The organism is Plantactinospora mayteni (assembly GCF_016862935.1).
Lineage (GTDB): Bacteria > Actinomycetota > Actinomycetes > Mycobacteriales > Micromonosporaceae > Plantactinospora > Plantactinospora mayteni.
Genome location: NZ_BONX01000065.1, coordinates 1 through 55,952 on the forward strand (window position 1 = coordinate 1; position 55,952 = coordinate 55,952).

Here is a 55,952-nt window from a genome sequence, read left to right on the forward strand (position 1 = left end):
ACTCGACGTCCGCTCCGCGACCGGTCTCCCATAGCAATCGACGTCCGGATCTGCCGAAAGTAGTGCGTTCGATCATAGGGCTTTGGAACGACCGCCGACCACTTCCGTCGCCGGTCAGCATGCTGGCTGCAACAGCAGCCGGCACCTGGTCGACCTCAAACGCTTCACTATCTGGCTGGACACCCGAGCGCAACAGCAGGCGCTGAGGGACCTGACCGCTGCCGATCTCGCCGCCTACAGCTCACACCTGGACTCGGTGCTGGGCCGCGGCGCATCGCGGGAGGTCGCCGAGGTCGCCGTCCGGCTGTTCTGGCGCTACCGGACCGTCCTGCCCACCGACCGGCTCAGCGTCGACCCATTGGACGCCGACGGCTGGGGCAACAGCACCCGCCGCCGCGCGGAGAACACCACGCTGCGGATCCCCGAAGACGTCATGGGACCGTTGCTGGCCTGGTGCCTGCGCTTCGTCGACGACTTCGCACCGGACATCATCGCCGCCCGCGCGCACTGGCAGAAGCACCGCCACGCTCGGCGGCGAAGCCGGCTGCCCGCCGCGGCGGTCCAGGAGCAGCTCCACGCGACGCTGGAGCGCTACCTGTCCTCCGGTCGTCCGCTGCCCGGGCATGCCGGCAAGGTGAACTATTCGGCATTGGCCGCCGAGATCGGCTGCAGCGACTCAGCGCTGTACCTCCCGCCGAACAGTACGAAGATCGCTGCGGTCGCGGCCCGCACCGGAATCACCGTCTCGCCTCCGGTGCCGATCCCGATTACCGGGCAGCTTGACGGGCAACCGTGGCTGCCGCACATCGGCACCTCAACGTCGGACCCGAACGGCACGGTGCCGCTGGCGATCCTGCTGCAGGCCGCCTGCTACATCACCATCGCCTACCTGTCCGGGATGCGCGACAGCGAGATCAAGCACCTGCGTCGCAACTGCGTCCGCACCCACCGCGACAGCACCGGCCACCCCTACCGGTGGACGATCACCAGCCTGGCGTTCAAAGGCGAAACCGACCCCGCCGGGACCACCGCCAACTGGGTTATCGGCGCAGCCGCCGCCCGCGCTGTTGACGTCCTGCAACGACTGCAGCCCGACACCGTCGACGAGTTGTTCCGCACCGTCGCCAACGGCGGCACCCGCAACAGCCCCGAGACGCGCCCGACCCGTACGCAACACGTCGGACGCACCAATGAACTGCTCAACCAGTTCACCACCTGGGTCAACACCTACTGCCACACCCATGGCCGCACCGACACGATCCCGCCTATGCCAGGCGGACACTCCCTGCAAACCCGCCAGTTCCGCCGCACCCTTGCCTGGCACATCGCCCGCCGCCCCGGCGGCGCGATCGTCGGGGCCATCCAGTACCGGCACCTGAGCATCCATATGTTCGAAGGCTACGCCGGCACCTCCGAATCCGGATTCCGCGCCGAAGTCGAAGCCGAACAAGCCCTCGCCCGCGGCGAACACCTCCTGGCGATGACCACCAGCCACCACCACGCAAACCTGACCGGACCCGCCGCCGCCGACGCCCAGCGCCGCATCACCACGTTCACCGCCGCAGCCGACACCGCCCCGTCCACCACACCATCGCCTGCCCACCCGGCGGCCGGCACCGGGTTCACCGGTGCCGTCGTCACCGACCCCGCCCGCCTGAAACGACTCATGCAGCGCCGCGACCCACACATCTACCCCGGCACCTACAGCACCTGCGTGTTCGACCCCGCCAAAGCCATGTGTCATCCCCGACCCGACAGCGGCGGCACCACCCGCCCCGCCCAAGCTGCTTGCCAACCTCTCGACTGCCGCAACACTGCGCTCACCCTGGCCAACCGTGCCGCCCTGCGCGCCGAAGCCGACCAGATCAGCATTCAACTCGACCAACGGCCACCCCTGCCGCCGCTGCTCATCCACCGGCTCACCGACCGCCGCGACAAGATCACCACGTTCCTGACCCGTCACGAACCCACCGAGGCACCATGACACAGCCGCCGCCGCTTACCGACACCGACGTTCGCGCGGCCCTCGACGCGATGCACCGCGAGACCGCCACCACCGGCCGCCGGCCCAGCGTCCTCGGCCTCGCCCAGCGCCTCGGCCTGCCCAACACCACCCTGCGTCGTCGGTTCCCCGAAATCTGCGCCGAGCTCACACCCGGCCACACCACGCCGGCAGCATCACCCGCGACCGACGTCGCCACCATCAGGAACCTGCGCCGCGACAACGCGCGGTTGCGCCGCGACAACCACAACCTCACCGCGAACCTGGAAGTGGCAATCGCGAACATCCAGCAACTCACCCTCGAAGTCCACCAGCTGCGCGAAGCGCTCGAGCACGCCCGCAACGTCACCCGCCTGCCTCGCCCACCACGCTGACCGAAGCCGGGAGTGGGGTTGTCGGCACCGGCCCGGCCTACCTGCTCGAAGCCATTTCGGGAGTATGTTTCAGGTAATCAGTTTTATCTGAAGTACGGCCACTTGCCCGCTTTGCCCCACCCAGGCCAAGATCACTTTTGTTTTCGTTTCTGCAGTCAGCCACCTGCTGTTTCAGCAATGCGATAGCTCAATTTCGAGCGCGTCCCGCGGCGTCCTTGGCTCGGTTTCCTTGATCAACTCTGCGACATTCTTGCTCTCGGCCTCAGCTGTTTCGCAGTACGGCGGCGACGGCGAGCCCGTCGCCCGGTCGAAAGATCATCGGCGCAACGGACAACGAGACCCGGTCCCGACATCGACTCCCTCTTGGCCACCTTCGCATCGATAGATAGGGCGAGACGAGTGACGAGATGGAGACGGACGGCACGGCGCGGGTTGGTTCCCGTGCTGGCGCTGTCCCTGGCGATGGGCGGTGCCGTACCGGCCGCTGCCATCCCCCAGCCGGGCGGCGACCGGTCGGGCCACCGCCCGGCGGCGGGTGCGCTTTCCGGCGAGCGGACCGTGACGTTGCTTTCCGGCGACCGCGTGCGGGTACACAACGGCGGCTTCCGGGTGGAGCCCGGCCCGGGACGCCGGAAGGTCGTTTTTCACCAGCAGCGGGTGGCCGGCCACGATTACGTGATCCCCGCTGACGCGCTGGGACTGATCGGCTCGAAACAGGTGGACCGCCGCCTGTTCGACGTCACCAGCCTGCTGGAGATGGGCTACGACGACGCATCGGTGGGTGACCTGCCGCTGCTGGTGATCCCCGGTGTGGGCATCAGAACCGCGGTTGCGTCGGCCGGCGCCGGTCGGCGGGTGGTCCGCGAACTGCCCAGCGTCAAGGGTCGAGCGGTGCACGTCGCGAAGCCCGAGGCCGGCCGGTATTGGGCGGAACTCTCGGCAACCATGACGCCGGGCGTGCGGAGTAGCGCACCGACCACCCGGGTCTGGCTGGACGGCCGGCGTCGGGTGCGCCTCGACAAGAGCGTGCCGCAGGTCGGCGCCCCCAGCGTCTGGCAGGCCGGGTACACCGGTCGGGGGGTGAAGGTCGCCGTACTCGACACCGGCATCGACTCGGCCCATCCGGACTTCGCCGGGCGGATCATCGCGACCCGCAACTTCACCGAAGACGCGGACACCAACGACCTCGTCGGTCACGGCACGCACGTGGCCTCGATCATCGCCGGCTCGGGCGCGGCCTCCGACGGAAAGTACAAGGGGGTCGCCCCGGATGCGACTCTGCTGGCCGGCAAGGTCTGCACCTGGGACGGGTGCTCCGACTCGGCCATCATGGCTGGCATGGAGTGGGCCGCCACCAGCGGGGCAAAGGTGGTCAACCTCAGTCTGGGCGGCGGCGACACCCCCGAGGTGGACCCCGTGGAGGAGGCGGTCAACAACCTGACCGCCCAGCACGGCACGCTCTTCGTCATCGCCGCCGGCAACGAAGGCCCTGGATCGGGGACGGTCAGCTCGCCGGCCAGCGCCGACGCTGCCCTGGCGGTGGGCGCGGTGGACGCCAATGATGACCTTGCCTGGTTCTCTAGTCGCGGGCCGCGGACGGGTGGCGGCGCGATCAAGCCGGAGATCACCGCTCCGGGCGTGGACATCGTCGCTGCCCGGGCCGCCGGCTCCGAACCGGACGATCCGGTCGGTGCCTCGTACGCCCGCATGTCCGGCACCTCCATGGCCACCCCGCACGTCGCCGGGGCAGCCGTGCTGCTGGCCCAGCAGCACGCCGGCTGGCGGTCCGCAGACCTCAAGGCGAGCCTGATGGGTGCGGCGGTACCGAACCCGAGGTTGACCGTCCACGAGCAGGGGGCGGGTCGTCTCGACGTGGCCGCCGCGTCGACGCGGACGGTCCGGGTCGAGCCGGCCACTGTCGACCTCGGCCTGCAGCGTTGGCCGCATACCGACGACCAGCCGGTAAACCGTACGCTGACGTACCACAATTCCGGCGGCGCGCCCGTCACGCTGACCCTCGCCGCCGATGTCACCGGCCCGGACGGGAAGCCCGCGCCCGCCGGCATGTTCCAGGTGCAGCCGAGCCGGCTCACCGTGCCGGCCGGTGGCACCGCCACGGCCACCCTCACTGCGGACACCCGGGTCTCCGGCGCCGAGGGCATCTACCTTGGCACCGTAGGGGCGGCCGGGGACGGCACATCGCTGCGTACCCTTTTCGTCGTCGACCGCGAGCCGGAGAGCTACGACCTCACACTGACCCACCTCGACCGCACGGGCGCACCGACCCCGTCGTACACCACGGTCCTGGACGGTGTTACCGCCTCCGGTGCGACGTGGCCGTACGACCCGGACGGCACGGTCACGTTACGGCTGCCCAAGGGCCGCTACCATCTGACCACCACGATCGCGGGTGAAGTTGACAGCAGTCTGTTGACTCAACCGGAGTTGAGCCTTACCGGTGACACCGTCGTCATGCTCGACGCCCGGGTGGCCCAGCGCGGCGCGAGCGTCTCGGTGCCCAGGTCGGGCGCGGAACCGCTCGGATCGAGCGTCGGCTTCTACCGGCATCTCCCGGACGGCAGCCTATCCAGCAGTTCGTTGTTCAGCCTGGGTGGCTTCGAGCCGCTCTACACGGCATACCTGGGCGGCGCACTACCGGCCGACCAGATGAAGGGTCGGGTGCTGAGCTGGTGGGGCGAGCCTGCGGCCAACGGCGGGTTCTCACATCTGTACAACCTGGCCTGGTATCCGCCGGGGCGGTTGCCCAGCGGGTTCACCCGGCAGGTCCAGCACAGTGACCTGGCGGTGGTCCAGGCGGAGCACCGCATCGCACAGACCGTGGAGAAGAGCTCTCAACCTTCGCTGCCCGACTACCAGGACACCTGGCGTGGGGGCAGTCTGGTCGCTCCGCCGGGAGACCGGACCGAGTACTACACGACTGAGGGTGGCGTCCGGTGGAACTCGGAGCTCCAGGGCGGCGACGTCGGTCAGGAGTCCGCCCCGACCGCCTACCCAGTCGGGGGACAGACCGAGCAGTGGCTGGCGGCCCCGTTCGGTCCGGGCTTTCCCGCACCGGCGAGCCACGGCGATCTGTGGATGTCCCGTACCGCGAACAGGTTGTGGCTGGTTCCGCCGATGTTCGCCGACAGGACGCTCAGCCACGCCGGCTCCGCCGATACCGAGTCGAGTCGACGTGCCCTCTACCGCGACGGCGTGGAGGTGCCGCCAACCGGATACGGAACCTATGACGTACCGCCGAAGGTGGCCAACTACCGGTTCGAGGCCGAGGACAACCGGATCGCCGAGGCGGAGCTGTCGACCCGGGTCAGCGCGACCTGGACGTTCCGTTCCGCGCCCGTGTCGGGCGACAAGGCTCAGCACCTGCCGGTCATGGCGGTGCGGTCCATGCCGACGCTGGACGGGCAGAACGCGGCTCCAGCCGGCCGGCAGTTCCGCTTCCCGGTGACGGTGCAGCGGCAGACCGGGGCACCGCGCTCAACCATCGTGGGCCTGACCCTCGACGTTTCCTACGACGGTGGTCAGACGTGGCAGCCAGCCCGCCTGGTCCGCAGCGGCGACACCTGGACCGCGACCGTGGACCACCCGGCTGCCAATGGGTTCGCCTCGATTCGGGCGTTCGCCGTGGACTCGGCCGGCAACACGGTCCGTCAGACGATCGCCAACGCATACCGACTGAAGGGGTGACCTGCGGGTGCTGTTCCGAAATAGCGACAAGGCAGCGGCCGACGAGGAGTACACCACCTACGTCCGCGCCACGATGGACCGTTGGCGTCGAGTGGCGTACCTGATGGCCGGTGACTGGGACCGGGGGGACGACGTCCTGCAGCAGGTGCTGACCGAGCTCTACCGCAACTGGAGTCGGGCGCGGAAGGCGGACAGTCTCGACGCGCTCGTCCGTACCATGCTGCTGCGTCGATTCATCGACGGGCAACGGCTCGGCTGGGCCCGGGTCCGCCTCGGCACCGAGTTGCCAGAACGAGCCGCGACCACCGGGACCGACCCCACCGACCGGCTGGACCTGGCGACCGCCCTACGGCACGTGGCACCCCGGCAACGCGCCGTCCTGGTGCTGCGCTACCTCCACGATCTGTCGGTCGCGGAAACGGCGAAGGCGTTGAACTGCTCACCCGGCACGGTCCAGAGCCAGGCCCGGAAGGGTCTGGAGAGGATGCGCCGCCTCCTTCCGTCCGAAACCAACACGCTGAGGAGTCAGAAATGATCGAAGAAGACCGCGACATCGCACATTTCATGCGCCTCGGCAACGAGGGAATCGAGGCGCCCCGCTCGAGGATTTTGGACGTGGACCGGGCGATGCGCACCGGCCGCCGCCAGCGCTGGTACGGCCCTACCGCCGTTGCCGCCGCACTGGTTGCCGCACTCGCCATCGGCGTGGCCGTTGTACCCGGCCGGTTCGGGAGCGAGCCCGCCAAGGACGGTGGCGCGAACATGCTCGTGGTGGGTAACTACACGGTGGTGGCTGCGGAGCCGGCCGGCCTGGCCACCCTCCCCGAGGCCCCGGCCACCATCGACCCGATGGGCCTGTACCTCACGTTCGGGTGGTTGCCCGACGGCTACGACCACCGGCAGTACCATGCGGGCTTCAGCCCTGGTCAGACCGGCTCGGTCGCCTTCCTGTCGGCGGATCAGGACCGGGATGCCAACTCCGACAAGGGCAGTTTCTCGGCGGTCCTCTATCCCCGAGGGCTCACCCCGGCTGCGCCTCAGCGTGACGTCGGTGGCCGCGGCACCGAACTCGACGCCGTCGCCGCCAAGTCGGTGAACGACAACGCCGCTTCGTGGATCACCTACAGCGGAGCCGAGGGTGCTGAGACAATCCTCCGCTGGCGGTACGCGCCCGACGGCTGGGCCCAGCTCCGCTTCCAGGGCAACGACCCAGGCCTGGACGCCAGGGCCACCGCACACAGGATCGCGAGTTCGATGAAGCTGAGCAGCAGCGGGAAGGTTCCCCTGCCCGTACAGGCGACATCGTTGCCGACCGGTCTCACGCCGGTCAGCGTCGCCATCTCCGACTCCGTACGGACGCCTCGCTCGTGGTACGCCTCGATCACGCTGGGGACGGCGATCGACCCGTCGCAGCCGTTCACGAACACGCTGTACGTCAGCGTCTCTCCGTACAAGGAAGAGAAAGACCGGACGGAGAAGGAGAAGCTCGCTCCGGCACCGAACACGACCATCGACGGCCAGCCGGCGCACCGGACTCCGCTCGACGGACCCGCCACGAGGGTGCGGGTCGGCGGGAGCGGAGGCGTGCTGGTCGAAGTGGACGCCAACGGCGCACTCGCCGGACAGCTCGGCCCGGACGGGGTGCTGACCGCGTACCGGGGTCTGCGGCTTGTCGACAGGCCGGTGGAGTGGTCCAGCCACCTGAAGGGCTGAACGACCCAACCAGCACGGTCGGTCCTGGCCCCGTCGGCCGATGCCGGCGGGCCAGGACTACGCCGTCACCAGGATCTCGCCGACGACGGCCGCTGGCTGCGCTGAATACCGCGATCGCTAGCCTGCTGCTGGCGACCCATAACTCGTAGCGCCCGGGTGGATAGCCGCCTCGGTGCGCGAAAGTCTAGGGCACCGGCAGCACCTGGGGCAGGTTCAGCCGGCCGAGTACGGGGGCCGGTGGGCGCCGTGGGCGCCCGGGTGGTCGGTCCGAACGAGCTGACGTGGCTGGAGCACGCGGTCACCGCAATGACCGGATTCGGGCTGCATGGCAGCGAGATGCTCGACGTGGCCGTGCTGCTGACCGGCCACGTCCGCAACCTGGCCCAGCAGGTCACCGCGATGTCCTCGGCACCGACCCCGGAGCGTGCGATGGGCTCGTCGCTGCACCTCGTGCTCGCCGGCAGAGAGGACCCGTTCCCCGCCGTGACCGCGGCGATGGCGTCGGCCCAGGCGATGGAAGGCCAGGACCAGGCGCTCGACTTTGGGCTCGCCCGCATTCTGAACGGGGTGGGCACACTGACCGACGCACGAAAAAACCGCGTTTCAGGTAGGCCCAAATGGCGGCCTAAACCCGCGAAAGCGGGGGCTGCGTGAGAGCCTGGCACAGACCCGGCACAGACCGAGGAGTGCCGAGCCGGAATCGACGCCGCTCGGCCTCACCGGCATCGGCTTCCAGGGCGTACTCACATGCCGATGAGAGCGCACTCGATCACGGCACCCCTCTATGTCAAGTGGTGATCATGAGGGTTGTTCCAGGCTGGGGTTCTGTGGGTCCGGGAAGTGACTTGTCCAAAGTGTCGATCATGGGGTTCAGGTCGGCCGCGCTGGATTGCAGAGTCGCCCCCACGTGTCCTCCCGGGCCCGTCGCAAGCTGTTTCGCATCGGTGACCATCTGTTGTAGACGATGTCGGACAAGCGGCGTTTCAGCGCCCGCATCGCTACAGTCGCCGCTCGATCGGCAGCCGGGAGCGGGTGAGCAGGCCGGCGCCGAGCATCGCCACCACCGGTACCACGAGCAGCGCGATGGTGACGTTGAGCCAGGGCACCGCGATCGGGTAAGGCGTGGGAACCGGCCAGATGTTGTCGAAGTTCCGGTTGTCGGCCGCCAGTACCGCCGTTGAGGCGCCGAGGCCCGCGATCCCGCCGAGTACCGAGCCGAGTCCGGCGATCACCCCGGCCTGGCTGAGCGACAGGGCCCGGCGCACCCACGGGGACGCGCCCACGGCGGCCAGCGTGGCGAGATCCGCGCGGCCGTCGGCGGCGGCCAGCCCGGTGGCGATCGCGGCGGCGCCGAGGGTGATCACACCAGCCACGATGGCCAGCACCAGCAGCGACGCGCGGTTCGGCTGCGGGTGGCGCTCAACCACCACGTCGTACTCGTTGCCGAGTGCGGCCCGTAGCCGGTCCTGCTCGGCGACCGTCGGCACGCGGCTGGTGGTGGCCAGCGTCACCAGGGTTGTGCCGGACAGGCCCAGCGACCGTGCGGTGTCCGGGCTGAGCAGGGCCAGCGGCGTCCGCGGCGGGTGCGCGAACGCGAAGCCCGGTGCCGTGATGGTGCGGATCTCCTCGCGGGAGGGACCGGTGTGCACCTCCAGCGTCACCCGGCCGTTGTCCAGCTGGCGCGGGTCGTCGACGACGACGGCCCCGGCGCGCATGGCGGCGGCCACCTGCGCGGCCTCCTCGGCCGGGATGTCGACGAGCGCGCCCACCGCCTCGGGATCGATGACGAACGTCATGCCGACGTTGGAACTGAACGCTCCGCCGAAGTAGTCGTACTGAATGTCGACGCCGTCACATCGGGCGTCGCGGCGGGCTGCACGCTGCTCGGCGGCGGTCGGATCGCGCCCTTGGTCGAGGTTCGCGTAGGGGCAGCGGCGCTCGGGTGGCGTGCGCGCGAACACGAGGCACTTTTGGGTGGCGCACGTCGTTTCGCCGATCTGGTAGATCTGCGTCACCGGCAAGGTGCTGCGCAGTGCCGATGACACCTCGGGCGGCATCGCGAACGCGCCGCTCGGCCGCGCCTTCTGCCCGGGGTCGGTGGCGAGCACGAACACGTCCCCGGCCCGTCCCAGCGGCCGGTAGTCCGCCCGGGCGCGGGCGTCGCTCGCGGTGAGCACCACCCCGACGGCGAGGCTGGCCATGGCCGCGGCCATCACGGCGGAGATCGCCGGGGCCGCCGCAGTACGGTTGCGGGACGTGTCGCGTAGCGCGATGCGCGGGGCCAGCGGAAGGAAGCGGCCGAACCGGGTCACCAGGCCCACGATGGCCGGCGTACACAGCACCAGCCCCAGCTCGGCGGTGACCAGTCCGGCGAGGACGAGCGGCGCGTCGACCCCCCAGGCGCCGACGGCGGCGGTGGCCGCGCCCGCCGCACCGAGTGCCGTGCCGAGCACCACCCATCGCCGCCGCGACCGGGTGATCCCGCGCCGCCCGGCCAGTGCGGCCACGACGTCCTGGCGGGAGGAGATCCAGGCGGGCACCAGCGCGGCCAGCACCCCGGTCACCACGGCCACCCCCGCGAGCACCGCCAACGCCAGCGGGAAGACCCGCAACGCGCCCGACCTCACGTGAGTGAGGTGCTCCTCAAGCCAGAGGCGGCCGCTGGCGGCCACGGCGACACCCAGCAGGACGCCGGCCGCCGCGGCGACCGCGCCGAGCACGACACCGTCGGCGAGCACGATCCGGCGAACCTGTGCCGGCGTGCCGCCGGCGGCGGCGACCAGCGCGAGGTCGCGGCGGCGGCGCCGGGCACTGACCGCGAACGCCGGCCCGGCCAGCAGGACGATCTCCAGGATCGCCAGCCCGGCGATCAGCATGAGTATGCCGGCTTCCGAATCATCGTCCCGCGGGAACTCCGGGTACCGCTCGTCCACGCTCGGCGGGTGCGCGAGCACGTGGCGGGAGACCGCGACCACCCCGCGTGTGTTGAGCTGCTTGACCTGGTTCCAGGTCAGCGGACTTGGCGTGGCAACCAGCCAGGTCACCTCACGCGGGTCGACGGGCAGCATCCCCTGCGGCAGGCCACCGGGGTGCACGACGATCGCCGTTGCCCGGATGTCGGTCGGGTCCTCCACCAGGCCCACCACGCGCAGGGTGCGGCTGCCGTCGGCCAGGCGGACGGTGCCGCCGAGCCGCGTCCCCAACCGGGCGGTGGCCGCCGGGGTCAGGGCCACCTCGTCGGCGGCCACAGGCGGGCGCCCGGCAACCGGACGCAGGAGGCCGCGTGCCAGGGGGTCGCTGTAGTCCAGGGTCCGGGTCGCGACGACCCCGATGCCGGTCGCGGTGTGCACGGTCAGCCGGCCCGTGTGATCGCTGATCACCCGGCTGCCCGTGGGCAGCAGCGCCAGAAGCCGCGGCAGCGTCGGTGCGGCCTCCGGCTCCTCCGGCGCGGTCGGCCCGGTAGGCCCCGTGGGCACTGTCTGCGGTGCGGAAATGTAGGACAGCTCGGCCGGATCCTGATACAGCGGGTCTTCCTGCGGCCATCGCATCGCGGCCTGTCCGGCGCCCATGAGCCGGTCGGCCTCCTCGTCGGGGCGCAGCGTGAAGCTGTCGTACGTGACGGACGCGAACGCCATGACCGCCACCGGCAGCGCGATCATCGCGATGACCAACGCCGAGCGTCCCCTGGCCCGCCGTGCCTCGCGCCGCGCCACCCGCAGCGCGGCGCGCCAGCCGGTCATCCGGCACCGCCGGGCGTGGTCAGCAGCTCCTCGGGCTGGTCCAGCGGGCCGGAGGTATCGACGATGAGCCCGTCGCGCAGGAACACCACCCGGTCGGCCCAGGCGGCGTGCCGCGCCTCGTGCGTGACCAGGACACCGGCCGCTCCGCCGTCGACCTTGGACCGCAGCAGGCGCAGCACCGCCTCACCGGTCTGCGAGTCCAGCGCGCCGGTCGGCTCGTCGGCCAGCACCAGGCGCCGCTGCCCGACCAGCGCCCGGGCGATCGCCACCCGCTGCTGCTGGCCGCCGGACATCTCGTCCGGGAAGCGTGGACCGTAGCCGTCCAGGTCCACCTCGCACAGCGCCTCCTGCGCCAACCGCCGGGCCCGGCGCACCCGCATGCCGTCGAGCTCCAGCGGCAGCGCCACGTTCTCGGCCGCGGTGAGGCTGGACAGCAGGTTCAGGTCCTGGAACACGTAACCGATCCGGCGGCGGCGCAGCGCGGCCAGCCCGCGTCTGCTGCATCCGCCCAGGACCGTGCCGTCGACGACCACGTCGCCCTCCGTCGGGCGGTCCAGGCCGCCGGCCAGGCTCAGCAGCGTCGACTTGCCTGATCCGGACGGACCCATCACCGCGACCAGCTCGCCCGCCCCGACGGTGAGCGTCACTCCGCGCAGGGCGTGCACGGCCGTCTGCCCGGCGCCGTGCACCCGGTGCACCGCTCGCAGCTCCAGGACCGTCATCTCGCGGCCTCCCGTTCGGCTTCGTCTCCAGCCTCCTGCTCGGATACCGGTGTCTTCTCGGACACCGACGGTGGGCCGTAGCGCAGCAAGCTGACCTCGCAGTGGTCGAGCCAGCGCACCTCGGCCTCCGCCTGGAACACCATCGCGTCCACCACCAGGCGCCAGGAAAGGTCGGCGGGACGGTCGGTGCGGTGCTTCAGGCGCGTGTACTCCTGCATCGTCCGCACGGTGGCGGTGCGCTGGGTCTGCACCACGGCACCCACGTCGACACCCGGCGTCGTCAGCGCCAACGCCAACTTGATCGCCAGTTCGTCACGCGGCCGGTCACCGTGGCTGATCGGAGTGGCGAACCACAGCGCGAGCTCCGCGCGCCCGGCGTCAGTTATCTCGTAGGGCCGCTGCCCGGTGCCGCTCTCCGCAAGCGGGCACACCAGCTTGTCGCGCTCCAGCCGGGAAAGCGTCGTGTAGACCTGCCCGATATTCAGCGGCCAGGTGCCGCCCGTGGATTCCTCGAACGTCACCCGTAACTGGTAGCCGTACATCGGACCGCGTTCGAGAAGGGCGAGGAGACCGTGTCTGATCGACATAGCTACCGAGTATGCATACTCGGTATGGGATGAGCAACCCTGACGTTACCCGGAGCCCGGAAGCTCCTGAGCGGCCGTTCGTCACTCTGGGCGATTCGTCATTCGCGCGTGCCAGATCGCTTCGTTGGGCCCCACCTACGCTTGCCCGACGTCGCCCTCACCATCGGCATCGTCGGCCCGCCCAACGTCGACAAATCCACGCTCGTCACCGCGCTGACGCGCGATCAGGCGCTCGCTGTGAACTACCCGCTCGCGACGATCGCGCCCGAGGGATGCACGGTGCCCGCTGCTAAAAGCCCGACCAGGCAAGCTCACGGATATCTTCCACAGTGGGCGGATCCGCCTGGCCACCGTGTCGTTCGGGGACATCGAAGCTCGGCGTTCACTGCCTGACTGTTCAGCATGTCGGCGCGCTCACATGCCGCAGACCGTGCGCGCCGCCCTCCGCCTGGAGCCGTCGCGCTCCGTGGCCGGTCCCCGTGCCAGTCGACGTCCGGAGCTGCCGAGGACAGTACTTGTGATCTTGGCGCAATGTAGCGTTGTGTGTCTGGTGCTCACGAGGCCAGTTGGGCAGCACATGGACCTCACGGGCGTTGCCCTGGCGCAGGAAAGTGCCTGCCGTATGGTCTGCGGGTGCGTGGACGAATCCAGCAGTGGGCACGACGGACGCCGGTCGGGGTCGCTGCCGCATTGACGCTGGCATGGCACGTCGTGCTGTTCGCCTTGGCAGAGCTCGTTGGGGGCTTGTCCGTTTCCTGGTTCCCGGATCTGGGTCCCGCGCTGGTCAACGCCGGCACCGCGGCCTGGGTCCTCGTGCTGGCTGCCTGGATGGGTTGGTGGCGCGGTGCCGCTTTGGGCTGGCGACGCCCTGATCGCTCGTGGTGGTGGTGCCTGCCGGTCGTTGCCGTCACTGTGTCGTATGCGGCCCCGGGCGTTACCGGTTCGCTCACCGTGCTCGTCAGTACCGCCGTGACCATGCTGGCCGTCGGCATCGCCGAGGAGTCTCTCAGCCGTGGCGTCAACCAGTATGTGCTCGCCCGCCTCGGCGTGATGCGCGCAGCCGTCTGGGTGGGTGTGCTGTTCGGACTCGGCCACGCCTTGAGCGCCTTGTGGTTCGGGCGTCCTTGGGACGACACGGTCGCACAGGTGATCAGCACCACTGCGTACGGATTCGGGCTGGCGGCGTTGCGCTGGCAACTCGCCACGATCTGGCCGCTGGTCGTGCTGCACGCGTCAGACAATTTCGTGCAGCTCCGCAGCCCGGGCGCGGCCGCGCTGTGGTGGCAGGCGGTGGTCGCTCTGTTCTTCGTCGTGTATGGCTGGTGGCTGATTCGACGCCTGCCCGAACGGCTGGACGAGCCGGTGTCGAGCGACACCGGCCCGCGATAGTGACTTCCTCGGCCACGGCCATGGCGTCCTCATCTGCCGCTCCGGGTGGGCTGGCCTCTTGACCGTCACCGGTCTGCCGTTCCCACACGCGGTGCAGGCCATTCGGATCACCCGACGCACCCGGCCCCGCCGTGGTGGGCGCTGGCGCACCGTGACCGTGTACGCGGTCACCAGCCTGACTGCCTACCAGGCCAGCCCAGCCCATCTGGCCGACTACGTCCGCGGACACTGGGCCATAGAAGCGTTGCATCATATCCGCGACGTCACCTTCGGCGAGGACGGCTGGCAGGTGCGGACCGGCAACGCGCCCCGCGTCATGGCCTGCCTGCGCAACCTGGCCATCGGCATCCTGCGCCACCAGGGCTGGACCAACATCGCCAAAGCCTTACGCCACAACGCCCACGACGCCTACCGACCGCTAGCGATCCTCGGAATCATTCCACCCTGAGACCCGACATTTCCAACACCATACCGAGGCCGTGGCGGCGACGTAGAAGTGGTCGTGGGTGTTGCCGGCGGTGACGTCGACCGTTGTGTCGCGAGCGTCCGGACCGGACGGTTACACAGTCGCCGCCGGCCTGGTGCCGGGAGCGAAGCGGAACTGAACTGCTTCCATCAGTGAGCGCCGGCGGGTGTTGTGGAAGGCCGCAACCCGCCAGCCCTCTGGTCGGCGCACCAGGGTGTAGGTCTGGATCTTGGAAAGGGCGGGCCGGCGGCGGCCCTTGTAGGTGTCGCCGCGGCCGACCATGACCGCTATGTCGGGGCCGAGGAACGTGGTGATGAGGGTTTCCGAGGCCATCCGGGTGCCCTTGGTGAAGGCATGGAACAGGGCACGGTGGCCCTCGGTGATGTCGGCCCGGCCGCGGTAGAGGGTGCCGACGAAGGTCACGTACGACGCGTCCTCGGTGAAGAGGCGCCCGAATGCGTCGGCGTCGGCGGCGTCCCAGGCGCGCGCGATCGCGTCCATGACCTCGGCGATCGCCGTCAGGTCGGCGGCGCGGTCGGAGTGGCTCATGTGTCTTCCTTCCGGGTCGTCTGCTGCCGAGGCCTATATTGGCTCCGTACAGACAGAGGTTGCATGGACGCAATATCTGCTCGCGCGCAGAGATTAGCGCAGAAGGAGCCGTCACGCCATGGCCGACGCCACGCCACCGCCCGGTCTGCCCGAGGGTGCCCATGAGTCATTCCGGCGCTACCTCGACGCGGTCACCGCGCATGCGCAGGCTGCGGCGGACGCGGCGGGGATGCACCCGACCGACTGGGCGGCGCTCAGCGTCCTGAATCTTGCCGGCCGGCTGACCTCGGGCGAGCTGGCCGAGCGCACCGGGCTGACCACCGGCGCGACTACCCGGCTGATCGACCGGCTGGAACGGGCAGGGCACGTACGGCGCGCCGCCGACCCGGCCGATCGGCGGCGGGTGCTGGTGGAACCCGTGCCCAAGCTCGACGTGGATACCATCGTCGGCCCTGCCCGGCAGCGGCTGGGCGAGGTGTTCCAGCGATACCGGCCAGATGAGTTGGTGGTGCTGTTCGACTACTTCGACCGTGCCGCTGATGCGCTACTCACCGCCACCCGCGAGGTACGCGCGCGCAATGCCCGCCGCAGCAGCCTTCCGTCCTGACGCGCAGCCGTCTATCGCTCGTCGTTTGACGAACACGGCCGCAACTTTCCACACCCTGCCACCTGCTGTTGCCGCCGGGCGCGAGGGGGCGCATGCGCACACCGCCACCGCCAGGATGGAGGCCAGCCGATGTCGCAACCCACGCCGGTCACGAGGATCCGGCACCAAGGCCAGATGGGTCACCAGGCCAGCACACCGCTCCGGCGCGACCGCGCCCTGGCCGCCCCCTCGCAAGCCTGTCTAATCAGGACGTACCCCTATTTTGCCGAGGCCCTGAGGTTTAGGGGCGTGCGTCGAATTGGGCGCGGGCTTCGAAGACGCGGTCCATGTGTGTCTCCGCCCAGTTCTTGATCGCGATCATGACCGGGAACAGTTCATGGCCCAGCGGAGTGAGTTCGTAGTCGACGCGGACCGGTACCGAGGCCGTGACCGTGCGGGTGACCAGGCCGTCGCGCTCCAGTGTGCGCAGGGTCTGGGTGAGCATCTTCTGGCTGACGCCGGCGATGCGGTTGGCGAGTTCGCTGTGCCGCTGCGGGCCGTCGGCGAGGGCTGGGATCACCAGTGCGACCCACTTGTCGGTGAGCCTGCTCAGCAGTTCGCGGGTCGGGCACCGTTGCAGGAACGCGTCGTAGTCGCGTTTGGCCTGTTCGCGGCGTTGTGCCGCAGTCGTCGTCGCCATCATGCCCTCCACCGGTGCCCTAGGTACTTCACGGTACCTACTTTCTCATGGTGCCCGCCGATTCGTACGGTCTTGGTGATCACGAGGTCCCACGAAGGAGACGGCGATGCGCGCAGTCAGCTATGCACAGTTCGGCGGGCCGGAGGTCCTGCACGTGGCCGACGTGCCGGTGCCCGAGCCCGGGCCGGGGCATGTGCGGGTAAGGGTCACCGCGTCCGTCGTCCACCCAGTCGACCTGATGATCCGTTCCGGTCGGTTCCCGGCCCCGCTGCCGACCGGGTTGCCGTACACGCCCGGCTGGGATGTGGCCGGCACCGTCGACGCGGTCGACCCGGCGGTCGAGCAGTTCACGATCGGCGACGTGGTCGTCGGCTTCTCGCCGTGGCTGCAAACCACGGTCGGTGCCCACGCGGAGTACGTGGTGCTTGACGCAGCCTGGCTGACCCCCGCGCCTGCCGGCGTCCCCGCCACCGAGGCGGCGACCCTGCCGACCAACGGCCTCGCCGCCGCCCAGGCCCTCGACCTGCTCGCGCTCCCGGCGGGTTCGACGGTGCTCGTCACCGGCGCCGCCGGGCAGGTCGGCGGGTTCGTTCTGCCGCTGGCCCGGGCGACCGGCCTGCACGCCACGGGTCTCGCCGGAACCGACGACCGTGCGTTCGTGGAGTCGCTGGGCGCGGCATTCCTGTCGCGCTCCGACGACCTGACGGGGGTGTTCGATGCGGTCATCGACCTGGCGGTGATCGGTCCCTCGCTGCTGGACCTCATCCGCGACGGTGGCGGCTACGTGGCCGCGTCGCCTCCGCTTCGCCCGGAACCGGTGCGGGGAATCCGGACCTTCGCGCTGGAGGTGCTACCGGACGGATCGCGGCTGGGTGAACTGGTCAAACTCGTTACTAGCGGCGACATCCTGCTTCGGGTCGCCGGCGTGTACCCCTTCGCCGACGCCGCGGCCGCTCATGAGCGGCTGGCTCAAGGCGGCGTTCGTGGCGGCGTGGTGATCGTCCCATGACGCCCGGCCAAACCTCCGCAGTCAGGATCAACTGATGCGCCCCACGGTGAGTTCGCCGCTCCCGCCACGCCTGCTGCACGGCGTGGTGTGGTATGGCGTGGTGTGGCGCGAGCACCTTCACCTGATCGACCGTGAAACACCTCTACCGAGCACATGAAAGCCGTCGCCGGGGTGGACGTTTGCCAGCAGCCTGTTGCGCGGCCCGCGCGTCCGAACCTTGACCGGCATCGACGATCAGGCCCCTGTCGAAGCACGCGACGAGCGATCCGCTCATGGCAGACCGTGCGGTGCGGATCACTGGTGAACACGTAGCCGACGAGCGTGCGTTCGGTCGCTCTGCTCAGGTCCTTGACCTCGATCCCCTCTTGTGGCGTTGTCGGTCCTGTCGGGTGCCGGCGATCTGAGCGATGATCAGGTCGACTCGCTCCTCCTGCCCGTCAGGGGGGATGCGGCCGCTGCCCGACAGGACGGCGATGCCGTGTAAGGCGCTCCAGATGACTTCGGCGAACAGTTCGCGTCGCTCGTTGTCCGGGTGGAAACAGTTGACGAACTCGTCGAACGAAGCCCGCAGCGGGGCCGGTGTCTCGGTGCTCGCGAACTTCAGGTCGGTGGGCAGGATGAACATGGCCTGGTACAGGGCGGGTCGCTCGGTCGCGAACGCCAGGTAGGCGTGGCTGACGGCGCGCAAGGCAGCCTGTCCGGGCTCGGTGGCTGCCTGCCGTGCGTGGCTTAGGTGGGCGGCGAGTTGGCTGAATCCGTCCAGGGCGACGGCGCTGACGATGGCGTCTTTGCCATTGAAGTGGCTGTACAGCACCGGCTGGCTGTACTCGACGCGTTCAGCCAGCCGTCGTGTCGTGACCGCTTCCCAGCCTTCGGCCTCCGCGAGTTCGCGGGCGGCTGTGATGATCAGCTGGTGACGGTGAGCACGTTCACGCTCGCGGCGCTCGCTGATGGTGGGCATGACTACATCCTAGCAACGCTAGACATCCTGTCGAAGACAGTCTAACGTCGCTATCGCATCTAGCGCCGCTAGATTGTCGCTGCTGTCACCAAGGAGGAAACCGCCGTGCTTACCGCCGTCGCCAACGTCCTCGCCGGGCTGATCGGCGCAGGCATCATCGTCATCGGCTTGAACGCCTTCCGGGCGCCGCACGCCGCAGCCGGCTTCGGCATCCCCGGCACGCCGACCGAGGACCCCGCCTTCCGTGCCTGGCTGAGGGTTAAGGCCGTGCGCGACATCGCCTCGGGCATCTTGATCTTCATCGTGCTGGCCGGCGCCACGCCCCACCTGCTGGGCTGGTACATGCTGGCCGCCTCCGGCATGCCCGCCGGCGACGCGATGATCGTGTTGCGCAGCAACGGCCCCAAGGCAGTTGCGTACGGCGTGCACGCTGCCACCGCCGTGGTGATGGTGGTGATCAGCGTGCTCCTCCTCGTCGCGTGACCACGTGTCACGCCGCTTCGGCCGAAGATCGCATTCACTGAAGGGAACAGCCTCTCTCCATGCTCAGCTTCGAGATCAATCCGATCGGTACGGTGCGCAATGACCGGACGGATGTCCAGCACACGGACAACTGGGGTGCCGTCCGCAGCACGATCACCATCGACGAGCGCTTCGGCGAGGCGTGTCTGCAAGGGTTGGAGGGCTTCTCCCACGTCGACGTGCTGTTTATTTTCGATCAGTTCCCGGAACACGACGACTACCGCGAGCCTCGCCCGAACCGCGGCCGCGCTGACCTCCCGCCCGTCGGCATCTTCGCCGGTCGCGGTCCCCGCCGACCGAACCGCATCGGGGTGACGTGCTGCGCGATCGAATCCGTGCGCGGCCGCGAACTGACGGTGGTCGGCCTTGACGCGGTCTCGGGTACCCCCGTCATCGACCTGAAGCCAACGATGACCGAGTTCCTGCCGGTAAACGTCCAGCAGCCGGAATGGGTCAGCCATCTGATGTCGGAGTACTTCCAGCCGTAAGCGAGGGCTTGACGGTGGAGCCGATTCCCGAGCACATCGACCTCTCGTATCCACAACTCCGTCGACCCCACCAAACTCAGCGGCCTCTCGGAAGAGAAATCCCGAGCCGGCCGCGCAGTCGTGATCGAACGCGCTCCATGCCGCAACGCTTTGCATCCGCTCTGCGCGTCGGTCGCTGCATGGCTTGGGTCTTGCGAGGATCGGCGTCGTGGATCCGCACGCCGATTGCCGATGTCACGAACATGTTCACGACGTGTATGCCGAGTTCAGAGGCTATTCGGCAACGCATGGCGGTCGGTAAGGTGGAGCAGGACTACCTGCGCCGCATCGTCCTTCGGGAACGCGACGTCGACGGCGGCCTCGCCCCCGAGCTGATCTCCCAGACCGTGTGGCTCGCGCTGCGGCACGGCTACCACGTGGTCCTCGAAGGGATCCTCATCTCCCACCGGTACGGGCCGATGATCTCGGCGTTGCGCCGGAACCATCGCGGCGACACGTGCCTGTTCTACCTGGACGTGTCCCTGGAGGAGACGCTGCGCCGGCACACGCTCCGACCGCAGGCGGCCGAGTTCACCGCCGACGACATGCGCGGCTGGTACCGGCCCCGCGACCTCCTCGGCCTGCCCGACGAGCTGATGATCCCCGAGTCCTCCTCCCTGGAGGAGACCGTGACGTTCATCCAGCACACCGCTGGCCTCGCCGTCCCCAGCCCAGTCGCCGGGTGAACCTGCCCGGTGCGAGTCACACCGAGCCACGCCCGGCCCCAGCCGTTCGCGCGCCAAGATCGGTCGCCACCCTCACCCGCTAATCCCTCTCTCCGGCCGGGCGGGGACTCGGTATCGCGTTATCGCTGGCCGAGGATCATTCCGGCCGCGAGGACGAGGGCGGTCACGCCGAACGCGGGCGGACGGCCGTCGGATGTGGTGAACCGGAAATACAGCAGCGGCAGCAGATGAGCAGCCAGCCGCTCCCGGTCCACCGGCAGCCTGGCGAGCCGGCCCAGCAGCCACGGCGTGCTCAACACCCGCCGTGCGACCGGGTGCTCGACGGCCGAGGTGAGGTTCAGACAGTCGCGTCGGGTCGTGGCCCGCGCGGTGAGCAGACCGGTGTGCTTGAAGCACGAGGTGACCAGCTTCGCCAGGAGGTACTCCTCCCGCCAGCCGGCCATGTTCGTCCCGGACGGCGAACACCGGGCTGGTGCTGGGGCGGAGCTGCTCGACCCGGCCGTCCGGCGAGCGGTAGACCGGCGCGGGCCGGTGGTAGTCGGGCTCGACCAGGTAATCGGCAGTGACGGCGGCGCGGATCTGGGTGAGCGCGGCGTCGGCGGCGCTGGTCAGCGGCAGCGGGGTGGGCCGTGCGGCCATCAGCGCCAGGTCGACCCGGCCGGCGGTGGAGATGCTCCAGCGGCCGTGATCGTCCTTTCCCGTGTAGAGCAGGTCAGCGGTGTCCGGCCCGGTGGGCAGCCACAGCGGGTACCAGACCCGGCGGGAGTCCGGACCGTCGAGCCTGCGGTGCAGGATTGGACCGAGCTTGCGCCAGGCGACGCCGTCGCGGGAGACCGCCGCCGCGACGCTGCGAGAGTTGGCGGCGCCGTAGGCCATGACCAGGGTGCCATCGGCGGCCTCGACAACGGCTGGGCAGTCGACGCTGTCGGCGTCCGCGCTGCCCGGTTCGCCGAGGGCCACCGCCACCCCGCGACGCTGCCACGTCCGCCCGTCGACGGAGCGGGCGACGTGCACACGTCGCCCTCGCCTGTCGTGGCCGGCGTACCACATCCACCACTCGTTGCCCCGCCGCAGCACCGAGGCCAAGAGCACTCGGTCCCTCCCGCCTGCCGCAGTCAGACCGGCAACCGCGGTTGGCGGGGACCAGGCGGCGCCGTCGGCACTGACCGTGTGATAGATCCGCCAGCGCTCGTCAGCGGTGCCCGCGCTGAACCACAGGTGCAGGTCCTCGCCCTCGCTGGCGAGGCTCGCGCCGAGCACCTCGTCCACACCAGGCGGCGTCGGTACCCGCACACCGCTGTCGATTACGCTGGCCGTGGCGGGTCGTCAAGGTCATGATCCGTAGCGCTGTTCGGCCGTCCCCGCGACCGGGGCAACTACCCTCGTACGGCGCGTCAACGGCGGCCCCGGTGACCGCCAGCAGGATGCGACCACGATGGCGGGCCACGCCCGCCGCGACCGGGCTCCGACCCGCGGCGGCAACTGCTCGCCGCTGGCGCCCCACGATGTCCAGGCGCGACCCTACGGTTCTCTGGACCGGCAGCTGCAGGTCAGCTAACCCGCCTGCCGCCCCCAGCAGCGACTGCGCCCAACGCCGACCGCTGAACGGCGCGACAACCATCCCAGACACCCCTCCGACCGGACTCTTCAGTCGAGAGCCAGAAGCCCTCTCCAGTGCAGTCGCTGGACCGGTTGTCGAACAGGTCCGACAACGGATTCCGACACTGGGGTATGCCGGTCTCGACAGGGTCTTCAGGTGCGACGGGCCTGAAGGGGGCGAGCCCGATCGCCGTGAACCCGCCCTGCGGCCCGGCAGAACTGCATAAGGTGAGGGCGACCCCGGGCGCTACGACGCCGTTGGGGGATCATGCTGCGTCCGCCGATCAAGCCGATGCGAGCACGGCCGACACCCCACCTGCCGGACCTGAACCGGAGCGGCGCCGCCGTCGAGCCGAAGTGGGACGGTTCTCCAGAGATTTCGAGGTGTCTCAGGGCGACGCCGCAGGTAGTCAACCTGACCATGCCCACCCACGCGGGCTTGATCGAGACCACGGTGTGTTGCTACCGACCGTCAGCGCGAACGACCGACCACCAGATAAGGATTGGATCTCGACCAAGGTCGGCGGGCCTTATACGGTCCCAGGCGTGGTTGTTCGTATGAACGGCGGTGGCGGTGACGCCGCCGGTCTGGCAGGACAGCATCGATGTCGCGATCCTGCCTGTGGCTGGCTGAGGGGGGCCGGTGACGAACATTGCGTGGATCGGGCTTGGCGCCATGGGTGGTCGCATGGCCCGGCGACTTGCCGCTGATGGTCACGACCTCACGGTGTGGAACCGCACGCCGAGTCGCGCCGAGGAGTTCAGCCTCGCCGTCACGGGTGTTCGTGCAGTCGGATCTTTGGCCGAGGCGGTGCGGGGTGCCGAGGTGGTCTTCCTGATGCTGGCCGATCCGGCCGCCGTGGCGGCGGTCGCCGAGGGGCCAGGCGGTATCGCGGCGGCAATCCCGGCCGGGGCGACAGTGGTGGACATGTCGACGGCCGGCCCGGCGGCGGTGGCCCGGCTCCGATCAGCGCTGCCGGAGCGGGTGACGCTCTGGACGTACCGGTGCTGGGCAGCCTGGCCGAGGCAGAGGCTGGCGGACTCGTGCTGCTGGCTGGTGGGCCCGATGACGCGGTCGCCCGACTGCGGCCATTGTTGTTGGTCCTCGGTGAACCGGTCCATCTCGGTCCGGTCGGCACCGGTGCCGCGGCGAAGCTTGTCGCCAACCTGGCGCTGCTGGGCACCGTCGGGGTGCTCGGCGAGGCGCTGTCTCTCGCTGACGCACTTGGCCTGCCCCGGCCCGCCACGTGTCGGGCCCTCGCGCGTACGCCGCTTGCCGCCCAGGTGGAGCGGCGACGGCCAGCGGTTGAATCCGGTGTGTTCCCGCCGCGGTTCACCCTCGGCCTGGCCCGCAAGGACGCCGACCTCATCGTGGCCGCTGCGGACCGGGCCGGGGTGGACGCGTCGCTGGCTCGCGCCACCCGGCGCTGGTTGACCGATGCGGAGGCCGCAGGGCTCGGCTCGCTCGGCGTCGATGTCGCCGAGACCGCGTACATCGGCGACGCGGAGGTGGATCTCAAGTGTGCCGAGGCGGCGGGAGCACTGGCCGTGCATGCCCGCTGGGGCGTCACCTCCCCAACTCCGGTAACCATCCCGGTGGCGCGCCAGCCCGCCGACGTCCTCGAACTGCTCTCGGAACCGGAACCTGGGCCGCCCGACCTAACAACCGCGACGAGCCCGACGCACCGCACGACACACCTAGGAGACCACCGTTGATCAGCGTCACCCCGCTCCAGCCCGACGATCGCGCGACCTGGGAGGAACTGTTCTGCGGCTACAACGCTTTCTACGAGCGCACCTGGCCGGCCGGCAACTACGAGCACGCGTGGCGGGAGTTCCAGCGAGGCGACCGGATCCATGCGCTCGGCGCCCGGCTTGACGGCAGGCTGGTCGGCATCGCCCACTTCCTGGTCCATCCCAGCACGACCTCGCCCGACGTCTGCTACCTGCAGGACCTGTTCACGGCTCCGGACGCTCGTGGCAAGGGAGTCGCCCGAACTCTCATCCAGGCCGTCGAGGGGTGGGCTCGTGCGCGGAGCTGCGCGCGGCTCTACTGGCATACCCAACAGCACAACCACACTGCCCGCCGGCTCTACGACCAGATCGCCGAATTCCGCGATTTCATCGTGTACGCGACGCCGCTGTAGCCTCACTGCTGAAACGACATTGGGCGAGTGGACCACGCGCCGGTGGGCAGGGCAACGGTCACGGCCCGTTCCGGGTCGCCGATCGCATAGCCGATCAAGTACTGGGGTGTCGTCGTCAACTCCGGTCCGCATCGGGAGAATCCCCACGAGCAGCTTCTCGGGACACAAATGAACGGATCCGCCGCGATCCGGGCGCTGCGCCCCTCGTTGTGGTAACACACTGTAGTCAGCGAGCGAAGGCATCCAGTGGATCTGATTAGCCTGTCCGCCACTACTGTTGGACGCCGGTGCCGTTGAGTGGTTGACGTAGTCGTCGACTGCCCGGAGCTGCCATGCACCTGTTCTTCGCAGATGTGCGGACGGTCCGTAAGGCTGGCGATGTGCCGGGGCTGAGTGCACCGGATGCTTCCGATGTGCTCGCGAGGTTCGCGCCGGTCCCGGGTACGCCGGTGCTGCTGTCGGACTCAATGTGGCCGGTAGAGCCGCTGTGCAGCTGGTTCCGGGAGTTGGCGCTGAACCGGCGTAGCCCAAAGACGATGCGCGGGTACGCGTATACGGCGTTGATGCTGCTGCGGTTCCTGCAGGCCTGAGGGCTCGACCTGGCGTCGGCTTCCGAGGCTGACGTCCAAGACTTCCGGCGTTGGCGGCTCGACGAGGCCGAGCAGACGGTCGGTGAGGCGGCCTGGGATCGTGACGCGGCAGCGATCGGCTGCCTCTACGACTTTCTGCTGCGGCAGGGCGTCGTTGAGCGTCGGCCATGGCGAGCGACGACCCGGCAGCAGCGGACGCTGGCCAGCGGGACCCGCCGGGATCTGCGGGTGCGGCACATGGAGCTTGAGCAGTACCTGTACTGCCGGGACGTCGGATTCGGGGGGCTGGCGCCCGACGGCGGTCTCGACCAGGGCTTCCGGGGCTGGCGACCGCATCGCAACCGCGCGGCCTGCGAGCTGGCGCTGCTGACCGGGATGCGGATCCAGGAGTGGTCGACCCTGCTGCTGCCCGAGCTGGGGCTGCTCGATGCTCGACGGCCGCGCACCGCGGACGTCGAGCTCGGCGCGTGCGCGAAGGCTGGGCACCACCGCTCGGTATACGTGCCGGGGGACGCGATGGAACTGCTGGACCCTTACCTGCTGCTGGAGCGGCCCGAGATCGTCGCGAAGGCGCAGGGCTCGCTGCGGCGCGACCACCGTGACCTGTTCGTCATCACCGGGTTGGAGGCGGACGGCGCGAAGGTCTGCGGCGTGCTTGAGGGCCGTACGGTCGCCAGGGCGATTCGGGGTATGGATCCGCGGCTGCGGCGGATCGCGGTGTGGGAGACCGGGGACGGGCTCGATCCTCTGGCGTTGTTCATCGGTGCCGGTGGGCGGATGCTTACGGCCTCGGGGTGGGACCGGGTCCGGTGGGCGGCGTGGGAGCGGATGAAGGCCGCGGCGGTGACCGGCGGGGTGGGGCCGGAGCTGCCGCGCCGATGCTGGGTGTATCACGATTTGCGTCATACGTTCGCGCTGCGGCTGCTGATCTATCTGACCCGGCTGGCGTTGGGTGACGGCCGGGCGCAGCAGCTACCCATGTCGACGCTGCTGGACCACATGAGCGGCAACCCGTTGTTGCAGGTGCAGCGGCGGCTCGGCCACGCGAGTCCGGTGACGACCTACCGCTACATCCGATACCTGAAGGACCCGATGCGGGAGGTCGATGAGGCTTTCCGGGCCTGGACCGCCGCTGGCGGGGCGTCCTACGCCGACATCGCCCGGACGACGATGAGACTCGGGGACGGCGATGCCGCGCAGGGGTGAGCACCGCTCCGGATTCCCTCCAGCCCGCGCCGCGGAGCCGTCACCCTCCAGGATCGGGTTGAGGCGGGTGACGGTGCCCGCGACCGGTCAGGCGGCTCTGCGCTCAGCCACGGCGATGCTGTCATTCAATCCGGCCTCGTTCGCGTGTACGCGGCTCGCCACGGAGCTGGCCGACGAGTGGGTGGAACTCGTGCAGGCCGGACGGCTGCGCGAGAGCGCTCCTGTCCACCTAGTTTTCTAGAGTGGTGCTGGACCAGGTCAGGCGTGTCGCGAGCACTCGGCGCCCCCGAACCGACCTAGACTCGATGCTCGAACAGGTGTGCCATTCGGGGGTGTGTTGTGTCCAGTAAGCCTGTAAGCCTCGGTTGGGTCTTCCGGCCCGACCGCGCCAACGGCGGCCCGGATCGGGCTGTTGAGCATGCCGGCACGCCGGTACGCGCGGTGGGGAGGACGGCCGACGACGGTGGTCGGGTCGAAGTCGTACTGGCTGACGGCGTACGGATACAGGCGTACCGTCACGAGGTCGTACCAGGGTGAGCCACCGTGCCCACACCACCAGCATTCATCGGTAGCTCGATCACCGTTATCCCGCTCGTTGGCTGCCGCCGGGCAGGCCGACCAGTCCGCCGGGACCGAGGGGCCACGGCGAGGACACACCCGTCGACGCGCGTTGTCGTCGGGCGGCCTCCGACCCGACACGCCTGCGGACGGACACATCACGCAGCGGGGTCGACCACAGCCAGGACGGCTCCTCGTAGCAGCCGCCCCGTCGCTGATCTACTGCTCACTTGCCCACTGCACGCAGGTTGGTCGCTGGCCGGTACGGACGAACTCGCGAGCGGCCTGCCGAGCGGTGGCCGGCGTGACCCGGGCTCGGGCCGGCCCGGCGAAGATGGCGTCGCCGCCGTAGTCGAACGCGATGTCCGGGGCCCTGCTGGGCCACGACGGAGCGTCCGCCTCAACCCCGATCCCGCCTTCGGGACCGAGCCAGAGCACAAACGACCGGTCCGGATGGCCGACGCCGATCTGCAGCGCGGGCGGCAGCGGGCCGTCCCACGGAGATGTGTCACCAGCCAGGTGCTCCGGTGGGTAGATCCCGACGACCCGCGGAACACCGGACGCGGCGGCTTCATCGAGGGCGGCGTCCAACTCCGCGACGGTGGAGCCGGGCCGGCGATTACCCCGACCCCACGTGACGACGTAGCTCAATGCGCGATCCCCTTCCCGGTTCCCTCGTACTCGCCGACCAATCGCACCCCATCCAGGGCGTCCGGATCTCGCACGTAGACCATGAGACGCGAACCCGCCGGGATGATGTGTCGCAGCACCCGATCGCAACCGTACGGGTCGTCCGTGCAGGGCTCTTTGTTGACCACCAGACTGACCTCCCGCGGGGCACCGGGCCGGCGCATCTCCTGGGCAACTCGTGACTCCACGTGATCGGTGAGCGTCCACGGAAATCCTTTCAGCCCGGGAATCGGACGCAGGTCGCTGGTGGATGCGATGTTGCGTCCGCTCCTCCAGGGCTCGGCCGACAATGGGGTCCCGGTCGAGTCGAACGCCTGGCCGTGGGTCGGGCCTTGATCGTCCGGTCGTTTGGGCAGATCCCGTCCCGCCTGCCGGATCCAGGATGGCACCGGGACAGCGGCGCGCGGCGGGGCCGGCCCAGGTGCCGGGCGTGCTGGGGCTGGCGCCGGGAGGCTGATGCCGACGGTGCGGCCATACGCCACAAGGGCCGCCGCTGCCAGGGCCACGTCCCGGTCGGCCTCACGCAGGCGCTCGATCGCGGCCGTGAAGTGCTGGATTGCCTGTTCGACCAGCGGGTGTCGGCTGGACGCGGTCACTGCGGCGAGCCGGTCGCGGGCCCGGATGGCCGCCTCGATGCCAGCCGCCGCGCGTGCCCGTGTCTGGGCGATGCCGTCCAGGACCGCGCGTAGCCCGGCGGCGACCTCGGCCATGCTCACCGGCTGGCTCCCCAGCACATGAAGCTGAAGCGTACCGGCCGGTCGATGCCGCTACACGCCCTCAGCGACCGGACCGAGCCACACCAACCGCGCCGTGTACATCGCGCCGACCACGGCAGCGACCCGACTCGTTGCTGAACTGGCCCATCTCATAGCCGCCACCCGTCTGGGCCCTACACCACGAACGGCGTCCGCCTTGCCAGCGTTGGCTCACTCCGAGGCGGTCGGTATCTCAGCGAAGTGGGTGATCACGGCCGGTCGAACCGGCCCAGGAGATCGCGCAACCCATACCCGTCCTCAACGACGAGTCCGTACCGACTTCCGCTACGGCCCGTTCCCGGCCGGTGCGGGTCGAGCGCATCAGGTTAGCGGCGCCGGCGCTGTTCGCCCGGCTCCTCGCCCACCTCCTGATGGGCACGACTCCGCCGATCTGGGACAACATCGCGCGGGTGGCGCTGGCGGTCAAGGAGAACGCGAAGCCAGCAGACTTCACCGTCATCCGCGACCAGGCGCTACGCCTGCGCGTCTCCGGCGCCGCCGGCTGGTGAGCTGGCTGCGCAGTCCGACGCGCTACGCCCCGCCGGCAAGGCTCTCCTTCCCGTCAACAGCTGACGAGACCACCTCGTTTGCCCTCAGGCCGCTTCCCCGCACGAGGGCAACCGCGTCGCCTTCGATGAAAACAAAATCTGCGGCGTTTGAAACCATTCCAGACCGAGCCTCGCGGGCGCCCGTGATGGAACCGTGAGCGGTGTTGAACGTCAACATCATCGAGACCGGCACCGACTCGTTTCGCCTGCGCACCGCCACCGGCCGGCAGCGCAGCTGAACACCTGAACGCAACGAGCTACCAGCACTCGGCGCACCGGGCCGTCACCTTACGAGGCGATACAGGGCCAGCAGCGACCGAAGATCGCTAGAACGCATTCGCTAGCTCCATGATCTTCGCCGCGACACCCGCGGGGTCGCGAAGCATGTGGAGGTGATTTCCCAGCATCGTGTGCACCGGCCAACCACGGGCTCGGGCATCCTCCCGCTCGTCGGCATAGGTGTCACCGAAACTGAGATACCCCGCAGAAACCACATCCCACCCGTCAGGCAGGTCCACCCGTGCGGTGAGGTACTCGAATGGCACCCGCGCCTGCTCCGCCTCCACCCGGGCCCGCGTCTTGGCATCGGGAAACAACCCGGCTACTGCCTCCTCCGGCCACCAGCGCGTCCACGGCGGCAGATTGCCGTCCAGGTCCACGCGGTCGCGGAGCATATCCCTCAATCCGGCTGGCGCCACAGGCGCATCGCCCCTCGCCGGCGGCAGCACCGCGTCCACAAAGACGGCGCCGCGCACCGGACGCGTCGCCACGATCGCGGGGATATACAGACCCGCGTTGCTGTGAGGCACGAGCACCACATCGTCCGCGTCAGGAAGCCCCTTCTCGATCGCCGCCAGGACCGCCTCCGGCGAGGACGCCACCAGGTCGGGCGACGCGGCCACCGTCGAGGCGACCCCGAAATCGGATCGCAGCACCGAGGCGACAGGCGCCCACACCGCCGGACCGAGGAAGGGACTGGAGATGAGCACCACCGAGAACGCCATGACGCGTTTCTAGCATCCACACCGCGGCGCTACCTATCCCACAAGCACGATCCCGACCGTGGCTACCACACAACCAGGCGCAGCCCGGCCCGCAAACAACACCGGCCGGCCAGGGGCGTCAACTGTCGGGAAGCAGCCCCAGGCCGGCACGGCGCACCACCCACGCTAACCGCCCGAACTTGCCCTCGCCGCAGCGCCGCGCCCGACCACAGTGGGGCCAAACAAACCAGCACATCCAGCAACGCGCATCGATCATCGACAGCCTTGTGGGGCCACAACCACCTGGACCACAGCCCAACCATCAACCCCTTGGGCTCGAACTATCGGGACGAACAGTACGTCGGTCGGCATCGGGAGGGTGAACTCACCGCTGGTGGTTTCCGGTCTGCTCGCGAGGAAAGCGCGGATTCGGCCGAGCGTGACCTCTTGTTCCTGTTGTGGCGTAACCAGCACCCCCGCGTGCGCGTCGCGGCGCCGGGTTCGTGGATGACGTCCCTTTCTCGGTGATGTCGGCTTTGCGGTCCGCCGCGTTCCGTAGGGGGTCCGCCGTCGCCTGGGCGATACGTGAGTAGCCCTGATTCTTTACTCGGATGTCGCCGATCCATCGTATGGATGACGCGTCGGTGTCGGCCTGTAGGAGTTGGTTGTCAAGTCGTCGCACCCGTCTTGAACAGGAGCTAATCTACGTGCCTCCCTCTCGTCGTACCATCATCGCTGGCGGCGTCGGCGTAGGCCTCGCCGTCGCCGGTGGCTTCCCGTCCCTTGCTCAGGCCCACCCGAACCGGCCTCGCCCGCCGGCGGGCGCCGGCCACGTGCCCTTCCCGCCGCTCGTAGACGACCCCGACGGCATCCTGGCCCTGCCCGAGGGCTTCAGCTACGCCGTGGTTACCCGGGCTGGCGTCACCCGGCTCAACGGCGGCCAAGGACTAACCCCGGCCGACCACGACGGCATGGCCGTCTACGACGCCGGCCGAGGCCGCTACACCCTGATCCAGAACCACGAGATCGACCCGGGCGCCGAGTTCGGCGTACCGCACATCAAGGGCACCGTCTACGATCCCGGCGCTGTCGACGCCGGCGGTTGCACCGTGATCAGGACTGACCGCTCCGGCCGCAATCTCGGTGAGTTCGTCGCCCTCTCCGGCACCGTCGGCAACTGTGCGGGCGGCCCCACCCCCTGGGGGACGTGGCTGACCTGCGAGGAGACCGAGGACCGCGCCGGGGACGACTGGGAGGAGGACGGCCGGTCCGGCGTCTTCCAGAAGGACCACGGCTACGTCTTCGAGGTCTGGGCCGACGGCAGCGCTGACCCGAGGCCGATCAAGTGCCTGGGCCGCTACGCCCACGAGGCCCTGGCAGTCGACAAGGACCGCACCAAGATCTACCTCTCCGAGGACGCCGACGAACCCAACGGCCTCTTCTACCGCTGGACCGCACCCCGCGGGGTCAAGCTCGGTCCCGGCGTGCTCACCCGCCTCGCTCCGGACGCCGGTGTCCTCGCCGCGATGCAGATCATCATGGACGACGGCTCGGTGCTGCCGGACGTCGCATACCTGACCTCCGCTCAGCTTGGCCGCCCTTTCCCCGTGCGGTGGATTGAGGTGCCTGAGCGCGACGCGCAGACCACGACCGTGCGCGAGCAGTTCACCGATGGCCAGGTCACTCGCGGACGCAAGTTCGAGGGCGTGTGGGGCACCGACGAGGGCGTATACGTCGTCAACTCCTACGCGTGGGACGACGGTGAACTCCCGGCGGACGCGGCTCCGCACGATGGCATGGTCTGGTTCTACGACTACCGGGCCCAGACCATCCAGCTGGTGACGTACTTCCCGCACCAAACCACGTCGGAGGAGGGCACGCCGGTCAAGTACAACGACCTCACATTCGACGGCCCGGACAATGTGACCGTCACCCCGTGGGGAAGCCTCGTACTCGCCGAGGACGGCGCGGGCGCCTCCCACGTGCTCAGCGCCATCCCGGGCGGCCCAACCTACGCGATCGCCCGCAACCAGCTCAACGACTCAGAGTTCTGCGGGCCGACCTTCACCGCCGACGGCAAGGTGCTCTTCGTCAACATGCAGGACCCCGGCCTCACCCTGGCCATCACCGGCCCGTGGGAGAAGTACCTGGGCTGACAGCCAGACCGACCGGTGGGGCCAGGCGATCAGCCTGGCCCCACCGCATCCACACCGCGATCGACGACCTGCTCAGGTGCAGTGATCCCGTGAAGCGGAGGTGATGTCGCCCCCCGCGACTGGTCGATCCGTGTATTTCGATCGGCTCCTCCCGGTGGGGGGATAGGCTGAGGCCCGTCCTGCCGTCGATCGCTGGGAGACGACATGTGGTGGTCGGGGGCCCGGCCTCCTGGCGGTCATCTTTCCCGCCGCCACGATCCGCCAGCACGTCGGTCGCGGCTTCATACTTCCGGGGCGGGACGGGCTTGGACATCGGCTCCACGGTGACCGAGGCAGCGGCCGATCGAGGTGGATCAGTCCGTTCGCCGACCGATCCCGGCGAATCAGGTGCGGATCGGCGCCAGCAGGCCGGCCGCCGCGACACGGCGGCGGGGTTCGTACCAGTCAAACGCTCGTGAGTGGGGGAGCGGACCATCGGCACCGTGGTGGGATGCCGGACGGGTAGCCGGCGACCACGGAAACCGCCGGCTGGCACGATGGAAAAGGTGTCCTTGCCCGACCGAGCCGAGATCGCGGCGTTGCTGCGACGGCTGGACGACCCCATCCACCTTGAATACCCGGCCCGGTTCAATTGCGCGGCTGAGCAGCGGCGTTTCCAGTCGCTGATTGCCGAGTTGGGACAGCGGTTCGGGTGCACCTGCGAGGCCGAGTCGGGTCGCCAGGTCCAGGACGCCAGCTACCTGGGGCAGCTCGTGATCCAGGCGTCCGCGACGGCGAACGGCATGGCGATCTTCGTTCGGGTGAGCAACTTCGATGGCTTGGCGTTGCTGGGCGCGGAGGGACCGGGCAGGTACGACGATGCCGAGACCCCGTACCTGATCGCTGAGACCGATCGCGGAGCGGTGCTGGAGGTACTGGCAGAGCTGAACTATGCGCCGCTGCTGGAGGACGCGCTGTCGGCTGGGTACGACGGAACCAGCGGCGCCTTGCGCGGCGCCTATCCGTCGCATCCGCCGACGTGGTTCATCCGATACTTCGACTACCTGTGAGGTGAGCGCGGCGTGACGTCGGTAGCGCCCGACAGGCCAGCACCGTCGATGGGAGCCTGTTCAAAGTCTGGATTCGGTTCGTGCCGCGCGACGCATAGTACATCGGCCGCGACATGCGCGAACGTATCGAGCTGGAGTCGTACGCCGAGGAGCCGGTCTCGGTCCAACTGCGGTTGGCGGTGGGTACGGATTTCGCGGATCTGTTCGAGATCAAGGAAACCGTCCGGGATCGCGTCCACCAGGTCGACCTCGCCGACATACTCATGGAGGCGTTCCGGGAACGGCGCGGGTTCATCCGTGGGCGGCCGGCGGCCCCTGCAACTCGTACTCGTTCGAGCAGTGGATTCCGTTGCTCACCCGGATCGTCGCGATGCCGTTGACCGGGTTGAGCGTGTGCGAGTATTCGGGCCGCTTGGCGGGGTGGCACGAGACCAGTGGTGGATCTTCGTCGTGGCGACCGCGGCGTCGAGTGGTCAGGCGGGCGTCGCCGGACCCTTGACGCACTCGACAACGACGCAGAGCGGTTCGGCGAGGTAGTCGTGCCACTGCTCCGGGTCGAGTCCCTGGGCCGCCTCCGGCGAGAGTTCCGGCATGATCCAGCGGATCACCGCGAATCCGGCCGCCCGCAGTGCGTCGTCGAGGGTCGCCCGGGTCCAGTAGTAGGCGGTCACCTCGGGGCTGCGGAAACCGGGGACGGTGATGCGGAACGGGACGGGGTCCCCGTCCGTCAGCGGCGCGTCCGGGTCGAGGAAGATCTCCGAGCCGTACGGCAGGTAGTAGTCCGGCCGGCGGGAGAAGGCCGGGTTGAGCTGGTACGTGACGAGGCGGCCGCCTGGGCGCAGGTTGGCCGCGATGTTGCGGCACATGGCCCGCAGGTGCTCCTCCGTCGTGCCGTAGTGCAGGAGGTAGGAGCCGATGGCGCCGTCGAAGTTGCCGAGCACCGGCATGTCGCCGACGTCATGCTGGACGTACTCGATGCCCAGCGGGTCGGCCTCCTCGGCGGCCCGGGCGACGCGGAGCATCTCCCCGGAGATGTCGATGCCGACCACCCGGGTGGCACCCCGCCGGCGCAGGGCCCGGGCGTATGGGCCGCTGCCGCACGCCGCGTCCAGCCACGCCTGGTCCCGTACCTCACCGACCCGCTTGAGCAGGGAGTACGCCTCGATGTGGGTACGGAACGGGAAGAGCGTGAACGCCTGGTCGTACTGGTCGGCGAACGTGTCGTACTCGGCCACTCGTCCTCCTCGGTCCGCTTCGGCCCCGTGCGGGTGACCATCCGAGGAGGACGGTCGGCTCGGCCAATAGGAAATCTAGGCGAGTCGATGCGGCAGTGGTAGTGCCCGGACAGGTCCCCGGGCCACGTGATGCCACAGAACAGCTTCGTCTACTGCCTGCTGGTCGACGGGCCGGATGCACGTACCGCCATCCGCCATCGACCTCGGTGTGTGGCGGCAGTTGTCGGACCTCGACGACCGCGTACCCGGTTCATCGCTTCATGCAATGAACTTCACCTCGGGAAAGGTCGCGCTCGGGCCGTCGAGCAGGCGACACCGCCGGCCCCGGAGATGCAGGTCGAAGAACGCGAGCGGGTACGCCCGCTGGATCCGCAGCGCCCGGGCCGGATCGAGGGTACCGATCCAGCCCCGTAGCTCCTCGTCACTCATCCCGACGTCCTTCGCGAGCTGTGGGATCAGCACCTGGTTGTCGCCGTACGACGAGTGGACCGCACCGTCGGCCCGAATGTTGAGCCGCCATCCGCGCAGGTGGGACCAGAACTCGGCGACGCTCGGCTCGGCGGCCCGGGTGAACCTCGCGGTCATCAGCATGAAGGGCCGGTCCACGTCGGTGGTGAGCGGCGGTTGCGCCTGCATCGGACCGTCGAGGCTCAGCCCGGCCCGGACGCGCTGGTCGTCGTTCATGACGAGGGCGGTCGCCGTCCCGCCTTTCGACCACCCGAACATGCCGATGCGACGTAGGTCGGGAGCGCCACGCAGACCGGCCGGCAGCGGCTGCGGGTGGTGTTCGGCGTCGGGATTGCGCCCGGCGGCGAGGTCTTCGACGCAGTCGAGGACGAACCGGATGTCCGCGGCGAAGTCCGATGGAACCAACGCCGGGTCGTCCAGCGGAACGATGAGCCGGCCGTCGGGGAATTCGCCGAACGCGTCGTACGTGTGATCCACCGTGACCACCAGGTACCCGTGGCTGGCGAGTTCCTGAACCACGATCGTGGTGTCGGCACGGTGATCGTGCGCGCCGTGCGAGAACACGACGACGGGCAACGGTCCATCCGTTCGCCGCACCGGGGCTCCCTGGTGACCGACCGTGAGTGGCGTAACCGCGGCCTCGGCCTCGAACCCTCCGGACGTGAGGTATGCGCGCAGAACGGCGGGGGACATCCACCGCGCCAGCGGATGCCGGCCGACGTCCCGGGCGGGGTACCAGACGCTGGTCATCAACTCGCGGTAACGCCCCGGGCCGGCCACGGGATCCGGACGGGAACGGTCGACGACGTGTAGCTGCACCGTGCCCACCGGGTACGGCCCGGTGGGCACGGGCAGGGTGAGCCGCGTCGGGCCGGGGGTGGCCCGAGCCACCGGCGGGTGGCCTGCGGCGCCGACCGGCAGGGCGACTCCCACTGCCAGCGCTGTCCCGATCATGCGTCGGCGTGTCATCTGTACTCGGTCGATGTGCGCCGTGACTGGTGCTGCCACATGCCCTCCCCGGATAGCCGATGTGCCTTGATGGTGCCGCCCGGCAGTAGCCATGTCGTCAGCCCATGGACTCATCTGCCGGGCGGGTAGGTAGCCCTCGGACGTACCTCTGCTCCGACTACGCCTCTGGTCGGTGCTGCCCAACGGCCGGCACGGCGCGGTCTACCGACTCAGCACGGCGGTACGACGCCACCCGCAGCGGATCCGCGACAGCCTCTACACGCTCGTCGACGAGCTGCGTTCGGGGGCGATCAATCCACTGGTCGCCCAGCAGGTCCCGCTCGAAAAGGCCGCCGAAGCGCATCGGCTCGTCGAGGACCGAGGTGTTGCCGGCAAGATCGTTCTTGTCCCCTAGCGCAGTCTCCACTGACGTGCACCGGGTTTAGGTGAGGACCCGTCCGGGTCGGAGGTGCCGGGCGGCGTGGACGGCTTCCACGGGTCTGCCCGGGTGCCTCAGGTCATGGGTTCGTGTCCTTCACGTCGTGGATTGTCTGACGGCTTGGATGACGTGCGGGAGGAGACCGCTCCAGCCGGCCTTGTTCGCGTCGCGCCAGTCGGGCCCGGCGGCGCCGAGGCGTTCCCAACCGCGATGCTCGATGTCGACCCTGGTCCTGCCGTCGTGGTCGTGAAAGGTGATCTCCACGTCCGTGGCGTCGGCGCGGTCGCGGCGCAGGTGCCACCGGTAGCCGAGGCGGTGCGGTGGCTCCCAGAGGGTGATCTCGCCCCACTCGTGGGTGGTGCCGGTCGGGGTCTGCTCATAGATCCGGCCGCCGAGGCGCGGTTCGAGGACGACCTCGACGTCCCTGTCGCCGGTGACTGTGTGGCTCTTGGGCCACCACTGGGAGAAGTTGGCCGTCCAGACCCGGAAGACATGTTCGGCCGGCCGGTCGACCTCGAAGCTGGTACGGAGCGGTTCGATCATCCGGCACTGTCCTCGGCGGGTTCGTCCGTCCTGCCCTGGCGCGGAACCGTTGTCGCGCTGTCCCCGGTGCCGCCCGAGGCGTTCTCCGCGAAGAGGCGCAAGCGGGCGGCGGCGTCGCCCCAGACCTGCTCCAGGTATGCCTGGACGGCCGTGACGCCGTCGTTGTGGAGGCGGTAGATGCGTTGCGTGCCGCGAGGCTCCTCGATGACGAGGCCGGCCTCTTTCAACAGGCGCAGGTGGCGCGAGACGGCCGGGCGGCTGATCGGGAGCGCGTCGGCGATGTCCTGGACCGCCTGCTCACCGGTGCCGAGCAACTCGACGATCCGCCGTCGGTGCGGGTCGCCGAGCGCGTTGAACGGGTCACCGTGCAGGGCGTTCAAGCGGACCGTTCCTCGGCGCGGCGTTTGAGACCGTCGGCGAAGGTACGGAACGACGGGTTCAGGTCGGGAATCGACTTGAAGATCATGCCGGCCAGCGGGCCCGTGTATTCCTCCCGCATGTCGAAGCGGACCATGCCGTCGGGCTGCGGTGTGAGCTGGTAGGTGCGCGTGCCGGTGAACAGGCCCAGCGGCATGCCGCCGCGCCAGGTCATCTCCTCGCCCGGCCGGAAGTCGACAACCGTGACCGTAAAGCCCCGGTTGGGGTTGACGTCGGGATAGACGGTGACCTTCCGCCTGGCTGCGATGGTGCCTTCGAAGCGGGCCACGGCGGAGTCCCACGTCGGCCAGGCAGCGCCGTCGGTCAGGACGGACCAGATCGTAAGTGGGTCGGCCTTGATCAGGGTTGATGCCTCGAAGCCACGCACGGGCCACCTCCTCGGTAACAGGGACGTTACCGTAACAGGCAGGTTACCGATGGGCAAGATTGCCGTCCTCGGGCGCTCAAGACGAACGCGGCTGGTTATGCCTGCGCCAGGTCCGGTACCCGTGCGACGGTCTGCCAGGTCTGGCCGTCGTTGGACACTTCCCAACGGTAGTGGGTGGGATGCGTATCGGCGGTCTGCCGCCAGGTTCCCACTCGTGCCACTGTGCACCGACAGCTCCCGCACCGAGAACCCGTACTGCGTCGCCGCCGGCACGGGGGCGTTGCCGGTTGACGCGGCGACCTGGTTGATCTCTGCAAGCCGAGTGTAAAAATCTTCCCCGAGTGTCGTGTGACCTGCTCTGGCTCCTTCTTCCTGACACCGTGCCCGCGCACCGAGACCACGGCCTCCTGGTCCGTCACAGTCCGGGGCCTGCCGGCCGGGTGACCGCCGTCGGGCCGCTCCCGGCAATCGGTCTGCGGGCCGCCGGGCTGGTGTGGACCGCCGCCAGACGGGAATAGCGCTGGGCCGGCGCCCGGGATACCGGGCGTCGCCCACTGCTGGAGGCAGCCCATGGCCGATGCGCGTCGCGTCGCGTCACCCGCCGTGTTCCGCCGCTTGGCGAGCCCCGACCGGCCCAGCAGTGCCGTCGGTGGCCGGCCCGTGCCTGGTGCCCCGGCCCGTCGGGCCCGGTGGCGCCTGGTCCAACTGGTCGGGGTCGCCGCCACTGGGCTGGCACTGGCGATGTTCGCCCTGCTGCACGTGCGCGTCGCACGGATCAGCCCGGTAGCCGGCACGATCAGCGATTACGCCCTGGCGTCGTACGGCTGGGTCTTCGATACGGCCGCCCTCCTTCTGGCCGGTGGGTCGGTGCTGTTGCTGCCACCGCAAACGCCGCCTTCAGCCCGCACAACGTGGAGCGGGCCAGCGACGGCGACCAGATCTTCCTCGGCCGGGTGATCTGGAAACGTCCGTCCAATCCGCAGGTGGATGGCTCCTTCCGGATCGTGGTGCTGGACAAACGTACCCGGCGGGTTCCCGGCTACATCAACGTGACGTCGCCGCGGCACGATGATGTCGGCGCTGGCTCGGACGGGACTCTCAACCGCGCCGAGGAACGCTATCCGTGGCTGGAGGGCATCGGCGCGCGGAGGGTCCACGGCGGGTTCGTGACCACCGCCAGCGCGATCACGGTGTCCTCGATCGACGCGTCACCGGTGGCGTTCGTTCTGGTGCTACGCCCGGAGCGCCCGGGAACGCCACCCGAGCGGGCGGTCGTCAGCGCACCCACTACGGTCAGCGACCTACTGGTCGCCCTTATCGGCGTCGGCCGGACGGCCAGGTCTACTGGGCCCAGCGCCTGCTGCACTGACGGCCCGCCCTATGGACGTGAGACAGCGACGATCGTGTGGCGGGTCGTCGGCGGCGCTCGCTTGAGGCGCGGTCGGCGGTGAGTGAGTGGGGGCGGCGAAGGGATCAGCGATCTGGTGTGCTCATGGAACGGGTCGCCCGCGTGGCGTCGTCGCGATGGTGCGGGCCCGGTCCGGTGTGACGAGGTGCCGCAGTTCCGGATCTGTGAGCAGGATGACTGGTGCGATGCGGTGTGGTGAGCCGGAGCACCAGTCGGGCAGCGCGAGTTCCAGCGTGGCCCACGCCTGTTCGGGGGCACTGTCTCGCAGGAGTTGCCGGGCGTGCTCAAGGGCGGCTTGGAACTCTGGCGGCTCGGGCAGTCGGGGCGGCAGGAACCGCTCGGGCGCCTCCAGTTCCTCTTCGGTCAGGATCCCGGTGAAGAGCGCCCGGTACGGCCCGATTGCGGCGCGGTGCAGGAACATTGGCACGACTTCCGCCCGCACCTGGTGCAGACCGATCTCCTCGATGACGTGGGGGTGGGCGAGAACCCGGTTGCGGATCTCATGGTGCACGAAGGCCGGTTCTAGGAACCCCTTCAGGATGACACCCAGATAGGCGCCGGCACCGGAGCCCTTCACCGCAGCGCGAGCGAAGGCGTCCGCCGCGGCGCTGACATCGCCTCGCAGGGCGAACTCACGGCCCTCGTCGACCAGGGCGCCGGCTCCTTCCGGCTGAACCGGGCGACCATCCCGCCCGCTCAGTTCCTCGAAGGAAGCACGTTCGGCATCAACCAACGCCGCGAACGACTCGTGCCGGTCGCCGAGCCCCGGGTACCAACTCGCCCAGGTGTAGGCCGCCCACTCACCGTCCACAGATACATCGCCCGGGTCGAGTAACCAGTATTGGGCATCCCCGTTCCCGGAGATCAGTAGCGCCCGGTCGGCCAGCGACGACTCCGGCAGCGTCGGCTCCTCCCGGAGCGAGGCGTACAGGTCCGGGTCGGCGTCGCGGAGCCAGTTGATGTCCCTGGTGGTCCGCATCGTCCACATGAAGGGACTGATGTTGACCCAGCCGTTGGACATCACGAGAAATGACCGGTAGCTCGGCGGTAGCGCGGCACCCAGGCGCCCTTCCAGCAACCTGACGCTCTCCGGGCTGGCACCGTCGAAGCCCAACCAACCAGCCGCCCGCTGAACGGCGCTGACCTCGGCGAGTTCATCGTCGGAAGCGGTCCGCAGTACCTCGGCGCTGTACTCGGTCAGATAGCGCCGCCACTGCTCCACCGACCGTGCACCCTGAGCGGCTGTCATCCGGAATCCGTCCATCGGTCACCAGTCCACGACCGCCGCATGATGCCACGCTACGCAGCCCGCCGCCCTCGCTGCCGCCCGACCTCTTCGGCCCGACACGACGAATATCGACGCACTCAACTCGGCAGAACCGGATGGAACCCGGGTGAAGGCGGACTTGACGCAGCGTGACCGGTATGCCGAGCCCTGCGCGCCCGGACGGCGGCAGATCAGTGCGCCCGATCTTGCTGTTCGGCCGGCCTACTGGTGCGTTGATCGGTCAACTCATCTTCATGCGACGGTGGATACGGGTGCCTCTACCCGAGACCCGCCTGTTTGTCGTGTCGGATGGTTCGGTAACACCCGCGCTCCGCCTGACGAAGAAGAGGTGTAACGGCTCGGAGAGAGGACGGCCTGTGAATGATCCCAGCCCCGCGGAGGGTGACATTTCCGGTATCGGAGTTGATCCGGCGGCCTTCGCGGCATTTTACCGGCGGCATGTGGAGGCGGTGGGCCGGTTCGTGGCGCGGCGGGTCGACGATCCACACCTCGCCGCCGACCTGACCGCCGACGTGTTCCTGGCGGTGATCGAATCGGCGGCCGGCTACCGGCCAGACCGGGGTAGCCAGATCGGCTGGCTGTTCGGGGTGGCCCGCAACGTCATCGGCGACGAGCGGCGTCGGGCGGCCCAACGGCTGCGGGTGACCGGCCGACTGGCCGGACGACGGGACCTGGACGCCGACGACATCGCCCGCATCGAGGAGCGGATCGACGCCGAGTCGGCGGCCCGCCGCACCTATCGAGCGCTGAGCGAGCTACCCGAGGGCACCCGAACGCTGGTCGAACTCGTCGCCGTGGACGGCCTCACCGTCGCGGAAGCGGCGACCGCGCTCGGGATGTCCCCGGTCGCGGCTCGGGTCCGCCTGCATCGTGCCCGTCGCGTCGTCCGCGGCGTGCTCGCCCACCCGGCCACCGCCCTCGCATGATCAGACGGAGAGACGCTATGAACAAGATCGAACAGCCGCGGCACGGTTTCGAAGAGCAGCTCCTCACGGATCTGACAGCACACGTCGCCCGGCGGGCCGAGATGGGTTCGGCGGCCCGTCCGGTCGGGAGCCGTACCCGGTTCCTGCGCGGTTGGCGCCTCGCCGGAGCATTCGGGCTGGCAGTCGCACTGACCGTCGGCGGTCTGGCGGTGCAGACGATGGGGGTGGGCAACCAGTCGCCGTCCGCGGCGAGCGCCTCGGAGATCTTCCGTATGGCGGCCGATGCCGCCCGGCAGCAGCCCGAACTCACCGCCCGACCCGATCAGTACGTCTTCACGGAACTCCTGGCCACGACGCGGGAGAAGCCGGACAGCGGTCCGTACACCACGGTGCGGGTGCAGAGGTGGCACTCGGCCGGGGGCGTCGCGCACACGCAGGCACGTTACCGACCGGAGACCAATCCGAACGGGTGGAGCGAACTGAAGGTGCTCCGTCCGAACGATCCCGCCAATCCCGGCAAGGAGCTCGATGCATTCCCGTCGCCCGCGTACCACGGCGACTTGCCCACCGACCCGGACGAGATGCTTCGATACCTTCGGGAGAACCCGGTCGACCTGCATCTCCCCGTAGGAGCCGATGAGCAGGCCGTGTACGGGAGCGAGAGCATGCCGTACACCACCGCGAGGTCGATGCTCGATGGCTACGTGCCGCCCCGAGCACTGGCGGCGCTGTTCGAACTGCTGGCACGAGAGCCCGGAGCGATCGTCATATCGGGCGACGTGGTGGACGCCGCCGACCGGCATGGGGTGGCGATCCGGATGCCCGGTGTGATCGGTGGTAACGAAGACTTCATCTTCGACCGAGACACCCACGTCTACCTTGGCACCCGCGGGTCGGTGGTGCGGAACGGCAAGGAGTCACTGGAATCGGCTTCCGCGCTACTCCGGCTCGCAATCGTCGACCGGCCGGGCCAGCTGCCCTGACCAATGATGGGCCCGCCCCAGCCGGATCGGATCCCGCGCCATATGCCGCCACGGCTCACAGCCGGGCCGCTCTGTTTGGGGCGAGCAGATAACGGCGGCCTGCCTCCGGCGCGGGACCCAGCGAGGACGGTTCACCCGGTCGGGCCGCTGACCGGGTCGATCAAGGAATCGGCAGCAGATTGGCTAAAGAGAAACCTGCTGCCGATCCCCTCGGCGTGCCACTTCGTTCCCAAGCTGCCGGCATCCGCACATCGGCATGTCCGGATGCAGGCCCCCGCGCCATCTCCGTGACGAGCGCTTCGCGGCTACTTATTTACTTGGATCTACGACCCGTGCCCGGCCAGGCTGGGTCGAGGTAGCTGGTGGGTTCGCTCTCTTTGCGGCTGTCCATCCGGATCCAGGGTGTGACTCTCATCTGGCATGCGCCCGCCGGCTACCGCCCGGGGAGTGGCTCAAGAGGGGTTTGTGCAGCTCAAAGTAGCTCTGCCCTCCCTGTTTGGCATCAAGTAGTAGCCATAAAGGGGAGGGACCAGCACATGAGCCGAGTCGTGATCGGGATGGATCCACACAAGCGATCGGCCACGATCGAGGCCATCAACGAACGAGAGAAAGTCCTGGCCCGGGGCCGTTTCACCACCGACGCCGAGGGTTACCAGCAGATGCTGACGGCCGGCCGAGCCTTCAGCGATCGGGTGTGGGCGGTCGAAGGCTGCTCCGGCATCGGCCGGCACATCGCCCGGGCTGCGCAGCCGCGGCCTGCGCACCGTCACCCCCGACGACGTCACCGTCGTGGTGCGCCTGCTCGTCGATCGCCGCGACGAACTCGGCCGGCCCGCACCGACATCATCAGCCGCATCCACCACCTGCTGCTCGAACTCCTCCCCGGCGGGGCCAAGAAGTTCCTCACCCGCGGCCAGGCCAGCTACCTGCTGCGCACCGCACCCCCCGCCGGACAACATCGTGGCCCAGACCCGCCACGACCTGGCCCGCGAACTCGTCGAGGAACTCACCACGATCGACGGCAAAATCCGGGCAGCCGCCAAGCAGCTGAGCCAGCTCGTCACCGAGCACGGCAGCACCCTGACCGAGCTCTACGGCATCGGCCCGTCCGGAGCAGCCCGGCTGATCGGTGACGTCGCCGACATCCACCGATTCCGCACCGCCGCGCACTTCGCGTCCTGGAACGGCACCGCCCCACTTGAGGCATCCTCCGGCGACCAGCGCCGCCACCGACTCTCCCGCGCCGGCAACCGCCGCATCAACCGAGTCCTGCACATCATGGCCGTCGTCCAGCTCCGCCGTGACACACTCGGCCGCGCCTACTACCGGCGACGCCTCACCGAAGGCAAGACCACGATGGAAGCGCTACGCGCTCTCAAACGCCACCTGTCCGACGTCGTCTACAAGCGGATGCTCCACGACGCGCAAGCGCACCGGGCTGGTGAGACGGGTCCGGGAGGACACTCGGGAGCGACTCTGCAATCCAGCACGGACGGCCTGATCCCGACAGCCGTCTCTTCGGACAAGTCACAACCCGGACCCGCCACGAAAAGCCTAGAACAAACTCACCATGATCCCTTGACATAGAGGGGATCCAGATTCGTGCGCGTGACCTTGGAGTGCGCCCCGTTTTGATTGATAGGGCGTGTTGATTGAGCCGGGTGAGGTGGCCTCAGCGATGGAGGGGGTCTCGCGCGGCCTGGTTGAACGGGAGTACGCGGGCGGTCGCCGCGTCCGTGCGCCAGACGAGGCCCCGTTCGATCGGGTGTGTCGGAGGAGACGTACGTGACGTCGAGACGGGGGTAGTAGCGCCGGGCGTGCGCGCCCACCCGCGCGGCGCCTTGGCCGGAGCCGACTCAGCATCAGCCCGCCTGGATCGGCCGCCCGCCCGGTGTAGTGTCCGGCGTCGCGGACTGTTCAGCATCGTCGCCAAACAGGCCATCCGCCGAGGCACGTTCACCTCGGTCAACGCCCTGATCGCCCGCGTCCGCGACTACGTCGAACACTGGAACACCCCCGCGGGACAGTTCGCCTGACCGCCACCGCCGAGGAAATCCTCGCCAAGATCCGCTGGGTCGAGAGCAGCGTCAAACAACTCGTCGCAAACAAACTCGAAGTAACTCAAACAGAAGTCACTGGACTCTAGCGGAGCGGTGTGGGGATGCGGATCGTGATGTCTAGCCCGCCGGTTTCGGGTGCGCTGCTGGAGAGTTGCCCGTGGTGGGCGTCGACGACGGCGCGCACGATGGACAGGCCGAGCCCGGCTCCGCCGTCGGTTCGTGGCTGGTTGGTGGTTCCTCGGACGAAGGGTTCGAAGAGCTGGGCCGCCGTGTCGGGTTGGATGCGTTGGCCGGTGTTGGTGACACGCAGTTGGGCGTGTTCCGCCGTGGTCTGTGTGGTGATGGCGATGGTGCCGCCGGTTTCGTTGTAGCGGATGGCATTGTCGACCAGGTTGATGACCATGCGGTCGATGAGGACTGGATCGCCGACGATCGGGGAAGGACGCAGGTCGGTGCGCAGCTCGACGTGATGGCTCTTCGCCTGCGCTCTTGACGCGTCGGCAATCCCGGCGACGACGTCGGCGAGGTCGATGGGGTGTTGCCTGCTGGGCCCGGTGTGGCTGCGGGCGAGGGTGAGCAGGCCGTCGAGGGTGCGTTGGCTGTGTTCGACCGCGGTGCGCACGTCGCCGGTCATGACGAGGAGTTCTTCGGTGCTGGGTTGGCCGTCGAGGGTCACGTCGATGGCGGTGCGCATGGTGGTCAGGGGAGTGCGCAGTTCGTGGGCGGCGTTGGCGACGAACATTTGCAGGCTGTGCAGCAGCTTTTCCTGTTCGGTGATGCCGGATTGGATGCGGTCGAGCATGCCGTTGACGGTTTGTGCCAGCGTGGCGAGCTCGTCGGCGGGTGCGGTAACGGGCACCCGTTCGGAGAGGTTTTCCGCCGATAACCGTTGGGCGGTGGCGGATATGGCTTGGATCGGGCGCAGTACCCGGCCGGCCAGCAGCCAGCCGAGCACGGCCGCGAGCACGGTGACGATCGCGAGGGCGATGAGTGACTGGGTCAGCAGTTGCGAGAGCGTCTCGGCGTGCAGCCGGTTGACGTTCTCCAGTGCCGCAAGGCCGTCGGCCGGGATCGGCGACGGGGCGTCGGGCGAGCCGATGATGGCGAGCATCCTTGGCCGGTCGTTGAGGTTGCGGCGCATCAGCACGTACGTGAGCGTGACCAGCACGGCACCGGCGGCGAGGACCAGGCCGGTGTGCAGCAGCGCGAGCCGGCTGCGGGCGGCGAGCCGCACCATCACGATTGGATCCGGTAGCCGGCGCCGGTCACGGTTTCGATGGCCGGTGGTTCACCGAGTTTGCGGCGCAGCGTACCGAGGGTGATCCGGACCGCGTTGGTGAACGGGTCGGCGTGTTCGTCCCAGACCTTGTCCAGCAAGGTCTCGGCGCTGACAACGGCGCCGCCGGCCGCGAGGAGCTGCTCCAGCACGCCGAACTCCTTCGGGGTCAGGTGCAGCAGTCGGCCACCGCGTTCGGCGGTGCGGCGGGCGGGGTCGAGCAGCAGGTCGGCGGCGCGCAGGACCGGTGGTCGGACGGTGCCGGTACGCCGGGCCAGCGCCCGCACGCGGGCGATGAGCTCGGTGAACGCGAACGGCTTGCCCAGATAGTCGTCGGCTCCCAGGGTGAGCCCGTCCACGCGGTCCTCGACCGCGCCGGAGGCGGTGAGCATGAGTATGCGTGACGTACCGCGCTCGGCCAGCCGCCGGCAGACGGTGTCCCCGTGGACCACCGGCAGGTCCCGGTCCAGCACGACGACGTCGTACGGGGCGAGGTCGAGCTTGTCGAGGGCGGTCTGGCCGTCCAGGGCGATGTCCACGGCGCAGCCGTGCTTGCGCAGCCCGGCGGCGATGTAACCGGCCAGTGGCTGTTCGTCTTCGACCAACAGGACCCGCATCGACCCAGTCTCCCAGCGGGCACATATGGATTTTGTATGGCTCGGTCATCGGCTCCCGATATCCGCCGGTCGGTAGAAGTGATCGCTGTTGCCTACGGAAGGGAAGATGCGATGACACAGCCATCCAGAAGAGCCGTACTCGGCATGCTGGGCGCGGTACCACTGGCCGCGGGCGGGGTGCTCGCGCCCAGTGGAGCGGCCTATGCCGGATCCGCAGGGAGTGTGCTGGCCGGCTCCCGGCTGGCGGCGAGGATCCAAGCGATCATTGAGCGGCCCGGGTTCGCCGGCGCACGCTGGGGCATGGCATTCTCGGCCGCCGATACCGGCGACATCGTGTACGCGTTGCGGCCAGACGAGTTGTTCGTGGCCGCCTCGTCGTTCAAGGTCTTCGTCGCCGGTACCGCGTTCGAGGCGCTCGGGCCGAATCACCGGTTCCGGACCCGGGTCTACCGCACCGGTCCGGTGGTGCGTGGTGTGCTCCGGGGTGACCTGGTGCTGGTCGCCGGTGGCGACCTGCTGCTGTCCGGCCGGCGACGGCCGGACAGCACGCTGTACCTGCCGGAGCCGGATCCCACCTACCCGGGTGGGGTCCCGTTGCCGGACCCGTTGCGGGAGATCCGCGACCTGGCCGGGCAGGTCGCTGCCGCTGGCGTACGGCGCGTCGAGGGTCAGATCCTGGTGGACACGTCGCTGTTCCGGGAGGCGCGGGAAGGCGTCTTCATGGGCAATACGCAGATCACGGTGTCGCCGATGATGGTCAACGACCATGTCGTGCACGCCGTCGTGACCCCCGGCGGCGCTGCCGGTGCCCCCGGTGTCGTGCGGGCGGTCCCGCAGACCGGCTACCTGCGCTTCGTCAGCCAGGTGACCACGGTGCCGGCATCCGGGCCCGCACGGCCGCTCGCCTTCGGCGACGACGTCGAGGACCTCGACGGCAGCCGCAGCGTGACGGTCACCGGCGACATCCCGCTGGGTGCCCAACCGCGATTTGTCGCGTACTTCGTGCCGAGCCCGACGCGGTTCGGGGGCACCGTGCTCGCCGAAGCGCTGCACGCCCTGGGCGTGACGGTCGGGGGCGGTATCGAGGCGGCCCCGACCGGGTGGCGGGGTGCCCGACTGGCCGAGCACGTGTCGCCGCCGCTGGCGGAAGAGGTGAAGGCCATGCTCAAGGTCAGCTCGAACATACACACCGTCACGTTCCCGTACCTAGTGGGCGCGGTCGCAGGCCGTGACAGCGTCACCCCGAAGGCGACCTACGAGCAGTACCTCCGCCAACTGTTCCGCGCGGCCGGTCTCGATCCCGACCTGGCCAGAGTGGCCGAGGGCAGCTACACCGCGAACACCTTCATCCGGTTCCTGACCCACATCAAACGGCGGCCGTACTTCGCCCAGTACCGGCAGGCGCTGCCCATCATGGGTCGCGACGGCTCCATCGCCGGCAACCAGCCGAACTCCCCGGCGGCGGGCCACGTCTACGCCAAGACCGGTACCGGTGGCCTGGCCACCCCCACCGGCGGCGCCATGCTCCACAAGGCCCTCGCCGGGTACATCGAGCTGCCGGACCGCCGGTGGCTCACCTTCGCCCAGTTCATGAGACAGGAAACGACGTTCGAGGCCGTCCGCGGCCTGGGCGATCAGGCGCAGGAAGCGATGGCCGAGATCGCCACCGCCGTCTACGAGACCCTTACCAGGAGCCCGCGATGACCCGTCCCACGAGCCGACGAACCGTCCTCGGCGCGCTGGGCGCCGCCTCCCTGGCCGGTACGGCGCTCGTCGCCGCGCCCGGCACCGCCCATGCCGCACCACCGAAGGATCTGCGGCCCGGCGGCGCGTACGACCGGCTCGTGGCTGGGCGGGCCGCACAAGACATGTTCTCCGGAACCGTGCTCATCGCCCACCACGGCCGGCCGGTGCTGGTGTGCGCCCACGGCATGGCCAACAAGGACCAGTCCATACCGAACCGACCGGACACGGTCTTCTGGCTCGCGTCCATCACGAAAACCTTCACCGCACTCGCGATCGCCCAACTGGTCCAGCAGGGCAAGCTGGCGTTCCACGACACCCTCGGCGCGCATCTCGCTGGCTTCCCCACCGAGCAGGCGAGCACGGTCACGGTCCACCAGCTGCTCACCCACACCTCCGGCGTCGGCCGGCCCGCCATCGGCGGTGGGACCCCACCCGGACTGGATTGGAACGGCTTCGACGAGGTGATGGACGGCACTCTCGCGCTCATCCGGCAGACGCCGCTGCAGTTCACCCCCGGCACCCGATACGCGTACAGCAACGACGGCTTCTTCGTCCTCGGCGCGATCGTGGCGAAGGTGACCGGACAGTCGTACTTCGACTACATCCGCCAACATGTCTTCTCACCCGCCGGCATGACTCGCACCGACTTCTTCAGCCGAGCCCAGGTGTTGGCCAACAACGCCATCGCCCGGCCCTACTGGACCCAGCGTGACGGCACCCGTGCCGACTTCATCACCAGCCCCTACGCGCCGTACACCACCGGGCCGGCGGGCGGTGCCTACTCAACGGTGACCGACCTGCTCGCCTTCGCCCGTGCGCTGACCGCCGGCAAACTGCTCGACCCCGCGTTCGTCGACGTCATCACCAGCGGAAAGCATGCCCTGCCACCGTCACAGCCACCGAGCCAGGTCGAGTTCTACGGGTACGGCTACCTCAACACAATCCTCAACAACCGGCGCATCGTCGGACACTCCGGCAGCGGCCCCGGCGCAGCCAACCGCCTGGACATCTACCCCGACCTGAACTGGGTCTCCATCGTGCTCAGCAACTACGACACCACGATCAACCCGATCATCGAACTCGAACGCAACCTCGTCACCAGATAACCCGATGGCGCCTGCACCGGGCCAACACGGGTAACCAAAGCCCACGGCCCGGTCAGGCAACCGGTCAGGCAAATCGAGGATCCACGACTACCACATCGGCTGCCACCAACCAATCCGCCCGTGACGAGAAGGCCCAACGATGCGGGCGACTCGCAACCGCCGGCGATGGTCGGCACGCGACGTCCCGCCTTGGGCTAGGGGCTACCGCGCCACGATGGCAGTCGCGGGTCTCCGCAAGCTGGGACCGAGCGCGTGCTCGGAGACGTTGAGGGCCGCAGCGAACCACGCCCCGCCTTGATCGAACGCACTGTCATCGGCAGTTCCGGGCGCCTGCGTGCGCCGTGCGCCGTCACGTTGCGTGAGGCGCGAATCGCGGTAGATCCGCGAGCTGATCTTGGTTGCCGTGCCGAGGGACCCGGCCACGGCCCCGGCGTTGTTCTTCTATGCCCGGTTACTCTGGCCCGGTCTTGCGGTGTGATCGTGGATGGGAGGCTTGATGGGCGCCACCGAGTGGGCTGTGCAGTGGGTGAGCCGAGATTCACGGGAGTTGGTGTGCTGCCCACCCGTTGGTTCGCCAGAAATCGAGCGAGTGTCGTACATCCGAGATCTTGCCACCGTGGTGGTGAAAGGGCGGCTGATGGCCGTCACCGTGAGCCATCACGGACCGGTGCGGATGTGGGATCTGACCACCGGCCAACTGCATCAGTCCTTCAGGTGGCCTGGGGCGAGTGTGGTGACGACCGCGGTCGTCGATGGGCGACCAATGATCGTGGCCGGGACCGATGACCGGACGGTACGGCTGTGGGACCTGAGCACTGGCCAACGGGTGGGTAAGCCTCTGACCGGCCACACCAACGGGGTGATCGCTCTGGCGAGCGGTGTGGTGGACGGCCGTCCGGTGGCGGTGTCTGGCTCACTGGACGGGACGGTACGGGTGTGGGATCTCGCGAAGCGGGTCGAGGTCGGTCGCCTGCTCACCCTTGGCGGCGCGGCGCACGCGGTCACCACCGCTGTGGTGGACGGTCGTCCGGTTGCGGTTTCCGGCTGTGAGGGAAAGCGGGTACGGGTCTGGGATCTGGTCACCGGGCGACAGGATGGCCCGCCGCTGATTGGGCACACGGCTTCGGTCCGGGCGGTGGCGACTGGGATTCTTGACGGCCGTACGGTCGTGGTGAGTGGCAGTTGCGATCGCACGGTTCGGGTGTGGGATCTGGCCACTGGGGAGCAGGTCGGTGAGCCGTTCGCCGGTCACACCGACGAGGTGTGGGCGGTTGCGACCGTTGTGGTGGACGGCCGTCCGGTGGCGCTCTCCGGCGATTGGGACGGGACAATACGCATGTGGGATCTGGCCACCCGACAGCAGATCGGTGAGCCGTTCGCTGGTCACCGTGGCTATCCGCCAGTAATCGAAACCGCGGTGCTGAATGGGCGTCCGGTGGCGGTCGCCACAGCCGATGACCGAACGGTACGGGTTTGGGACCTCGCCGCTGATCATGACGTCCACCAGTCTCGCCATTCCGGCAGGGTGCGTGCCGTTACCACGACCGTGGTTGATGGGCGGCCGGTGGTCATCACCGCCGGTGAGGACCGGACGGTGCGCGTGTGGGACTCGGCGACTGGGGAGCCGGTGGGTGAGCCGTTCACCGATCACACCGACAAGGTGTTGGCGGTTGCCGCCGCTGTGGTGGACGGTCATCCGGTGGTGGTGTCCGGCGGTGCGGACCAGACGGTGCGGGTCTGGGATCTCACGGCGGGGAAGCAGGTCAACATGTTCACCGGTCATAGCGACAAAGTGTTTGCGGTGGCGACCGCAACGGTGAATGGGCGCCCGGTGGCCGTGACTGCGGGAGATGACCGGGCGGTGTTGGTGTGGGATCTGGCCACCGGTGCGAAGGTCGGGAAGCCGTTGGCCAAGGAACGCCGACGGATGGCGGGCATGGTCACCGGTGTCCTCAACGGCCAAGCGGTCGCGATCACCGGAGGCGTGAGGGGCGCCATCCGTATTCGGGACGTGGCGACGAACCGGCAGATCGCCGCGTATCGCAGCCCCCGCAACTACGTCGAAGTCCTGGCTGTTGGCCCGGGAAGTTCAGTCGTCCTCACCAAAGGCGACATCCAGCCTCCCCAGATCTGGGACCTTGGCACCGCGCAACCCGTCAAGGAGTTGGCGATCGACCACGGGACCATCGGCGCCATCGGCCACCTGGACGGTACGCCCATCGCGATAACCGGCTGGAACGAGCTGTCCGTCTGGGACCTGACCACCGGAGATCAGATCGGCGAGGCGCTCCATTTTCCTGGCCATTTAGAGGCGGTGGCGGTCGACGCGCAGGGACGCATCATCGTCTGCATCGGCAACACTGTCGCCGTACTCGCCCGGTCCTGACCCGCTCCATCTGGCGGACCCCTGTCACTGGGTGCCGTTACGCCGGGGAGCGTCGTCCGCCGGGTATGTAGGAAGCCGAGAGCAGTGGTCTCGGTATACGTCGACAAGGGAGTGGCGCGGCAGGGCTGAGCTTCAGACTGTGTTCGTGGTCACGGGCGGTTGGGCCATGGAACGGCCCGTAGGCGCCAACTGAGGACGAGGGTCAGGAGCGCTGCTGCGGTCGTGATCCAGTAGTTGGTGTGCCAGGATCGGCCGGTGGAGAAAGTCTTGCTGAGTAGCGATTCTGGTAGGGCTTGCTGAGCGACCACGAGTAGTGCGAACAGGGATGGCGTGGCAACGGCGGCGACCAGCGAGCCGAGGACGAGGCACAGAATCGCGCCGATGGATGTGAAGACAACCACGTTGCCGATGAGCCCGTGCAGGGGTGGGAACTGCGTGTCGGGGTGACGGGTGGTAATGACCCAGTACCAGACCGGCAGGACGGCCAGAGGGGCTGCGAACATGATCGCGGAGTAGGTCAAGTGTCCGAGCCGTGCAGATCGGTGCGCGGTGAGTTCTCGCCCGTCGAATCGTGGGGTGGTGATCGCCGGGAGGACGCTGGCTAGCGCGATGGCGACTAGCTCCGGGGTGCCCACGCCGCGAGGCGGCAGGTCGAACACCGTGCTGACCGACAGACTCAGCTCGGGAAACGCGGCAGTGATGATCAGTGCGACGACAATTGCGGTCGAGGCGACTGGCCCGCCACGGATATGCCACAGCCCGGCGACGCGGCAACGCGTCACGTGAGGCTGGCGGGTGAGAGTAGGCATGCTCGGATCAGCTGTTGGTTGGTCCGGACGAACTCGATGAGTTGCTCGGCGTCCATGGTCGTCAGTTTTTGCGCTGCTGGCGGGGGTTGGGCTGGTGCCACGGTGTTCGCCACGGCCGCGGCGTTGTTCTTCTATGCCCGGTTTGATCATGGTTTGCTAGATGTTGTAGACGGCGAAGGTGTCGGTGCGGTCGTGGAGATCGCGGCGAGCGTGGGCGATGTTGGCGCGTCCGGCGAGGCGGAAGGTGTTCAGTGCCAGGTTGCGGAAGGCTGCCAAGTTGCGTGGAGCCGCACCGGTCCTGAGCTGGGAGTCGTCCTCGCTGAAGGTGACGTCCCTGGTCCAATGGAGACGATTTTCCACGGTCCAGTGGCCTCTGGCGTAGTGGTTGAGGTGGTGCGGGCCGGCCTGAGTGGCGTCCAGGCTGACGATGCCGTAGATGATCTGTTTGCTGGTGCGGACCCCGTCGAGGCCGCCGGTGTCGCGGCGTAGTCGGAAGGCTTCCCGGGCGCCGGGGAACAGGGTGTCGTCGCAGGCGGCGACGCGGATCGTGCGGCGTTCGGTGCGTCCGTGTCCCCGGTCGCCGGTGATGTCGGTGGTGTCGGCGAACTTGGTGTCGGCGCCGGATAGCAGCGCCTGGGCGGCCTGCAGGGCGAGCGGCTGGTTGCCTTTGAGGATCAGCATGTAGTGGGCGTTCAGGGGCCCGGTGATCAGCTGGGCGGTCTTCTTCGTGGTGTGCAGTGCGTCGAGGGTGAGCAGCATGCCGGCCACGTCCAGGGGCGTGAGCAGGTCGCTGGTCACGGTGGTCTCGCCGCGCTTGTCGCCGACCTGACGCTGGCCCAGGATCACCGCCCGGTCGTGGGTGACCGCGGCGACCAGGAACACCTGCCCGACCCCGGTGCGGGTGCCATGCAACAGCTTGCCGTCGATCGCGACCGCGGGCAGCAGCCCGGCCGGCGCCGGATGGGTCACCGCCCGCGTCGCGGTGCGGCGCTGCTCACGTTCGGCGGGTTCGTCCTCGGCGGCGGGCACCTGCGGGGCCGGGGCGTCTCCACGCACGACGTCGGCCAGGTAACCGCAGGTCGCCAAGTCGAGGGCGTCGCCGTCGACCGCTTGCAGGACCCGCCGGAACGTACGCTCGCTGGGCACCAGGTAGCGGCCGGTCAGCGGGTTTCGCCGGGCTCCGAGACTGCGCAGGACATCTTGCGGGGTCCGCGCCGCCCACTGCCGGATCGCTGTCAGTCCGTCATTGCCGGTCACCAGCGTGGCGCACGCGGTCAGCACCAGGATCACCAGAAGCGGATGGCGAAGCCCCCGCAGCCGGCGCGGGTCCGGCACCTGCCGCAACCGCGCCACCAACGGAGACACCATTGACAACGGATCGGCCACACCCGGATCCGCAGCGAGTTCGGCCTCCCACAACGCCAGATCGGCGAGGTGGTCAACAACAGGGTCGATCAGGGAAGATGACGTCACGAGCGCGACTCCAGCGATGATCTTCAGGACTAGACACCCGAAAGATCATCAGGAGTCGCGCTCGTCCTGCAACTCACATCTCGCCCGGTTCTCAACACGGACAGAACGCCTCAACCCGGAACAACGCCGGGGCCGTGGGGGCTACCCGACCTCGTCACCGAAGTCGACGGCGGGCGCTGCTCGCCGGTGTCGGTCGCACCGAGGGGCGTGCATCTGGTTGAGCGTCATGTGGGTTGGCGGTCGTGTACCGGGAGGAGCAGCCACCGAGCGAAGCAGCTCTGGTCGTCAATCTTGGTGTACCACCTGACTCTGAGCCTGTATCCGTTGCCGCGGGCTGGCAGGAGCAGTCCCGTGTCCGGCTCCCGTGACGGAGGTCCATGTTCAAGCGGCGGCGGGCCTGATTGAGGCGGCGACAGCGGCATCGCGTGCTCGCCTATTCCGTCGAGGGCGGCGCTGAAGATTGCGAGATCGCCACTGGGAACGCTGAGGGCATCACCGACATCATCGATGGCCGATGGATGATTCAGCGCCGATTCGAGGGTTCTGCGATAGTCCGGGCCCGAGGCCTGGACTATCGCCAAGGTGCCCTCCGCGGACTCGAACACCTCCATCCAGCTGTCGTCACGAACGACCCCGTCAGCGCCGACAAGAAGAGCGGTAGAACCGGCGACGGCGATGCTGGTTTCCTCGGGGGTCATGTCGACGATCCGGTCGTACTCGTCGTCACTCAGGCCGCGCCAGAAACGGCGACCGGCGGCATCGACGGCGAGGTACGGTTCGCCGTTCGTCCAGAGCCGCCCGATGTGGGTCCAGGACGTATGCACGGTGACAGTATCCATACGGCCGTCGCCGCGGCTGGCCGGTGCCCAACGGCTTACTCTCATGCCGCGACCGGGGCGTTGCCGTTCAGCGGGTCACCGACACGGAGGGAACTCTTCTCTGCCTGCCTCGTTTGGCAGGTGGAGGGGAGGCAGGCATGTCCGTTCGCACAGCTGCCCTCGCGGCAGCGACAGTACTGACAGTGGTGGGTTGTTCCGGACCACGACCAGGGGTCCACTCGCCAGCTTCAGCGGTCCCCGCCGTCGGAGCGTCGGCCGCCGAGGGCTCAACCCCGCAGCTTGGGTCCCCGCCGTCGGCGATCCGTGTTGTCAGCGCGGACCAGGCCGACCTCCATCTGTGGGTAAGCAATCAGTCGTTCAAGGATGATCCGGTCATCTTCACGGTGGCCATCGACGGCATCGTGGTTGTCGCGCAGCCCTTCGAGGTCGGGAGCCAACACAACTGGATCCTGTTCCCGATCAAGGCTTCGCCCGGACGTCACATCGTGGACGTCGTCTCGGATACGGGCGTCGAGGTGCAGGAGCCCTTCACGCTGCCGGAGACAGGACGACGCTACGCCGTGATCGACTATTGGACCTACCCAGGGGATGGAGATCGACGTATCACGTGGCAGTTCCGGTCCGATCCGGTGGCCTTTCTGTAGGGCGGCGGTCTCGTGCGACCCGTCCGCTGCCTGCGACGGCGTCGCCGAGACGGTCTCCGGCATCCATCGAGGAACAACCCACCGCCGACGCCACGCGCCGATCGGTCCTGTTCAACCTCGACGCCCCCGACGTGGTCACCGTAACCTGCGCGCCATCCGTAGCTAAACCTCGCGGACAACCTCTTCTGCTGACCGAGCGTCACACACCGTCATAGTTGGCCGATCAAGGCCGTGCTCGGTCGTGGCAGCCGATGAGCGGATGTTTTCATGCCGCCTTGCGGGACTACGCTCGTGGCGTGACGGACGCCGTGGAACCGAGGGTCGGCATGGCCATCAGCATCCGGGCGACGCGATGTTGTCGTGGTGGATCCGGATCGGTTCCTGGTCGCGGCACGTCAGGCGCTGCGCGACCGCGACCCGGATCTGACCGGCGCCGAGGCAACCGATGCGGTAGCCGACGTATATGACGCCGTGCATGTACTGCTTGACCGGGACGGAGCCCTCGCCGCCGATGCCATGGATGGCGAGAGGATCGGTGTCGGTGGATCTTTGCCGGGCGTGCGGGTAGAGGATCGACCGGATTGTCTGTCGCCCGCTGGTTGGCTGCAACAGGTGGTGCTCAACGATCCACAGCCACTGCAGGATTACGGCTGCTTCCTTCCCGAGGATCCCTTCGCGGTGCCTCGCATCGAGGACGCCCGGTGGGAGCGCACCTCGGATACTGCTTGGTGGGTGATTGCACAGGAGCATGGGTGGATCCGGCCCGCGCCCTCACACCGAGCAGCCAAGGACTTCTAAGCTGGGTCACTCGTTGCGGAGTCACGAGCTGGGGCCGGTACGTCGGCGGCCAGTTTGATCTGATCCCAGTCGGTCAACGGTTGGCTGTTGCCGTTGTAGGGCTTGACGTAGTCGCGCAACGCACCGGCCGCCGGTCCAACGATCTGCGGGAGGATGAGTCCGGGAGAGACGGGACTCGCCTTGAGCACGGTTGCCTCAGCGTGGAGCCAGACCGTGTCGCACTCCTCGCAGACCCAAAGGCTGGTGCTCGTTGCTACCACGACGCATTGCAGAACCCAGCCTCGCTCGCAGGCGCCGCACAGGTACTTCTCGAGTCCGGCGAACCGGTGCTCCATGACATGTCGCCAGTAGTACATTGCCCGCTTGCCCCTTCCCTCTCGAGGCCGGCCTTCCGGTGGTCTTTCGGTGCCAATGCAACGATGTGCACTCCGTCGCGGGTCCGTACGGGGATCAGGACCTCGCCGTCAGGTGTGACCGACGATGCCTCCGGCTTTCCGTGGACGTCATTTTTCAGCCACTTGTCGCCGCCGGCTGGCTCGCTTCTCGTCTGGCGTCCCCGAGTGTCGAGGTACAGCAGTCTTCCATCGATGACGCCGCCGTCGTGCAGCACGTAACCGCCGTCGTCGGTACGACCGG

General features: G+C 68.8%; 56 protein-coding genes and 1 pseudogene (1 of these 57 running past the window's edge). 35 read left to right on the forward strand and 22 right to left on the reverse strand.

The window, feature by feature from the left end:
- Window positions 1-82: 82 nt before the first annotated feature.
- The 6 genes from Pma05_RS38230 (at window position 83) to Pma05_RS38255 (ending at window position 8,448) form a co-directional block, all read left to right on the forward strand.
- Window positions 83-1,984: a hypothetical protein gene (locus tag Pma05_RS38230; RefSeq protein WP_203862425.1), complete on the forward strand. Its 1,902-nt coding sequence runs from the start codon at window positions 83-85 to the stop codon at window positions 1,982-1,984.
- On the forward strand, window positions 1,981-2,376 hold the full coding sequence (locus tag Pma05_RS38235) for a hypothetical protein (RefSeq protein ID WP_203862426.1): 396 nt from the start codon (window positions 1,981-1,983) through the stop codon (window positions 2,374-2,376). Before Pma05_RS38230 ends, Pma05_RS38235 begins: the two co-directional genes overlap by 4 nt.
- 441 nt (window positions 2,377-2,817) lie before the next feature.
- On the forward strand, window positions 2,818-6,081 hold the full coding sequence (locus Pma05_RS38240; RefSeq protein ID WP_239314008.1) for a S8 family serine peptidase: 3,264 nt from the start codon (window positions 2,818-2,820) through the stop codon (window positions 6,079-6,081).
- A 7-nt stretch (window positions 6,082-6,088) separates the two neighbouring features.
- Window positions 6,089-6,616 carry a SigE family RNA polymerase sigma factor gene (locus Pma05_RS38245; RefSeq protein ID WP_239314010.1) on the forward strand — a complete coding sequence of 176 codons (528 nt, stop codon included), beginning with the start codon at window positions 6,089-6,091 and terminating at the stop codon, window positions 6,614-6,616.
- Entirely contained in the window at window positions 6,613-7,794 is a 1,182-nt protein-coding gene (locus Pma05_RS38250) for a hypothetical protein (protein WP_203862427.1), read from the forward strand. Before Pma05_RS38245 ends, Pma05_RS38250 begins: the two co-directional genes overlap by 4 nt.
- Window positions 7,795-8,040: 246 nt before the next feature.
- Entirely contained in the window at window positions 8,041-8,448 is a 408-nt protein-coding gene (locus tag Pma05_RS38255; protein WP_203862428.1) for a TetR/AcrR family transcriptional regulator C-terminal domain-containing protein, read from the forward strand.
- Window positions 8,449-8,792: 344 nt separating this feature from the next.
- Here the strand turns inward: Pma05_RS38255 and Pma05_RS38260 are convergent, their stop codons facing one another.
- The 3 genes from Pma05_RS38260 to Pma05_RS38270 are packed head-to-tail and all read right to left on the reverse strand — an operon-like array spanning window position 8,793 to window position 12,843.
- The gene (locus tag Pma05_RS38260; protein WP_203862429.1) at window positions 8,793-11,534 is read right to left on the reverse strand and encodes an FtsX-like permease family protein; all 2,742 of its coding nucleotides are present in this window, start codon (window positions 11,532-11,534) and stop codon (window positions 8,793-8,795) included.
- Window positions 11,531-12,256 carry an ABC transporter ATP-binding protein gene (locus Pma05_RS38265; protein WP_203862430.1) on the reverse strand — a complete coding sequence of 242 codons (726 nt, stop codon included), beginning with the start codon at window positions 12,254-12,256 and terminating at the stop codon, window positions 11,531-11,533. Before Pma05_RS38265 ends, Pma05_RS38260 begins: the two co-directional genes overlap by 4 nt.
- Window positions 12,253-12,843, reverse strand: coding sequence for a PadR family transcriptional regulator (locus Pma05_RS38270; RefSeq protein WP_203862431.1), 591 nt, complete (start codon window positions 12,841-12,843; stop codon window positions 12,253-12,255). Before Pma05_RS38270 ends, Pma05_RS38265 begins: the two co-directional genes overlap by 4 nt.
- Window positions 12,844-12,951: 108 nt before the next feature.
- Between Pma05_RS38270 and Pma05_RS43645 the strand changes: the two genes are divergently transcribed.
- From Pma05_RS43645 to Pma05_RS38285, 3 genes are all read left to right on the forward strand, one after another.
- Window positions 12,952-13,236, forward strand: coding sequence for a GTPase (locus Pma05_RS43645; protein WP_372441628.1), 285 nt, complete (start codon window positions 12,952-12,954; stop codon window positions 13,234-13,236).
- A gap of 240 nt (window positions 13,237-13,476) precedes the next feature.
- Entirely contained in the window at window positions 13,477-14,232 is a 756-nt protein-coding gene (locus Pma05_RS38280) for a CPBP family intramembrane glutamic endopeptidase (protein ID WP_203862433.1), read from the forward strand.
- 58 nt (window positions 14,233-14,290) lie between these two features.
- A complete protein-coding gene (locus Pma05_RS38285; RefSeq protein WP_203862434.1) occupies window positions 14,291-14,680 on the forward strand; it encodes a transposase in 390 nt (129 codons plus the stop codon).
- A 111-nt stretch (window positions 14,681-14,791) separates the two neighbouring features.
- Here the strand turns inward: Pma05_RS38285 and Pma05_RS38290 are convergent, their stop codons facing one another.
- Complete coding sequence (locus Pma05_RS38290; RefSeq protein ID WP_203862435.1) at window positions 14,792-15,247, reverse strand: SgcJ/EcaC family oxidoreductase; 456 nt, start codon at window positions 15,245-15,247, stop codon at window positions 14,792-14,794.
- Between the two features lie 118 nt (window positions 15,248-15,365).
- Here Pma05_RS38290 and Pma05_RS38295 point away from each other — a divergent pair, with 118 nt between their 5' ends.
- A complete protein-coding gene (locus Pma05_RS38295; RefSeq protein ID WP_239314016.1) occupies window positions 15,366-15,854 on the forward strand; it encodes a MarR family winged helix-turn-helix transcriptional regulator in 489 nt (162 codons plus the stop codon).
- Between the two features lie 280 nt (window positions 15,855-16,134).
- Here the strand turns inward: Pma05_RS38295 and Pma05_RS38305 are convergent, their stop codons facing one another.
- A complete protein-coding gene (locus Pma05_RS38305; protein ID WP_203862494.1) occupies window positions 16,135-16,533 on the reverse strand; it encodes a winged helix-turn-helix transcriptional regulator in 399 nt (132 codons plus the stop codon).
- A gap of 106 nt (window positions 16,534-16,639) precedes the next feature.
- Between Pma05_RS38305 and Pma05_RS38310 the strand changes: the two genes are divergently transcribed.
- Window positions 16,640-17,542, forward strand: coding sequence for an NADP-dependent oxidoreductase (locus Pma05_RS38310; protein WP_203862437.1), 903 nt, complete (start codon window positions 16,640-16,642; stop codon window positions 17,540-17,542).
- Window positions 17,543-17,882: 340 nt separating this feature from the next.
- On the opposite strand, the gene Pma05_RS38315 is transcribed toward Pma05_RS38310, so the two are convergent.
- A complete protein-coding gene (locus tag Pma05_RS38315; protein WP_203862438.1) occupies window positions 17,883-18,503 on the reverse strand; it encodes a TetR/AcrR family transcriptional regulator in 621 nt (206 codons plus the stop codon).
- Window positions 18,504-18,608: 105 nt separating this feature from the next.
- Here Pma05_RS38315 and Pma05_RS38320 point away from each other — a divergent pair, with 105 nt between their 5' ends.
- The 3 genes from Pma05_RS38320 (at window position 18,609) to Pma05_RS38330 (ending at window position 20,238) form a co-directional block, all read left to right on the forward strand.
- Entirely contained in the window at window positions 18,609-18,986 is a 378-nt protein-coding gene (locus Pma05_RS38320) for a DUF4267 domain-containing protein (RefSeq protein ID WP_203862439.1), read from the forward strand.
- A gap of 59 nt (window positions 18,987-19,045) precedes the next feature.
- On the forward strand, window positions 19,046-19,513 hold the full coding sequence (locus Pma05_RS38325) for an SAM-dependent methyltransferase (RefSeq protein WP_203862440.1): 468 nt from the start codon (window positions 19,046-19,048) through the stop codon (window positions 19,511-19,513).
- Between the two features lie 287 nt (window positions 19,514-19,800).
- Window positions 19,801-20,238 carry a P-loop NTPase family protein gene (locus Pma05_RS38330; RefSeq protein WP_203862441.1) on the forward strand — a complete coding sequence of 146 codons (438 nt, stop codon included), beginning with the start codon at window positions 19,801-19,803 and terminating at the stop codon, window positions 20,236-20,238.
- A 119-nt stretch (window positions 20,239-20,357) separates the two neighbouring features.
- Here Pma05_RS38330 and Pma05_RS38335 read toward each other — a convergent pair whose 3' ends face one another.
- Window positions 20,358-20,681, reverse strand: a complete 324-nt coding sequence (locus Pma05_RS38335; protein ID WP_203862442.1) for a hypothetical protein — start codon at window positions 20,679-20,681, stop codon at window positions 20,358-20,360.
- Window positions 20,682-20,800: 119 nt separating this feature from the next.
- Here Pma05_RS38335 and Pma05_RS43650 point away from each other — a divergent pair, with 119 nt between their 5' ends.
- The 7 genes and pseudogenes from Pma05_RS43650 to Pma05_RS43140 all read left to right on the forward strand — a co-directional run bounded on the left by Pma05_RS43650 (window position 20,801) and on the right by Pma05_RS43140 (window position 26,317).
- A complete protein-coding gene (locus Pma05_RS43650; RefSeq protein ID WP_275414815.1) occupies window positions 20,801-20,926 on the forward strand; it encodes a hypothetical protein in 126 nt (41 codons plus the stop codon).
- 1,554 nt (window positions 20,927-22,480) lie between these two features.
- Window positions 22,481-22,810 (forward strand): annotated as a pseudogene (locus Pma05_RS44205) (NAD(P)-binding domain-containing protein); the annotation flags it as partial.
- A gap of 20 nt (window positions 22,811-22,830) precedes the next feature.
- Window positions 22,831-23,553: an NAD-binding protein gene (locus Pma05_RS43655; protein WP_372441631.1), complete on the forward strand. Its 723-nt coding sequence runs from the start codon at window positions 22,831-22,833 to the stop codon at window positions 23,551-23,553.
- On the forward strand, window positions 23,550-23,984 hold the full coding sequence (locus Pma05_RS38350) for a GNAT family N-acetyltransferase (protein WP_203862443.1): 435 nt from the start codon (window positions 23,550-23,552) through the stop codon (window positions 23,982-23,984). The genes Pma05_RS43655 and Pma05_RS38350 overlap by 4 nt, the downstream gene beginning before the upstream one ends.
- A 332-nt stretch (window positions 23,985-24,316) precedes the next feature.
- The gene (locus Pma05_RS38355) at window positions 24,317-24,574 is read left to right on the forward strand and encodes a hypothetical protein (RefSeq protein WP_203862444.1); all 258 of its coding nucleotides are present in this window, start codon (window positions 24,317-24,319) and stop codon (window positions 24,572-24,574) included.
- Between the two features lie 237 nt (window positions 24,575-24,811).
- The gene (locus Pma05_RS38360) at window positions 24,812-25,780 is read left to right on the forward strand and encodes a site-specific integrase (RefSeq protein WP_203862445.1); all 969 of its coding nucleotides are present in this window, start codon (window positions 24,812-24,814) and stop codon (window positions 25,778-25,780) included.
- 339 nt (window positions 25,781-26,119) lie between these two features.
- Complete coding sequence (locus tag Pma05_RS43140; RefSeq protein ID WP_239314017.1) at window positions 26,120-26,317, forward strand: hypothetical protein; 198 nt, start codon at window positions 26,120-26,122, stop codon at window positions 26,315-26,317.
- Between the two features lie 240 nt (window positions 26,318-26,557).
- Here the strand turns inward: Pma05_RS43140 and Pma05_RS38365 are convergent, their stop codons facing one another.
- Window positions 26,558-26,989: an Imm1 family immunity protein gene (locus Pma05_RS38365; protein WP_203862446.1), complete on the reverse strand. Its 432-nt coding sequence runs from the start codon at window positions 26,987-26,989 to the stop codon at window positions 26,558-26,560.
- The gene (locus Pma05_RS38370) at window positions 26,986-27,738 is read right to left on the reverse strand and encodes a DddA-like double-stranded DNA deaminase toxin (RefSeq protein WP_203862496.1); all 753 of its coding nucleotides are present in this window, start codon (window positions 27,736-27,738) and stop codon (window positions 26,986-26,988) included. Before Pma05_RS38370 ends, Pma05_RS38365 begins: the two co-directional genes overlap by 4 nt.
- Window positions 27,739-28,088: 350 nt before the next feature.
- Here Pma05_RS38370 and Pma05_RS38375 point away from each other — a divergent pair, with 350 nt between their 5' ends.
- Complete coding sequence (locus tag Pma05_RS38375; protein WP_203862447.1) at window positions 28,089-28,292, forward strand: hypothetical protein; 204 nt, start codon at window positions 28,089-28,091, stop codon at window positions 28,290-28,292.
- Window positions 28,293-28,657: 365 nt separating this feature from the next.
- On the opposite strand, the gene Pma05_RS38380 is transcribed toward Pma05_RS38375, so the two are convergent.
- Entirely contained in the window at window positions 28,658-29,335 is a 678-nt protein-coding gene (locus tag Pma05_RS38380; protein WP_203862448.1) for a hypothetical protein, read from the reverse strand.
- A gap of 590 nt (window positions 29,336-29,925) precedes the next feature.
- Between Pma05_RS38380 and Pma05_RS38385 the strand changes: the two genes are divergently transcribed.
- From Pma05_RS38385 to Pma05_RS44210, 3 genes are all read left to right on the forward strand, one after another.
- On the forward strand, window positions 29,926-31,470 hold the full coding sequence (locus Pma05_RS38385) for an alkaline phosphatase PhoX (protein ID WP_239314019.1): 1,545 nt from the start codon (window positions 29,926-29,928) through the stop codon (window positions 31,468-31,470).
- Between the two features lie 536 nt (window positions 31,471-32,006).
- Complete coding sequence (locus Pma05_RS38390; protein ID WP_203862449.1) at window positions 32,007-32,519, forward strand: hypothetical protein; 513 nt, start codon at window positions 32,007-32,009, stop codon at window positions 32,517-32,519.
- Window positions 32,520-32,632: 113 nt separating this feature from the next.
- Window positions 32,633-32,899, forward strand: coding sequence for a glycogen debranching N-terminal domain-containing protein (locus tag Pma05_RS44210; RefSeq protein WP_203862450.1), 267 nt, complete (start codon window positions 32,633-32,635; stop codon window positions 32,897-32,899).
- Between the two features lie 93 nt (window positions 32,900-32,992).
- Here the strand turns inward: Pma05_RS44210 and Pma05_RS38400 are convergent, their stop codons facing one another.
- Window positions 32,993-33,754 carry a class I SAM-dependent methyltransferase gene (locus tag Pma05_RS38400; protein ID WP_203862451.1) on the reverse strand — a complete coding sequence of 254 codons (762 nt, stop codon included), beginning with the start codon at window positions 33,752-33,754 and terminating at the stop codon, window positions 32,993-32,995.
- Between the two features lie 258 nt (window positions 33,755-34,012).
- Window positions 34,013-35,191 (reverse strand): alpha/beta hydrolase family protein, encoded by a 1,179-nt coding sequence (locus Pma05_RS38405; protein WP_203862452.1) that lies wholly within the window; start codon window positions 35,189-35,191, stop codon window positions 34,013-34,015.
- A 172-nt stretch (window positions 35,192-35,363) separates the two neighbouring features.
- On the opposite strand from Pma05_RS38405, the gene Pma05_RS38410 reads away from it, so the two are divergent.
- Window positions 35,364-35,585 (forward strand): zinc-binding dehydrogenase, encoded by a 222-nt coding sequence (locus tag Pma05_RS38410; RefSeq protein ID WP_203862453.1) that lies wholly within the window; start codon window positions 35,364-35,366, stop codon window positions 35,583-35,585.
- A 120-nt stretch (window positions 35,586-35,705) separates the two neighbouring features.
- Here the strand turns inward: Pma05_RS38410 and Pma05_RS38415 are convergent, their stop codons facing one another.
- From Pma05_RS38415 to Pma05_RS38425, 3 genes are read right to left on the reverse strand one after another with little or no spacing between them, the layout of a single operon-like run.
- Window positions 35,706-36,152, reverse strand: a complete 447-nt coding sequence (locus Pma05_RS38415; protein WP_203862454.1) for an SRPBCC domain-containing protein — start codon at window positions 36,150-36,152, stop codon at window positions 35,706-35,708.
- Window positions 36,149-36,532 carry an ArsR/SmtB family transcription factor gene (locus Pma05_RS38420; RefSeq protein ID WP_203862455.1) on the reverse strand — a complete coding sequence of 128 codons (384 nt, stop codon included), beginning with the start codon at window positions 36,530-36,532 and terminating at the stop codon, window positions 36,149-36,151. The genes Pma05_RS38415 and Pma05_RS38420 overlap by 4 nt, the downstream gene beginning before the upstream one ends.
- Window positions 36,529-36,957: an SRPBCC domain-containing protein gene (locus tag Pma05_RS38425; RefSeq protein ID WP_203862456.1), complete on the reverse strand. Its 429-nt coding sequence runs from the start codon at window positions 36,955-36,957 to the stop codon at window positions 36,529-36,531. The genes Pma05_RS38420 and Pma05_RS38425 overlap by 4 nt, the downstream gene beginning before the upstream one ends.
- Before the next feature lie 911 nt (window positions 36,958-37,868).
- Between Pma05_RS38425 and Pma05_RS38430 the strand changes: the two genes are divergently transcribed.
- Window positions 37,869-38,408 (forward strand): hypothetical protein, encoded by a 540-nt coding sequence (locus Pma05_RS38430; RefSeq protein ID WP_203862457.1) that lies wholly within the window; start codon window positions 37,869-37,871, stop codon window positions 38,406-38,408.
- Between the two features lie 39 nt (window positions 38,409-38,447).
- Here the strand turns inward: Pma05_RS38430 and Pma05_RS38435 are convergent, their stop codons facing one another.
- Window positions 38,448-39,614 (reverse strand): SMI1/KNR4 family protein, encoded by a 1,167-nt coding sequence (locus tag Pma05_RS38435; protein WP_203862458.1) that lies wholly within the window; start codon window positions 39,612-39,614, stop codon window positions 38,448-38,450.
- A 395-nt stretch (window positions 39,615-40,009) separates the two neighbouring features.
- On the opposite strand from Pma05_RS38435, the gene Pma05_RS38440 reads away from it, so the two are divergent.
- The 3 genes from Pma05_RS38440 to Pma05_RS43150 all read left to right on the forward strand — a co-directional run bounded on the left by Pma05_RS38440 (window position 40,010) and on the right by Pma05_RS43150 (window position 43,149).
- A complete protein-coding gene (locus tag Pma05_RS38440; protein ID WP_203862459.1) occupies window positions 40,010-40,579 on the forward strand; it encodes an RNA polymerase sigma factor in 570 nt (189 codons plus the stop codon).
- 17 nt (window positions 40,580-40,596) lie between these two features.
- A complete protein-coding gene (locus tag Pma05_RS38445; RefSeq protein WP_203862460.1) occupies window positions 40,597-41,562 on the forward strand; it encodes a CU044_5270 family protein in 966 nt (321 codons plus the stop codon).
- 960 nt (window positions 41,563-42,522) lie between these two features.
- Window positions 42,523-43,149, forward strand: a complete 627-nt coding sequence (locus Pma05_RS43150) for a transposase (protein ID WP_239314039.1) — start codon at window positions 42,523-42,525, stop codon at window positions 43,147-43,149.
- Between the two features lie 555 nt (window positions 43,150-43,704).
- Here Pma05_RS43150 and Pma05_RS38455 read toward each other — a convergent pair.
- Window positions 43,705-44,859: a sensor histidine kinase gene (locus tag Pma05_RS38455; protein WP_239314053.1), complete on the reverse strand. Its 1,155-nt coding sequence runs from the start codon at window positions 44,857-44,859 to the stop codon at window positions 43,705-43,707.
- Complete coding sequence (locus tag Pma05_RS38460; RefSeq protein WP_203862461.1) at window positions 44,859-45,515, reverse strand: response regulator transcription factor; 657 nt, start codon at window positions 45,513-45,515, stop codon at window positions 44,859-44,861. The genes Pma05_RS38455 and Pma05_RS38460 overlap by 1 nt, the downstream gene beginning before the upstream one ends.
- Before the next feature lie 111 nt (window positions 45,516-45,626).
- Here Pma05_RS38460 and dacB point away from each other — a divergent pair, with 111 nt between their 5' ends.
- The 3 genes from dacB to Pma05_RS38475 all read left to right on the forward strand — a co-directional run bounded on the left by dacB (window position 45,627) and on the right by Pma05_RS38475 (window position 50,753).
- On the forward strand, window positions 45,627-47,219 hold the full coding sequence (dacB, locus tag Pma05_RS38465; RefSeq protein WP_203862462.1) for a D-alanyl-D-alanine carboxypeptidase/D-alanyl-D-alanine endopeptidase: 1,593 nt from the start codon (window positions 45,627-45,629) through the stop codon (window positions 47,217-47,219).
- Window positions 47,216-48,367, forward strand: a complete 1,152-nt coding sequence (locus Pma05_RS38470) for a serine hydrolase domain-containing protein (RefSeq protein ID WP_203862463.1) — start codon at window positions 47,216-47,218, stop codon at window positions 48,365-48,367. The genes dacB and Pma05_RS38470 overlap by 4 nt, the downstream gene beginning before the upstream one ends.
- A gap of 496 nt (window positions 48,368-48,863) precedes the next feature.
- Window positions 48,864-50,753 (forward strand): WD40 repeat domain-containing protein, encoded by a 1,890-nt coding sequence (locus tag Pma05_RS38475; RefSeq protein WP_203862464.1) that lies wholly within the window; start codon window positions 48,864-48,866, stop codon window positions 50,751-50,753.
- Between the two features lie 149 nt (window positions 50,754-50,902).
- Here Pma05_RS38475 and Pma05_RS38480 read toward each other — a convergent pair whose 3' ends face one another.
- The 3 genes from Pma05_RS38480 to Pma05_RS38490 form a co-directional block, all read right to left on the reverse strand.
- Window positions 50,903-51,562, reverse strand: a complete 660-nt coding sequence (locus Pma05_RS38480) for a hypothetical protein (RefSeq protein ID WP_239314041.1) — start codon at window positions 51,560-51,562, stop codon at window positions 50,903-50,905.
- 156 nt (window positions 51,563-51,718) lie between these two features.
- Window positions 51,719-52,948, reverse strand: a complete 1,230-nt coding sequence (locus Pma05_RS38485) for an ISAs1 family transposase (RefSeq protein WP_203862465.1) — start codon at window positions 52,946-52,948, stop codon at window positions 51,719-51,721.
- A 311-nt stretch (window positions 52,949-53,259) separates the two neighbouring features.
- Window positions 53,260-53,874: a hypothetical protein gene (locus tag Pma05_RS38490; protein WP_239314043.1), complete on the reverse strand. Its 615-nt coding sequence runs from the start codon at window positions 53,872-53,874 to the stop codon at window positions 53,260-53,262.
- A 137-nt stretch (window positions 53,875-54,011) separates the two neighbouring features.
- On the opposite strand from Pma05_RS38490, the gene Pma05_RS38495 reads away from it, so the two are divergent.
- Window positions 54,012-54,518 (forward strand): hypothetical protein, encoded by a 507-nt coding sequence (locus tag Pma05_RS38495; RefSeq protein ID WP_203862466.1) that lies wholly within the window; start codon window positions 54,012-54,014, stop codon window positions 54,516-54,518.
- Between the two features lie 363 nt (window positions 54,519-54,881).
- Entirely contained in the window at window positions 54,882-55,316 is a 435-nt protein-coding gene (locus Pma05_RS38500) for a hypothetical protein (protein ID WP_203862467.1), read from the forward strand.
- Between the two features lie 253 nt (window positions 55,317-55,569).
- Here Pma05_RS38500 and Pma05_RS38505 read toward each other — a convergent pair whose 3' ends face one another.
- Window positions 55,570-55,952: the final stretch of a hypothetical protein gene (locus tag Pma05_RS38505; RefSeq protein WP_203862468.1), read on the reverse strand. The gene runs 895 nt beyond the window's last position; 383 of the gene's 1,278 nt are visible here — the last part of the coding sequence; the start codon falls outside the window, past its right edge — the gene reads right to left on this strand; it ends in the stop codon at window positions 55,570-55,572.

Excerpts from the sequence above, each read along its gene's own strand:
- Pma05_RS38460 (WP_203862461.1), bottom strand. The coding sequence starts at position 45,515 with ATGCGGGTCCTGTTGGTCGAAGACGAACAGCCACTGGCCGGTTACATC.
- Pma05_RS38490 (WP_239314043.1), bottom strand. The coding sequence starts at position 53,874 with ATGGATACTGTCACCGTGCATACGTCCTGGACCCACATCGGGCGGCTC.
- Pma05_RS38325 (WP_203862440.1), top strand. The coding sequence starts at position 19,046 with ATGCTCAGCTTCGAGATCAATCCGATCGGTACGGTGCGCAATGACCGG.
- Pma05_RS38385 (WP_239314019.1), top strand. The coding sequence starts at position 29,926 with ATGTCGCCGATCCATCGTATGGATGACGCGTCGGTGTCGGCCTGTAGG.
- Pma05_RS38445 (WP_203862460.1), top strand. The coding sequence starts at position 40,597 with ATGAACAAGATCGAACAGCCGCGGCACGGTTTCGAAGAGCAGCTCCTC.
- Pma05_RS38295 (WP_239314016.1), top strand. The coding sequence starts at position 15,366 with ATGGCCGACGCCACGCCACCGCCCGGTCTGCCCGAGGGTGCCCATGAG.
- Pma05_RS38270 (WP_203862431.1), bottom strand. The coding sequence starts at position 12,843 with ATGTCGATCAGACACGGTCTCCTCGCCCTTCTCGAACGCGGTCCGATG.
- Pma05_RS38260 (WP_203862429.1), bottom strand. The coding sequence starts at position 11,534 with ATGACCGGCTGGCGCGCCGCGCTGCGGGTGGCGCGGCGCGAGGCACGG.
- dacB (WP_203862462.1), top strand. The coding sequence starts at position 45,627 with ATGACACAGCCATCCAGAAGAGCCGTACTCGGCATGCTGGGCGCGGTA.
- Pma05_RS38495 (WP_203862466.1), top strand. The coding sequence starts at position 54,012 with ATGTCCGTTCGCACAGCTGCCCTCGCGGCAGCGACAGTACTGACAGTG.
- Pma05_RS38235 (WP_203862426.1), top strand. The coding sequence starts at position 1,981 with ATGACACAGCCGCCGCCGCTTACCGACACCGACGTTCGCGCGGCCCTC.
- Pma05_RS38290 (WP_203862435.1), bottom strand. The coding sequence starts at position 15,247 with ATGAGCCACTCCGACCGCGCCGCCGACCTGACGGCGATCGCCGAGGTC.
- Pma05_RS38380 (WP_203862448.1), bottom strand. The coding sequence starts at position 29,335 with ATGGCGTTCTCGGTGGTGCTCATCTCCAGTCCCTTCCTCGGTCCGGCG.
- Pma05_RS38480 (WP_239314041.1), bottom strand. The coding sequence starts at position 51,562 with ATGCCTACTCTCACCCGCCAGCCTCACGTGACGCGTTGCCGCGTCGCC.
- Pma05_RS38370 (WP_203862496.1), bottom strand. The coding sequence starts at position 27,738 with ATGGCCGAGGTCGCCGCCGGGCTACGCGCGGTCCTGGACGGCATCGCC.
- Pma05_RS38470 (WP_203862463.1), top strand. The coding sequence starts at position 47,216 with ATGACCCGTCCCACGAGCCGACGAACCGTCCTCGGCGCGCTGGGCGCC.
- Pma05_RS44210 (WP_203862450.1), top strand. The coding sequence starts at position 32,633 with ATGCGCGAACGTATCGAGCTGGAGTCGTACGCCGAGGAGCCGGTCTCG.
- Pma05_RS38315 (WP_203862438.1), bottom strand. The coding sequence starts at position 18,503 with ATGCCCACCATCAGCGAGCGCCGCGAGCGTGAACGTGCTCACCGTCAC.
- Pma05_RS38415 (WP_203862454.1), bottom strand. The coding sequence starts at position 36,152 with ATGATCGAACCGCTCCGTACCAGCTTCGAGGTCGACCGGCCGGCCGAA.
- Pma05_RS38390 (WP_203862449.1), top strand. The coding sequence starts at position 32,007 with ATGGAAAAGGTGTCCTTGCCCGACCGAGCCGAGATCGCGGCGTTGCTG.
- Pma05_RS38355 (WP_203862444.1), top strand. The coding sequence starts at position 24,317 with ATGCACCTGTTCTTCGCAGATGTGCGGACGGTCCGTAAGGCTGGCGAT.
- Pma05_RS38405 (WP_203862452.1), bottom strand. The coding sequence starts at position 35,191 with ATGACACGCCGACGCATGATCGGGACAGCGCTGGCAGTGGGAGTCGCC.
- Pma05_RS38435 (WP_203862458.1), bottom strand. The coding sequence starts at position 39,614 with ATGACAGCCGCTCAGGGTGCACGGTCGGTGGAGCAGTGGCGGCGCTAT.
- Pma05_RS38310 (WP_203862437.1), top strand. The coding sequence starts at position 16,640 with ATGCGCGCAGTCAGCTATGCACAGTTCGGCGGGCCGGAGGTCCTGCAC.
- Pma05_RS38455 (WP_239314053.1), bottom strand. The coding sequence starts at position 44,859 with ATGGTGCGGCTCGCCGCCCGCAGCCGGCTCGCGCTGCTGCACACCGGC.
- Pma05_RS38265 (WP_203862430.1), bottom strand. The coding sequence starts at position 12,256 with ATGACGGTCCTGGAGCTGCGAGCGGTGCACCGGGTGCACGGCGCCGGG.
- Pma05_RS38335 (WP_203862442.1), bottom strand. The coding sequence starts at position 20,681 with ATGGCCGGCTGGCGGGAGGAGTACCTCCTGGCGAAGCTGGTCACCTCG.
- Pma05_RS38305 (WP_203862494.1), bottom strand. The coding sequence starts at position 16,533 with ATGGCGACGACGACTGCGGCACAACGCCGCGAACAGGCCAAACGCGAC.
- Pma05_RS38475 (WP_203862464.1), top strand. The coding sequence starts at position 48,864 with ATGGGCGCCACCGAGTGGGCTGTGCAGTGGGTGAGCCGAGATTCACGG.
- Pma05_RS38330 (WP_203862441.1), top strand. The coding sequence starts at position 19,801 with ATGGCGGTCGGTAAGGTGGAGCAGGACTACCTGCGCCGCATCGTCCTT.
- Pma05_RS38360 (WP_203862445.1), top strand. The coding sequence starts at position 24,812 with ATGGAGCTTGAGCAGTACCTGTACTGCCGGGACGTCGGATTCGGGGGG.
- Pma05_RS38250 (WP_203862427.1), top strand. The coding sequence starts at position 6,613 with ATGATCGAAGAAGACCGCGACATCGCACATTTCATGCGCCTCGGCAAC.